The 54,936-nt window shown below is 68.7% G+C and carries 54 protein-coding genes and 2 pseudogenes (2 of these 56 cut by a window edge); 26 read left to right on the plus strand and 30 right to left on the minus strand.

Annotation, left to right across the window (positions count from 1 at the left end; translation table 11 throughout):
• Positions 1-1,977, plus strand: the 3' portion of a protein-coding gene (gene mgtA / locus PKO50_RS12245) for a magnesium-translocating P-type ATPase (RefSeq protein WP_109933719.1). It extends 744 nt beyond the left edge of the window; only the last 1,977 of its 2,721 coding nucleotides appear in the window; its start codon lies off the left edge, out of view; its stop codon occupies positions 1,975-1,977.
• A 352-nt stretch (positions 1,978-2,329) separates the two neighbouring features.
• On the opposite strand, the gene PKO50_RS12250 is transcribed toward mgtA, so the two are convergent.
• The 5 genes from PKO50_RS12250 to PKO50_RS12270 all read right to left on the minus strand — a co-directional run bounded on the left by PKO50_RS12250 (position 2,330) and on the right by PKO50_RS12270 (position 8,740).
• Complete coding sequence (locus PKO50_RS12250) at positions 2,330-3,340, minus strand: hypothetical protein (RefSeq protein WP_275629855.1); 1,011 nt, start codon at positions 3,338-3,340, stop codon at positions 2,330-2,332.
• A gap of 199 nt (positions 3,341-3,539) precedes the next feature.
• Positions 3,540-5,129, minus strand: a complete 1,590-nt coding sequence (locus PKO50_RS12255; protein ID WP_109934966.1) for an ABC-F family ATPase — start codon at positions 5,127-5,129, stop codon at positions 3,540-3,542.
• Between the two features lie 253 nt (positions 5,130-5,382).
• Positions 5,383-6,912, minus strand: a complete 1,530-nt coding sequence (locus tag PKO50_RS12260; protein WP_275629856.1) for an FAD-dependent oxidoreductase — start codon at positions 6,910-6,912, stop codon at positions 5,383-5,385.
• A gap of 86 nt (positions 6,913-6,998) precedes the next feature.
• On the minus strand, positions 6,999-8,135 hold the full coding sequence (gene ssuD / locus PKO50_RS12265; protein ID WP_275629857.1) for an FMNH2-dependent alkanesulfonate monooxygenase: 1,137 nt from the start codon (positions 8,133-8,135) through the stop codon (positions 6,999-7,001).
• Between the two features lie 305 nt (positions 8,136-8,440).
• Positions 8,441-8,740, minus strand: coding sequence for a metalloregulator ArsR/SmtB family transcription factor (locus PKO50_RS12270; RefSeq protein WP_275629858.1), 300 nt, complete (start codon positions 8,738-8,740; stop codon positions 8,441-8,443).
• Between the two features lie 655 nt (positions 8,741-9,395).
• Between PKO50_RS12270 and PKO50_RS12275 the strand changes: the two genes are divergently transcribed.
• On the plus strand, positions 9,396-9,899 hold the full coding sequence (locus PKO50_RS12275) for a hypothetical protein (RefSeq protein ID WP_275629859.1): 504 nt from the start codon (positions 9,396-9,398) through the stop codon (positions 9,897-9,899).
• A gap of 68 nt (positions 9,900-9,967) precedes the next feature.
• Here the strand turns inward: PKO50_RS12275 and PKO50_RS12280 are convergent, their stop codons facing one another.
• Complete coding sequence (locus PKO50_RS12280) at positions 9,968-10,597, minus strand: XRE family transcriptional regulator (protein WP_275629860.1); 630 nt, start codon at positions 10,595-10,597, stop codon at positions 9,968-9,970.
• Positions 10,598-10,599: 2 nt separating this feature from the next.
• Positions 10,600-10,761 (minus strand): hypothetical protein, encoded by a 162-nt coding sequence (locus PKO50_RS12285; protein WP_177412081.1) that lies wholly within the window; start codon positions 10,759-10,761, stop codon positions 10,600-10,602.
• 298 nt (positions 10,762-11,059) lie between these two features.
• On the opposite strand from PKO50_RS12285, the gene PKO50_RS12290 reads away from it, so the two are divergent.
• Genes PKO50_RS12290 through PKO50_RS12300 form a run of 3 tightly spaced genes read left to right on the plus strand, consistent with a single transcriptional unit; the run spans position 11,060 to position 12,087 of the window.
• Positions 11,060-11,338, plus strand: coding sequence for a ribbon-helix-helix domain-containing protein (locus PKO50_RS12290; protein WP_089390469.1), 279 nt, complete (start codon positions 11,060-11,062; stop codon positions 11,336-11,338).
• Positions 11,338-11,613, plus strand: coding sequence for a type II toxin-antitoxin system RelE/ParE family toxin (locus PKO50_RS12295; protein ID WP_275629861.1), 276 nt, complete (start codon positions 11,338-11,340; stop codon positions 11,611-11,613). Before PKO50_RS12290 ends, PKO50_RS12295 begins: the two co-directional genes overlap by 1 nt.
• Before the next feature lie 48 nt (positions 11,614-11,661).
• Positions 11,662-12,087, plus strand: a complete 426-nt coding sequence (locus PKO50_RS12300; protein ID WP_089390471.1) for a VOC family protein — start codon at positions 11,662-11,664, stop codon at positions 12,085-12,087.
• A 125-nt stretch (positions 12,088-12,212) separates the two neighbouring features.
• On the opposite strand, the gene PKO50_RS12305 is transcribed toward PKO50_RS12300, so the two are convergent.
• The 3 genes from PKO50_RS12305 to PKO50_RS12315 all read right to left on the minus strand — a co-directional run bounded on the left by PKO50_RS12305 (position 12,213) and on the right by PKO50_RS12315 (position 14,375).
• Positions 12,213-12,710 carry an RES domain-containing protein gene (locus PKO50_RS12305; protein ID WP_275629862.1) on the minus strand — a complete coding sequence of 166 codons (498 nt, stop codon included), beginning with the start codon at positions 12,708-12,710 and terminating at the stop codon, positions 12,213-12,215.
• Positions 12,710-13,117, minus strand: coding sequence for an antitoxin Xre-like helix-turn-helix domain-containing protein (locus PKO50_RS12310; protein WP_275630468.1), 408 nt, complete (start codon positions 13,115-13,117; stop codon positions 12,710-12,712). Before PKO50_RS12310 ends, PKO50_RS12305 begins: the two co-directional genes overlap by 1 nt.
• Positions 13,118-13,556: 439 nt before the next feature.
• Positions 13,557-14,375, minus strand: a complete 819-nt coding sequence (locus tag PKO50_RS12315) for a protein phosphatase 2C domain-containing protein (protein WP_275629863.1) — start codon at positions 14,373-14,375, stop codon at positions 13,557-13,559.
• Positions 14,376-14,541: 166 nt separating this feature from the next.
• Here PKO50_RS12315 and PKO50_RS12320 point away from each other — a divergent pair, with 166 nt between their 5' ends.
• The 8 genes and pseudogenes from PKO50_RS12320 (at position 14,542) to PKO50_RS12355 (ending at position 20,307) form a co-directional block, all read left to right on the plus strand.
• Complete coding sequence (locus tag PKO50_RS12320; protein ID WP_109934960.1) at positions 14,542-15,207, plus strand: M24 family metallopeptidase; 666 nt, start codon at positions 14,542-14,544, stop codon at positions 15,205-15,207.
• 12 nt (positions 15,208-15,219) lie between these two features.
• Positions 15,220-15,561, plus strand: coding sequence for a gamma-glutamylcyclotransferase family protein (locus PKO50_RS12325; RefSeq protein ID WP_109934959.1), 342 nt, complete (start codon positions 15,220-15,222; stop codon positions 15,559-15,561).
• A gap of 108 nt (positions 15,562-15,669) precedes the next feature.
• Positions 15,670-15,825, plus strand: a pseudogene (locus tag PKO50_RS12330) (alcohol dehydrogenase); the annotation flags it as partial.
• Between the two features lie 187 nt (positions 15,826-16,012).
• Positions 16,013-16,357 carry a metalloregulator ArsR/SmtB family transcription factor gene (locus PKO50_RS12335; protein ID WP_109934958.1) on the plus strand — a complete coding sequence of 115 codons (345 nt, stop codon included), beginning with the start codon at positions 16,013-16,015 and terminating at the stop codon, positions 16,355-16,357.
• Between the two features lie 21 nt (positions 16,358-16,378).
• The gene (locus PKO50_RS12340) at positions 16,379-17,665 is read left to right on the plus strand and encodes an arsenic transporter (protein WP_275629864.1); all 1,287 of its coding nucleotides are present in this window, start codon (positions 16,379-16,381) and stop codon (positions 17,663-17,665) included.
• A gap of 26 nt (positions 17,666-17,691) precedes the next feature.
• On the plus strand, positions 17,692-18,162 hold the full coding sequence (locus tag PKO50_RS12345) for an arsenate reductase ArsC (RefSeq protein ID WP_275629865.1): 471 nt from the start codon (positions 17,692-17,694) through the stop codon (positions 18,160-18,162).
• Positions 18,163-18,175: 13 nt separating this feature from the next.
• A complete protein-coding gene (gene arsH, locus PKO50_RS12350; RefSeq protein WP_275629866.1) occupies positions 18,176-18,874 on the plus strand; it encodes an arsenical resistance protein ArsH in 699 nt (232 codons plus the stop codon).
• 137 nt (positions 18,875-19,011) lie between these two features.
• The gene (locus tag PKO50_RS12355; protein WP_275629867.1) at positions 19,012-20,307 is read left to right on the plus strand and encodes an OprD family porin; all 1,296 of its coding nucleotides are present in this window, start codon (positions 19,012-19,014) and stop codon (positions 20,305-20,307) included.
• 90 nt (positions 20,308-20,397) lie between these two features.
• Here the strand turns inward: PKO50_RS12355 and PKO50_RS12360 are convergent, their stop codons facing one another.
• From PKO50_RS12360 to PKO50_RS12380, 5 genes are all read right to left on the minus strand, one after another.
• A complete protein-coding gene (locus PKO50_RS12360) occupies positions 20,398-21,678 on the minus strand; it encodes an OprD family porin (protein WP_109934951.1) in 1,281 nt (426 codons plus the stop codon).
• A 240-nt stretch (positions 21,679-21,918) separates the two neighbouring features.
• Entirely contained in the window at positions 21,919-23,118 is a 1,200-nt protein-coding gene (locus PKO50_RS12365) for an MFS transporter (RefSeq protein WP_275630469.1), read from the minus strand.
• A gap of 177 nt (positions 23,119-23,295) precedes the next feature.
• On the minus strand, positions 23,296-23,853 hold the full coding sequence (locus PKO50_RS12370) for a putative glycolipid-binding domain-containing protein (RefSeq protein WP_275629868.1): 558 nt from the start codon (positions 23,851-23,853) through the stop codon (positions 23,296-23,298).
• Complete coding sequence (locus PKO50_RS12375; RefSeq protein ID WP_275629869.1) at positions 23,850-24,212, minus strand: MmcQ/YjbR family DNA-binding protein; 363 nt, start codon at positions 24,210-24,212, stop codon at positions 23,850-23,852. The genes PKO50_RS12370 and PKO50_RS12375 overlap by 4 nt, the downstream gene beginning before the upstream one ends.
• 13 nt (positions 24,213-24,225) lie before the next feature.
• Positions 24,226-24,504, minus strand: a complete 279-nt coding sequence (locus PKO50_RS12380; RefSeq protein WP_109934947.1) for a peptidylprolyl isomerase — start codon at positions 24,502-24,504, stop codon at positions 24,226-24,228.
• A 193-nt stretch (positions 24,505-24,697) separates the two neighbouring features.
• On the opposite strand from PKO50_RS12380, the gene PKO50_RS12385 reads away from it, so the two are divergent.
• Positions 24,698-25,900 carry a PilT/PilU family type 4a pilus ATPase gene (locus PKO50_RS12385; protein ID WP_177412080.1) on the plus strand — a complete coding sequence of 401 codons (1,203 nt, stop codon included), beginning with the start codon at positions 24,698-24,700 and terminating at the stop codon, positions 25,898-25,900.
• 369 nt (positions 25,901-26,269) lie between these two features.
• Here PKO50_RS12385 and PKO50_RS12390 read toward each other — a convergent pair whose 3' ends face one another.
• The gene (locus tag PKO50_RS12390) at positions 26,270-27,526 is read right to left on the minus strand and encodes an OprD family porin (protein ID WP_275629870.1); all 1,257 of its coding nucleotides are present in this window, start codon (positions 27,524-27,526) and stop codon (positions 26,270-26,272) included.
• Positions 27,527-27,922: 396 nt separating this feature from the next.
• Between PKO50_RS12390 and PKO50_RS12395 the strand changes: the two genes are divergently transcribed.
• The 3 genes from PKO50_RS12395 to PKO50_RS12405 all read left to right on the plus strand — a co-directional run bounded on the left by PKO50_RS12395 (position 27,923) and on the right by PKO50_RS12405 (position 31,215).
• Positions 27,923-28,699, plus strand: a complete 777-nt coding sequence (locus PKO50_RS12395; RefSeq protein WP_275629871.1) for an IclR family transcriptional regulator — start codon at positions 27,923-27,925, stop codon at positions 28,697-28,699.
• Positions 28,700-28,895: 196 nt separating this feature from the next.
• Entirely contained in the window at positions 28,896-29,948 is a 1,053-nt protein-coding gene (locus PKO50_RS12400) for a Gfo/Idh/MocA family oxidoreductase (protein WP_275629872.1), read from the plus strand.
• Positions 29,949-30,399: 451 nt separating this feature from the next.
• A complete protein-coding gene (locus tag PKO50_RS12405) occupies positions 30,400-31,215 on the plus strand; it encodes a sugar phosphate isomerase/epimerase (protein WP_275629873.1) in 816 nt (271 codons plus the stop codon).
• An 11-nt stretch (positions 31,216-31,226) separates the two neighbouring features.
• On the opposite strand, the gene PKO50_RS12410 is transcribed toward PKO50_RS12405, so the two are convergent.
• Positions 31,227-31,637, minus strand: a complete 411-nt coding sequence (locus tag PKO50_RS12410) for a C40 family peptidase (protein WP_256595966.1) — start codon at positions 31,635-31,637, stop codon at positions 31,227-31,229.
• 689 nt (positions 31,638-32,326) lie between these two features.
• Here PKO50_RS12410 and PKO50_RS12415 point away from each other — a divergent pair.
• The 3 genes from PKO50_RS12415 (at position 32,327) to PKO50_RS12425 (ending at position 34,914) form a co-directional block, all read left to right on the plus strand.
• Positions 32,327-33,205, plus strand: coding sequence for a DMT family transporter (locus PKO50_RS12415; protein WP_109936281.1), 879 nt, complete (start codon positions 32,327-32,329; stop codon positions 33,203-33,205).
• Between the two features lie 1,041 nt (positions 33,206-34,246).
• Positions 34,247-34,585 carry a type II toxin-antitoxin system RelE/ParE family toxin gene (locus PKO50_RS12420; protein WP_275629874.1) on the plus strand — a complete coding sequence of 113 codons (339 nt, stop codon included), beginning with the start codon at positions 34,247-34,249 and terminating at the stop codon, positions 34,583-34,585.
• Positions 34,586-34,590: 5 nt separating this feature from the next.
• On the plus strand, positions 34,591-34,914 hold the full coding sequence (locus PKO50_RS12425) for a transcriptional regulator (protein ID WP_275629875.1): 324 nt from the start codon (positions 34,591-34,593) through the stop codon (positions 34,912-34,914).
• A 60-nt stretch (positions 34,915-34,974) separates the two neighbouring features.
• Here the strand turns inward: PKO50_RS12425 and PKO50_RS12430 are convergent, their stop codons facing one another.
• On the minus strand, positions 34,975-36,351 hold the full coding sequence (locus PKO50_RS12430) for an MFS transporter (RefSeq protein ID WP_109934737.1): 1,377 nt from the start codon (positions 36,349-36,351) through the stop codon (positions 34,975-34,977).
• Positions 36,352-36,861: 510 nt separating this feature from the next.
• Between PKO50_RS12430 and quiC the strand changes: the two genes are divergently transcribed.
• Positions 36,862-38,772, plus strand: a complete 1,911-nt coding sequence (gene quiC, locus PKO50_RS12435) for a 3-dehydroshikimate dehydratase QuiC (RefSeq protein WP_275629876.1) — start codon at positions 36,862-36,864, stop codon at positions 38,770-38,772.
• A gap of 90 nt (positions 38,773-38,862) precedes the next feature.
• Positions 38,863-39,531, plus strand: a complete 669-nt coding sequence (locus PKO50_RS12440; protein ID WP_089393551.1) for a TetR family transcriptional regulator — start codon at positions 38,863-38,865, stop codon at positions 39,529-39,531.
• Positions 39,532-39,615: 84 nt separating this feature from the next.
• Here the strand turns inward: PKO50_RS12440 and PKO50_RS12445 are convergent, their stop codons facing one another.
• The 5 genes and pseudogenes from PKO50_RS12445 to PKO50_RS12465 all read right to left on the minus strand — a co-directional run bounded on the left by PKO50_RS12445 (position 39,616) and on the right by PKO50_RS12465 (position 44,127).
• Positions 39,616-40,806: an FAD-binding protein gene (locus PKO50_RS12445; RefSeq protein WP_275630470.1), complete on the minus strand. Its 1,191-nt coding sequence runs from the start codon at positions 40,804-40,806 to the stop codon at positions 39,616-39,618.
• Positions 40,776-41,207, minus strand: a pseudogene (locus tag PKO50_RS12450) (FAD-dependent oxidoreductase); the annotation flags it as partial. The pseudogene PKO50_RS12450 and the gene PKO50_RS12445, both read right to left, overlap by 31 nt.
• A 54-nt stretch (positions 41,208-41,261) precedes the next feature.
• Positions 41,262-41,582: an NIPSNAP family protein gene (locus tag PKO50_RS12455; protein WP_275629877.1), complete on the minus strand. Its 321-nt coding sequence runs from the start codon at positions 41,580-41,582 to the stop codon at positions 41,262-41,264.
• Between the two features lie 2 nt (positions 41,583-41,584).
• Positions 41,585-43,315 carry an FAD-dependent oxidoreductase gene (locus tag PKO50_RS12460; RefSeq protein ID WP_275629878.1) on the minus strand — a complete coding sequence of 577 codons (1,731 nt, stop codon included), beginning with the start codon at positions 43,313-43,315 and terminating at the stop codon, positions 41,585-41,587.
• Positions 43,312-44,127, minus strand: a complete 816-nt coding sequence (locus PKO50_RS12465; RefSeq protein WP_275629879.1) for a shikimate dehydrogenase — start codon at positions 44,125-44,127, stop codon at positions 43,312-43,314. The genes PKO50_RS12460 and PKO50_RS12465 overlap by 4 nt, the downstream gene beginning before the upstream one ends.
• Positions 44,128-44,277: 150 nt before the next feature.
• Between PKO50_RS12465 and PKO50_RS12470 the strand changes: the two genes are divergently transcribed.
• Both PKO50_RS12470 and PKO50_RS12475 read left to right on the plus strand, forming a co-directional pair.
• Entirely contained in the window at positions 44,278-45,048 is a 771-nt protein-coding gene (locus PKO50_RS12470) for an IclR family transcriptional regulator C-terminal domain-containing protein (RefSeq protein ID WP_089393547.1), read from the plus strand.
• Between the two features lie 83 nt (positions 45,049-45,131).
• Entirely contained in the window at positions 45,132-45,875 is a 744-nt protein-coding gene (locus tag PKO50_RS12475; protein WP_275629880.1) for a sulfite exporter TauE/SafE family protein, read from the plus strand.
• Positions 45,876-46,132: 257 nt separating this feature from the next.
• Here the strand turns inward: PKO50_RS12475 and PKO50_RS12480 are convergent, their stop codons facing one another.
• From PKO50_RS12480 to PKO50_RS12495, 4 genes are all read right to left on the minus strand, one after another.
• Positions 46,133-46,984, minus strand: coding sequence for a shikimate dehydrogenase (locus tag PKO50_RS12480; protein WP_275629881.1), 852 nt, complete (start codon positions 46,982-46,984; stop codon positions 46,133-46,135).
• Positions 46,985-46,988: 4 nt separating this feature from the next.
• Entirely contained in the window at positions 46,989-47,429 is a 441-nt protein-coding gene (gene aroQ / locus PKO50_RS12485) for a type II 3-dehydroquinate dehydratase (protein ID WP_275629882.1), read from the minus strand.
• Between the two features lie 194 nt (positions 47,430-47,623).
• Positions 47,624-48,463, minus strand: a complete 840-nt coding sequence (locus PKO50_RS12490; RefSeq protein WP_275629883.1) for an aldo/keto reductase — start codon at positions 48,461-48,463, stop codon at positions 47,624-47,626.
• Positions 48,430-50,199, minus strand: coding sequence for an FAD-dependent oxidoreductase (locus PKO50_RS12495; RefSeq protein WP_275629884.1), 1,770 nt, complete (start codon positions 50,197-50,199; stop codon positions 48,430-48,432). The genes PKO50_RS12490 and PKO50_RS12495 overlap by 34 nt, the downstream gene beginning before the upstream one ends.
• 634 nt (positions 50,200-50,833) lie before the next feature.
• Between PKO50_RS12495 and PKO50_RS12500 the strand changes: the two genes are divergently transcribed.
• Both PKO50_RS12500 and PKO50_RS12505 read left to right on the plus strand, forming a co-directional pair.
• Positions 50,834-51,217 carry a type II toxin-antitoxin system RelE/ParE family toxin gene (locus PKO50_RS12500; protein WP_275629885.1) on the plus strand — a complete coding sequence of 128 codons (384 nt, stop codon included), beginning with the start codon at positions 50,834-50,836 and terminating at the stop codon, positions 51,215-51,217.
• Positions 51,201-51,503, plus strand: a complete 303-nt coding sequence (locus PKO50_RS12505; RefSeq protein ID WP_275629886.1) for a DNA-binding transcriptional regulator — start codon at positions 51,201-51,203, stop codon at positions 51,501-51,503. The genes PKO50_RS12500 and PKO50_RS12505 overlap by 17 nt, the downstream gene beginning before the upstream one ends.
• A 128-nt stretch (positions 51,504-51,631) precedes the next feature.
• Here PKO50_RS12505 and lpdA read toward each other — a convergent pair whose 3' ends face one another.
• The 3 genes in view from lpdA to PKO50_RS12520 are tightly spaced (at most 5 nt apart) and all read right to left on the minus strand, a layout consistent with a single transcriptional unit that may run on beyond the window.
• Entirely contained in the window at positions 51,632-53,038 is a 1,407-nt protein-coding gene (gene lpdA / locus PKO50_RS12510) for a dihydrolipoyl dehydrogenase (protein ID WP_275629887.1), read from the minus strand.
• Between the two features lie 5 nt (positions 53,039-53,043).
• Positions 53,044-54,327 carry a dihydrolipoamide acetyltransferase family protein gene (locus PKO50_RS12515; protein ID WP_275629888.1) on the minus strand — a complete coding sequence of 428 codons (1,284 nt, stop codon included), beginning with the start codon at positions 54,325-54,327 and terminating at the stop codon, positions 53,044-53,046.
• Positions 54,328-54,936 carry the 3' portion of an alpha-ketoacid dehydrogenase subunit beta gene (locus PKO50_RS12520; protein ID WP_109931963.1) on the minus strand. 444 nt of this gene lie beyond the right edge of the window, so only the last 609 of its 1,053 coding nucleotides appear in the window; its start codon lies beyond the right edge, outside the window — the gene reads right to left on this strand; the stop codon is at positions 54,328-54,330.

A 54,936-nucleotide genomic window follows, 5' to 3' on the forward strand; every position in this document is an offset into this window, starting at 1 on the left:
TTCATGGGCACCACCGTGGTCAGCGGCTCGGCCCGCGCGGTGGTGGTCGGCACCGGCGCGCAGACCTATTTCGGCTCGCTGGCCGAGCGGGTGATCGCCAGCGACCACACGCCCACCGCCTTCCAGGCCGGGGTCAACAAGGTCAGCTGGCTGCTGATCCGCTTCATGCTGGTGATGGCGCCCATCGTGTTGCTGCTCAACGGCTTCACCAAGGGCGACTGGCTGCAGGCGGCGCTGTTCGCGCTGTCCATCGCCGTCGGCCTGACCCCGGAAATGCTGCCGATGATCGTCACCTCGACCCTGGCCAAGGGCGCGGTGGCGCTGAGCCGGCGCAAGGTCATCGTCAAGCGCCTGGACGCCATCCAGAACTTCGGCGCCATGGACATCCTCTGCACCGACAAGACCGGCACCCTGACCCAGGATCGCATCGTCCTGGAGCGCCACACCGACGCCTTCGGCGAGGTGGAGGACCGCGTGCTGCAGCTGGCCTTCCTCAACAGCCACTACCAGACCGGGCTGAAGAACCTGCTGGACGTGGCCGTGCTCGAACACGTGGAACTGCGCCAGGCGCTGCGGGTGGACAGCCGCTACCGCAAGGTCGACGAAATCCCCTTCGACTTCGCCCGCCGGCGCATGTCGGTGGTGGTCAGCGAGCGCGACGACCACCACCTGCTGATCTGCAAGGGGGCCCTGGAGGAAGTGCTGGCGGTGTGCACCTCGGTGCGCGAGCGCGAAGGCGTCGAGCCGCTGACCGGCGAACGCCTGGCGTGCATCCGCGCGGTGGCCGAGGCGCTCAACCAGGACGGCCTGCGGGTGGTCGCGGTGGCCACCCGCGAGCTGCCGCCCAACCGCGACACCTACGGCCTGGCTGACGAGCAGGGGCTGTGCCTGGACGGCTACATCGCCTTCCTCGACCCGCCCAAGGAGACCACCGCCCCGGCCCTGCGCGCCCTGGCCGCCAACGGCGTGGCGGTGAAGGTACTGACCGGCGACAACGAACGGGTGACGCTGAAGGTCTGCCGCGACGTCGGCCTGGCGGTCGACGGCGTGCTGCTGGGCCCGCAGCTGGACGACATCGACGACGCCGCGCTGGGCGAGCTGGCCGAGCGCACCACGCTGTTCGCCAAGCTGACGCCGACGCACAAGGAACGCCTGGTCCGCGTGCTGCGCGAGCGCGGCCACGTGGTGGGCTTCCTCGGCGACGGCATCAACGACGCCCCGGCGCTGCGCACCGCGGACATCGGCATCTCGGTGGACTCGGCGGTGGACATCGCCAAGGAGGCGGCCGACCTGATCCTCCTGGAGAAGAGCCTGATGGTGCTGGAGGAGGGCGTGGTGGAGGGCCGGCGCACCTTCGCCAACATGCTCAAGTACATCCGCATGACCGCCAGTTCCAACTTCGGCAACGTGTTCAGCGTGCTGGTGGCCAGCGCCTTCATCCCCTTCCTGCCGATGCTGCCCATGCAACTGCTGGTGCAGAACCTGCTGTACGACATCTCGCAGATCGCCATCCCCTTCGACGGCGTGGACGCCGAGCAACTGAGCCGCCCGCAGCAGTGGAACCCCGACGGCCTGGGGCGCTTCATGGTGTTCTTCGGGCCGCTCAGCTCGATCTTCGACATCACCACCTTCCTGCTGCTCTGGCACGTGTTCGGCGCCAACGCCCCGGCGCACCAGGCGCTGTTCCAGTCCGGCTGGTTCGTCGAGGGGCTGCTCTCGCAACTGCTGGTGGTGCACATGATCCGCACCCGGCGCATCCCCTTCCTGCAGAGCCGCGCCTCCTGGCCGCTGCTGGCGATGACCGCGGCCATAGGCGCGCTGGCGATCTTCCTGCCGATGGGGCCGCTGGCGCGCTACTTCCACATGCAGCCGCTGCCGGCGGGCTACTGGCCGTGGCTGGTGGCGATCCTGCTGGGCTACATGGGCCTGACCCAGGCGGTGAAGGGCTGGTTCGCGCGGCGGTATGGGTGGTCGTAGGGGGTTGCCAGCGGGCACCGCGAGCTCTCGTAGGAGCGAGCTTGCTCGCGAAGGGTGTTCACCTGTCGCTACGGTGTTTTGGGGTGAGCGCCTTTCCCTCTCCCCAGCCCTCTCCCTGAAGGGAGAGGGGGCTTGTCCGTGCCGAGATAAGTCATGGCTTCAACCTTGAATTACGTGCTTGCCGGCTGACTCCAGAACATCCGTGTCTGCCCAACGGTCCCCTCTCCCTTCAGGGAGAGGGTTAGGGAGAGGGCGCTCTCCGGCACAACACCAAACTCCCCGACAGAACCCCTTCGCAAGCAAGCTCGCTCCTACGAAATCCCAAATCCCCAACCCAACCCCGCGACCCACCTCAGCGCAACATCGCCTGCACCTGCTCCGGCTGCAGCGCCTCGTCGAAGAAGCGCTGGGCGTCGCCGATCAGGTTGCGATGGATGGCCACCCGGTCCACTCCTTCCGCGTCCTTGCACAGGCCCGGGGTGGCGGCGGTTTCCTCGTCGTTGCAGGGGGCCATGAAAACGAAGTGGCCGGCCCCCAGCAGCACGTGGAAGTCGGCGCTGCGCGGCAGCTTGCGGGCCAGGGCGGCGGCGTTGCGCGTCCAGTCCAGCACCTTGTCGTTGTCGCCGCTGTAGATCAGCACCGGGATGTTCACGTCGGCCAGCTCGCGGCTGCCGAACATCAGCCCCAGCGGCGCCAGCAGCATCGCCGCGCCTACCCGCGGGTCGGCCATGGGCGCCAGGTCGCTGCGGTCGGCCAGCAGCTCGCCGCCGGCGCTGCAGGCGTCGCGGTCGTCCGGGCGCCGCGTGCAGTAGCGGCGCAGGCGTTCCAGGCGCGGTTGGGCGCCGGCGAGGATCAGCGCCGTCTCGCCGCCGGCGGAGTAGCCGATCACGCCGATGCGCCGTGGGTCCAGCAGCGGCGCCAGGCGTTCGTCGGCCAGGGCCGCGCTGATGGCTTCGGAGACCTGCAGCGGGCGGCCGTAGAGGTTGCTCAGGGCGCCCAGGCGGCTCTGGTCGTGGAGGTTGTCGCCGGGGTGCACCAGGGTGATGACCACGAAGCCGCGCCGGGCCAGGGCCAGCACCAGGTCGCGCAGGGCCAGCGGGGTGCCGCCGTTGCCGTGGGAGATGACCAGCAGCGGATGGCGCCCGGCCACTGCCGGGGCTTCCTCGGCCAGGGGCAGGGTGAACAGGCCGAGGGTGGTGGGCGAAACCGCGGCCCGCGTCGGGTAGAAGGCGATGGCGCGCATCGGCCGGTGGTCCAGCGGGTCGTCGAGGGTCAGGCGATGGAAACCGACGTTCAGCGTCTGGGCGCTGGCCGCCAGTGAGAAGATCAGTAGCAGAACGCAACAGACGAATCGCCCCGACATGGTGCTCTCCACCCCCAACGCAGCCTCTGGATCGGGCGTTGCCGTGCGCCTGGGCGCGGCCGGCCGCCACGGTGAGGACATCCCCTGCATGGTACGCGCCAATTTCGCTTGCGCGCGGGCGGCGGATCGACGGTGGGGGGAAGGGCGTTGCGGGGGAGGGGCGCAGGGGATACCGGCGTGGCATCCCCTGGCGGGGGCGTCAGACGATCACGCCCTGGCTGCGCAGGTAGTCGTCGTAGCTGCCGCTGAAGTCGGTCACGCCGTTCTCCGACAGCTCGATGATGCGGGTGGCCAGGGAGGACACGAACTCGCGGTCGTGGCTGACGAAGATCAGCGTGCCCGGGTAGTTCTCCAGGGCCAGGTTGAGCGCCTCGATGGACTCCATGTCCAGGTGGTTGGTCGGTTCGTCCATCAGCAGCACGTTGGGCTTCTTCAGGATCAACTTGCCGAACAGCATGCGGCCCTGTTCGCCCCCGGAGATCACCTTCACCGACTTCTTGATGTCGTCGTTGGAGAACAGCATGCGCCCGAGGGTGCCGCGCACCAGCTGCTCGCCGCCCTGGGTCCACTGGGCCATCCAGTCGAACAGGTTGTAGTCCTCTTCGAAGTCCTCGGCGTGGTCCTGGGCGAAGTAGCCGACGTCGGCGCTGTCGGTCCACTTCACTTCGCCGGCCTGCGGCGGCATCTCGCCGACCAGGGTGCGCAGCAGGGTGGTCTTGCCGATGCCGTTCGGGCCGATGATGGCGATGCGCTCGCCGGCTTCCACCTGCAGGCTCAGGTTCTTGAACAGGGGCACGCCGTCGAAGCCCTGGCTGACGTTCTCCAGGGTCACCGCCTGGCGGTGCAGCTTCTTGAACTGCTCGAAGCGGATGAAGGGGCTGACGCGGCTGGACGGCTTGACCTCTTCCAGCTGGATCTTGTCGATCTGGCGCGCGCGGCTGGTGGCCTGCTTGGCCTTGGAGGCGTTGGCCGAGAAGCGGCTGACGAAGGTCTGCAGCTCGGCGATCTGCGCTTTCTTCTTGGCGTTGTCCGACAGCAGGCGCTCGCGAGCCTGTTCGGCGGCGGTCATGTACTCGTCGTAGTTGCCCGGGAACAGGCGCAGCTCGCCGTAGTCCAGGTCGGCCATGTGGGTGCAGACGCTGTTCAGGAAGTGGCGGTCGTGGGAAATGATGATCATGGTGCTGTTGCGCGCCGTGATGACGTTTTCCAGCCAGCGGATGGTGTTGATGTCCAGGTGGTTGGTCGGCTCGTCGAGCAGCAGCAGGTCCGGGTCGGAGAACAGCGCCTGGGCCAGCAGCACGCGCAGTTTCCAGCCCGGGGCCACGGCGCTCATCGGGCCGAAGTGCTGGTCCAGGGGAATGCCCAGGCCCAGCAGCAGCTCGCCGGCGCGGGACTCGGCGGTGTAGCCGTCGAACTCGGCGAACTGCACCTCCAGCTCGGCCACGGCCATGCCGTCGTCCTCGCTCATTTCCGGCAGGGCGTAGATGCGGTCGCGCTCGGCCTTGACCTTCCACAGTTCCTCGTGGCCCATGATCACGGTGTCGATCACCGTGAAGTCCTCGTAGGCGAACTGGTCCTGGCGCAGCTTGCCCAAGCGCACGTTGCTTTCCAGCATGACCTGGCCGGAGGAGGGCTCCAGCTCGCCGCCGAGGATCTTCATGAAGGTGGACTTGCCGCAGCCGTTGGCGCCGATCAGGCCGTAGCGGTTGCCGTTGCCGAACTTGACGGAGACGTTTTCGAACAGCGGCTTGGCGCCGAACTGCATGGTGATGTTGGCGGTGGAGATCAAGGGCTTTACCTATCAATGACTTGCGAGCCGCTGGGCCAGTGTTGGCAGCGGGCCGATACCAATTCGATACCAATCTGGGGTTCCGGGGCCCGGATTTGCGTGGGCGCCGGTGCATCCAGCGGACGTGCGCGAAGAGCAGCATCTGGACGCGATGTCCAAGCTGTTGCGCTTAAGGGGCGGGGTTCATGCCGGACAGGCCGCGGATTGTCGCATAGATGGGCCTGTCCTTGCATGGCCGGTCGTAGCGGGCGGGCTAGTCCGGCGTCTGTTTCTCGAAGGCGGCCTCGGCCTCCAGGCTCTGCCGGTCGCGCCCCACGGTGGCGACGGCGAGCGCCTTGCCGTCGCGCCAGTAGGTCACACGGCAGTCGTGGGCGGCGGGGTCGCCGTCGATGTCGATGCGGTCCCAGCTCTGCGCATGGCCGACGTAGTCGATGGTGGTGTCGTACTGGTGCGTCCAGAAGAACGGCACGGCCGTGTAGCGCTGCTGGTGGCCGAGGATGTTGCGCGCCGCCACCAGGGCCTGGCGTTCGGCGACCACCCAGTGCTCCACGCGGATCGCCTCGCCGGTGCGGGCGTCCGGCCAGCGGGCGATGTCGCCCACGGCATAGACGTCCGGGGCGCTGGTGCGCAGCCAGGCGTCCACCAGCACGCCCTTGTCCAGGCGCAGGCCGGCGTCGCGGGCCAGGTCCAGCTCGGGGCGGGCGCCGATGCCGACCACCACCAGGTCCGCCGGCAGCGTCGCGCCGCTGGCCAGCCGGACTTGCTGCGCCTCGATCGCCGTGACTTCGGTGCCGAAATGGAAGGCCACGCCGTGGGCCTCGTGCAGGGCCCGGAGCATGTCGCCCAGGGCCTCGCCGAGGACGTGCTCCATGGGCCGCGCACCCGGCGCCACCACCTGTACCTCCAGGCCGCGGGCGCGCAGCGAGGCGGCCACTTCCAGGCCGATGAAGCCGGCGCCCACCACCACGCAGCGGCGGGCCGTGGCGCAGCGGGCGATCAGCTCGTCGCAGTCGGCGAGGCTGCGCAGCACGCGGACGTGGGGCAGGTCGGCGCCGGGCACGTCCAGGCGCGCTGGCGCGGAGCCGGTGGCCAGCACCAGGGCGCCGTAGTCCAGTTCCTCACCGCTGGCGAGGGTCAGCTTCTTGTGCGCGGTGTCGATGCGCTCGACGCGGGTGTCGCAGCGCAGTTCGATGCGCTGGCTGGCGTAGAAGTCCGCCGGGCGCAGCGGCAGCCAGGCGGGGTCGGCGCTGCCGGCCAGGTAGTCCTTGGACAGGTTGGGCCGGTCGTAGGGCGCGGCCGGGTCGGCGCTGAGCAGGGTGATGGGCCCGTCGTAGCCCTCGTGGCGCAGGCCCAGGGCCGCCGCGTTGCCGGCGGCGCCGCCGCCGACGATCACCACCGAGGCCGGCGCCTGCGCGCCGACCGGCAGGTCCGCCGCGGGGGCGGGCAGGGGGGCGCCGACGTAGGCCTTGCCGTCGCGGCAGTCCACCTGCCAGCGCGGCAGGTCGTCCAGTGCCGGCGGGCCCAGCAGGCGCCCGTCGCGCAGGCGGAAGCAGGCGTGGTGCCAGGGGCAGCGCAGGGTGTCGCCGTCGACCAGGCCCTCGGCCAGGGGCGCGCCGTAGTGCGGGCAGGTGGCGCCTATGGCGTACAGCTGGCCGGCCTGGCGCACCAGCAGCGCCGCTTCGCCGCCGACCTGGCCGGCGAGCGGGCTGCCTTCGACGATGTCCGCCAGGGGCACGCCCTGGGCGAAGTCGGGGCCGGGCGGGGACGATGGATGGTCGCTCATCGCTTGCTCCTCGTCTTTTCCTGAAGGTCACCGCTTCAGGATAGCCCCCGGCGCCCGGGCGCACGCCTACGCTCGTCGCGGCGCGGTCAGGCCGCGTGCTCCTTGCCCTGGCCTGCGCGCACGTCGAAGGCGCCGCCGGTGAGCACGCCGTCCACCGTCACCCGGCCCTTGCCCGGCAGCAGCGGGAACACCAGTTCGGCGAAGCGGTAGGCTTCCTCCAGGTGCGGGTAGCCGGACAGCACGAAGCTGTCCACGCCCAGCGCGGCATACTCCAGCAGGCGCGCCGCCACGGTCGGCGGGTCGCCCACCAGGGCGGTGCCGGCGCCGCCGCGCACAAGGCCAACGCCGGCCCAGAGGTTGGGGGCGACTTCCAGGCGCTTGCGGTCGCCGCCGTGCAGCGCGGCCATGCGCCGCTGGCCTTCGGAATCCATCTTCGCGTAGTTGGCCTGGGCCGCGGCGATGGTGGCGTCGTCCAGGTGGCTGATCAGCTCCTCGGCGGCGGCCCAGGCCTTCTCGCTGGTCTCGCGCACGATCACGTGCAGGCGCACGCCGAAGCGCACCGTGCGGCCGTGGCGGGCGGCGCGCTGGCGCACGTCGGCGATCTTCTCGGCCACCGCCGCCGGCGGCTCGCCCCAGGTCAGGTAGGCGTCGACGTGCCTGGCCGCCAGCTCGTGGGCGGCGGGGGAGGAGCCGCCGAAGTACAGCGGCGGGTAGGGCTGCTGCACGGGCGGGAAGAAGTTCTGCGCGCCGCGCACCTGCAGGTGCTTGCCGTCGTGGTCGACGGTCTCGCCGCCGAGCAGGCGCCGCCAGATGTCGAGGAACTCGTCGGAGGCCTCGTAGCGTTCGTCGTGGGAATAGAACACGCCGTCGGCGGCCAGCTCGGTGGCGTCGCCGCCGGGCACCACGTTGAGCAGCAGGCGGCCGCCGCTGGCCTGGTCGAGGGTGGCCGCCTGGCGCGCCGAGGCGGTGGGGTTGCCCAGGGACGTGCGCAGCGCCACCAGCAGCTTGATGCGGCGGGTCACCGGCACCAGGCTGGCGGCGGTCACCCAGGGGTCGAGGCAGCTGGCGCCGGTGGGGATCAGCAGGCCGTCGTAGCCGAGCTGGTCGGCGGCCACGGCGATCTGCCGCATGTATTCGTTGGTCGCCGGCCGGCCGCTGCCGGAATGGCCCAGGTAGCGGGTGTCGCCGGAGGTGGGCAGGAACCAGAAGATATCCAGGCTCATGAAGGTGTCCTCGTTGCCATCGTCGAAAGGAAGGGGCGTCGCCCCGGGAATGCACGCGTGGCGGTGAGTCTTGTAGGTGGGAGGGCTCGCCGCGGAAAAGGCAAGCCTTGTGCCAGCGCCGGGATTCGCGGCCTGCAGCCCGCCACGGCGGCGGCGGGCTGTTGCTGGGTGGGCAATGTGTTGATTCGCTGTTGGCTGGGCAACAGCTGGCGGGTCGGAATTGCCAGGCGTAGCCGGCGACGGTGGCGCCGTTGCCCTCGATGCCGGGGTTGCGGTTTGGGGTGAGCGGGCTCGCGCTGAAGGCGTCAGGGTTGCGGGCAGTAGAGCAGGTAGAGGGTGCTCAGCAGGTGCAGTACCTTGGGGTCCTTCACCGAGTAGAAGATGCGCTTGCCGTCGCGGCGGGTGTCGACCAGGCCTTCGCTGCGCAGCACGCCGAGCTGCTGCGAGAGGTTGGGTTGCTGGATGCCCAGGAGTTCCTCCAGTTCGCCCACCGAATGTTCGCCCTGGCTCAGCTGGCAGAGCAGCATCAGGCGGTCCGGGTGGCTCAGGGAGCGCAAGGTGCCGGCGGCCTCGGCGGCAGCCTGGCGCATCTGCTGGATATCCATGGGGCCCTCGGTGGCTGGAAGAGGCGGGCAGTATAGGGAAAGCGCCGGCCGGCACAAATCGCCGGCCGGTTCGCCGGAGCGGAGGCGGGCCGCTGCTGGCGAACAGTATAGGAAAATTGAAAGTCTTGGTGTGGGCTCAGCCTTGCCGCGGGGCCGTCCGCGCCGCTTCGACGAGGGCGGCCAGTTGGGCCGAGCGCTGCGCTCGGGTTTCATGTGGCCTTGGTTGGCTATCCATGGCGAGGAACTGTCCGTGCGTGGCGCGAGGGGGGCTGGCCGAGCCCTTACTAGAGGCACGCGCGCCCCGGCGATAAATGGCGCGAAGGCATTTTCATATGCCGGCGAAAGCGTGTGGCAGGGGCCAGGCGAGGCGGCAGGAAAAACTTCGGGCCTGTTTAGAATGTTTATTCACTATGGTTATTTGCTTAGTTCTGCAGGCAATATCCATGTTGTCTGTTTGGAAGTCATGGAATCTTCTTTTTCTGTAATGACGGAAATAAAGAAGCGATAACGAACGAGTGCTCCACTGGATCTCCGTTTCCCCGAGGGCCGGCGAAGCAATCCGCCGCTGCCCCGCCAGCTTGTCCGCCCGCACCGTCGGCCTAGAATCGCAGCCATTCGCAGTTATCCATTCCGTCCAGTTCAGGGAGATACCAAGATGATGAATGCCATGCAGATGCCGATGAACGCCAACCCGATGATGCCGATGATGGGCATGCCGATGATGATGGCGACCCTGCAGTGCGAAATGCAGGACGACGGCATGATGTGCAAGATGATGCCGGCCATGGGCATGGACGCGGCCATGTTCCGCAACAACGCCGAAATGATGGCGATGATGATGAACTGCGGCATGCCGATGATGATGCACTGCGGCAACATGTCGATGATGTGCATGTCCCAGACCGGCATGCCGATGATGCCGATGATGGGCATGATGAACATGATGCCGATGATGATGGGCATGCCCATGCCGTCGATGAAGTGCATGATGGAGTGCTCCATGCAGGGCGACGCCATGATGTGCAAGATGATGCCGATGCAGGGCATGAACATGGAGATGTTCAAGAACTGCTGCATGCTGATGAACAAGATGATGGAATGCGGCATGCCGATGATGATGAGCTGCAACGGCATGCCGATGATGTGCTGCACCTGCTGATCGCGGCGCGCTGAACGGGAAAGGCCCGGTGGGGAAACCCGCCGGGCCTTTCGTTTTGCGCCGCCGCCTCAGTCCAGGCGTTCGGCGTAGGTGGTGACCAGGTAGGCCACGGCCTCGCTGTCGGCCGGGTTGCGGTAGCTGTGCGCCTGGTCGGCATAGAACAGGATGGAGTCGCCGGTGCCGAGCAGGAAGCGCTCCTCGTTCACCGCGATCTCCAGCACGCCCTGGGCCACCACCAGGTTCTCCTGGGTGCCGGGGGCGTGGCCGGCGGAGTGCTCGATGGCCAGGCCGGCCAGGCGCAGTTCGTAGAATTCCACCTGGCGCGAGACGTCGAAGGGGAAGAGCGCGCGGCTGACGAAGGCGCCGTCGCCGCTGACCAGGCGCTTGCTCTCGCGCGCCGGCAGCAGGGCCACGCCGTCGAAGGCGCGGTCGTCGAGGAAGGCCGCCACCGAGACCTTCAGGCCCTGGGCGATCTTGCACAGCACCTTGATCGAGGGGACGCTGCGCCCGGACTCGATCTGCGCCAGCATCGCCCGGCTCACCCCGGACAGCCGCGCCAGGCCGTCGAGGGAGAGGTTGCGCTTGCCGCGCAGGCGCAGCAGGTTGTGCGCCACGCGCTGGCCGATGGGGTCGTCGGCGGCCGCCGGGGCGGCCTCCAGGCCCGCCTCGGTGGCGTCGGTGGAAAGCGGCAGGCCCATGTTCAGGCCTCGCGGATGCCGCTGTCGCGCTGCTGCTGCACCCATTGGGCGGCACCGAAGCCGGCGCGGCTCGCGTACATCGCCCACATCAGCTCGGCCATGCGGCGTGCCTGGCGGCGCGTGCGGTAGCGGGCGAGGTCGATGACGTTGTCGGTGCGGTCCATGGCGACTCCTCAAGGGGACGGCGGTGAAGATGGGGCTAGCCTAGCTGGGGTGATGTTAGAACCATAAATACTGAGTTTTCATTTGTTAAGCATTTATCGGTCTAAGTGCTTTGGCCTCGACAGGGTGTCCGGTCGCCATGATGTTTGGATCGAGCGCCCCACGAAGAACAGCGAGGTCGCAACCGTTTGCTGCTTAAGTCTTCCACTGAGCCTGGTGAGTATCGCTTGACGCCTTATCTTTATTGGTTACGATTGGTTTTTAATCGAAATGCCTAAGTCTGCCCAGGAGGCACTTGACATGGCCACGACTTACAAGACTCGCTCGGTCACCGCTCACGTTCCCGTCGAACTGGCGGAGCGCGTGGACGAAATCGCCGAGCGCCTGGAACGCTCGAAGAACTGGATCGTCAAGCAGGCCTTGTCCGCCTGGCTAGACCAGGAGGACGAGCGTAGCCGCTTGACTCGCGAGGCCCTGGCCGATGTGGATGCCGGCCGGGTAATCGATCATCAGTCCGTCCAGGCCTGGGCGGAGAGCCTGGACTCCGACACACCGCTACCGCTGCCGGTACCGCGCTGATGGCGTTGCAGTGGACGAGCAAGGCTTTGTCCGATCTGGCACGGTTCCACGAGTTTCTCGCTCCGGTGAATCGGTCTGCGGCGGCCCGTACCGCCCAGCAACTGGTCGCCGCGCCGGCTGTCTTACTGACCAACCCACGTCTCGGTGAGCGCCTGGATGAGTTCGTGCCGCGTGATGTCCGGCGGCTTCTGGTTGGCCATTACGAGATGCGCTACGAGATACGGGGCTCCGACATCCATCTGCTTCGTGTATGGCATACCCGCGAAGAGCGCTGACGGTTGGCCTAGGCTGAAAGCAACCCACGCCACCGCCAGGAGCCATCCATGAGCCTTCGCCCCTTCCACCTCGCCATCCCCGTCCACGACCTGCCCGCCGCCCGCCGCTTCTACGGCGAGGTGTTCGGCCTGGAGGAGGGCCGCTCCAGCGCCCAGTGGGTGGACTTCGACTTCTACGGCCACCAGTTGGTGATCCACGAGCACCCGCGCACCGCATCCCAGGAAAGCGCCCATTGCAACCCGGTGGACGGTCACGACGTGCCGGTGCCGCACTTCGGCATCGTGCTCGACTGGGCGCAGTGGGAGGCGCTGGCCGAGCGCCTGCGCGGGTTCGACGTGCGCTTCGTGATCGAGCCCTACGTACGCTTCAAGGGCCAGGTGGGCGAGCAGGCGACGATGTTCCTCCTCGACCCCTGCGGCAACGCCCTGGAGTTCAAGGCGTTCAAGGACATCGGCCAGTTGTTCGCCAAGTAGCTCAGGGCAGCAGGCGCGGAAGGCCGCCGGGCATGCAGGGCACGCCGGCATGCTTTCCTGATTGAAGGGGACTCTCGAGTGTGGAGACTTGCCTTCACTTCATTGCCTGGGGCTGGCCGATTTTCTCACGGCGCCGGCGGGTTCAGCCGGGTATCCAGGGCGAAGGCCTCCTGGCTGACCAACTCGTAGGCGCCCTTGGCCAGGGCCGGGCTGAGCAGCAGGTTCCAGCAGTGCGGCACCACCGCCGAGGGGATGAGGATGAACGGGTGGGCGTCGAGCAGCTCGTTGCCGAACAGCTGTTGGCCATGGCTGGGGATGCCGGGCACCAGCCAGTTGCGGTTCGGCAGGCTGCCCGGCTCGACGCGCACTACCCGGGCGGGGTCGAGGATGCGCGCGCAGGTCAGCACGTGGGGCACTCGGTCCAGCGCGGCGAAGCCCTTGTGCACCGCCACCTCGAGGATGGCCGTGGCGGCGTCCGCGCTGGCGTACACGGCGCGCACGCCCCTGGAGTTCCAGCGCCCGCCGGCCAGTTCGGCGCCGATGCCGCTGTCCCAGCCGTCGGCGTGTTCGCGGCGGTCCAGGCGCCAGAGGTACAGCTCGCCGTTCCCTGGCAATGGCTGCATCAGTAGACCCCGTAGTCCAGGCGGGTGAGGAAGTCGTCCACCAGTTCGAAACCGACCTGGGTAGTCAGCAGGTCTACCGGCGCATGGCCCTCCAGGCCCAGGGCCGGGGCCATCAGCCAGTCCACCGCGGCGCGGCGCGAACCCAGCACCTCCTCGGCGCGGCTGAGCACCTTGGCGAGGCGCCAGGCGCTGCTGCTCTGCTCGGCGGACAGCGGTTCGGGGTGCTTGAGGCGGCGCTGCAGGGTGCGCTCGGACATGCCGATGAGCTTGATGAAGGCCTGCTTGTCCAGCTCCAGGGACTCGGCGAAGGCGATCACCACGTCCGACGGCAGGCCGCGCTCGATCATCTCGTGCACTTCGAACACGCTGCTGGCGTGGGGCCCCTTGTCGCCATAGAGCAGGCGCAGCGGCCGGTCCGGGTCCTGGGGAGGCGATGGCGGTTGTCATTGCCGAGGTTCATGGCGCGGTGCTCCTGTTTTTGCCATATGGCGAGAATTTACCGCCAGGTGGCGTGAATGACCAGTGAAACTGGCCGAACGGTTGTCGGCCCTTGCGCACTGGCTAGTCCCATCGGACGATCTTCCGCCGCCGGGGCCAGGCCACGCTTTCCTCGCGTGGTGCCGCGTGCGCATGGCCAACGACAAGCTTCCGCTGCGCGCCATGGTCCTGGATGGGTTGCCGCTGAAAGCCGCCGGCAGGCGGGAGAGGGGGCCGTTCGGTATGGGCGGGGAGTCCAGCGTTAGGGTAGGGCGAATAACCGTTCGCGGTTATCCGCCGTCGGCCACTGCGCCTATGTCCACGAACGATGGCGGATAACGCCCTACGGCCATGCGGCATCGACGGCTGCTATCCCGCGACCCGCAGCCAGATCGCCGAGGCGTCGTCGCTGGCCTTGAAGCGCGGGTAGCGCAGGCACGCCGCGTCGTCCCGCTCGATGCCGCGCAGTTCTTCCGCCAGCGGCCCCAGGCCGTGGGCGAGCACGCGGGCGACCAGGCCGGCGGCGTCGTAGGCGCCGTAGGTGTCGAACAGTGCGGCGAAGCCATCGCTCATCAGCAGCAGGTCGTCGCCCCGGGCCAGGGGCGCACGGGCCAGGCGCAGGCCAGCCCTGGCCTGTGCGGCATCCACCCCCAGCACGGCCTTGGGCCGTTCGCGGGCGGCGCGGCGGTCGGCCAGCACATGGGGCGCACGCACGCCGCCGGCACCGGCGCCGGGGCCGAGGGCGGCGGCTTCGGCGAGTTCCTCCGCACGGTTCGGTTCGGGTGTGAGGAAGGCCACGCCGACGGCGCTGCGGTGAATCACCGCACAATCGCCGAGGAAGCCGCAGGCAAGGCTGTCGCCCTCTATCGCCACCGCGGCGAAGGAGGCTCGCGGCAGCTCCCAGGCGGCGACCGGCTCGCGGCGGCGGTCGCGCCGGTAGTCGTCGGCGACCGTCTCGAACATGCCTTCGCACAGGTTCGCGAGGGTGCCGGAGGCCGCGGCGAAAGCCCGGTGTGCGGACGCGGCCAGCCAGGCGGCGCCACCGCGCTCGCCCAGCAGGCCCGGCGCGCCGAGGTCGGTCGCACCGTCGATGATCCAGGCATGCCGCTCGGCGCAGCCGATGCGGTCGTCGTTGGGAACCTCCGCCTTGCCGGCGAGGCTGAGGACCTGGAGCAGATCGAGGTGCATGGGCAGGGGGTCTCCCGTGAAGCGTTGGTCTCTGGTGGCCGCTGCCGGCCGAGGACAGAGCCTGTCAGCCGCGCGACGCGCTGTCCACCCTGCGTGGCTTGCATTCCGGGTTCGCTATGTAGAACTCTATACGGCGAACCCCGAGGACTTCGCAGAGAGCGCCCGAATGAATACCGCCGTGCACGCCAAGGAAGCCGTAGGCGCGAACTACGCGCTGGAACTGATGAAATACGCCCAGGCCCGCACCTGGGAGGCCGTGGATGCCATCGCCGCGGCCATCCGCCCGGGGATGAGCGAGTCCCAGGCCACCGCCATCGGCAAGCAGGTGCTCGCCGAGCTGGGCATGGAGCGCATCTGGCACCCGTTGCTGATCCGCTTCGGCGCCAACACCCTGAAGACCTTCAAGCAACGCTCCGACGGCGACCCGCTGCTGGGCGAGAACGACATCTTCTTCATCGACATGGGTGTGGTCTGGCGCGGCCACGAAGGCGATGCCGGGGCCACCTTCGTGGTTGGCGACGACCCTGAGATGACAGCCTGCGCGGCAGCGGCCAGGGAGTTGTTCCTGCACGTCGAGGCGCACTGGCGGGAAACCCGCTGCAGCGGCGTGGCGCTGTACGACTTCGCCCATGCCCGGGCCCAGGCGTTGGGCTGGAAGCTCAACCTGGACATCAAGGGCCACCGCGTCAGCGACTTCCCCCATGCCATCTACCGCGCCGGCGACCTGGGCGACTACGCCGAGCACCCGGGCGGCGGGCTGTGGATCCTGGAAATCCAGATCGCCCACCCGGACAAGCCCTACGGGGCCTTCTACGAAGACCTGCTGGCCTGACGCGGAGGCGCCATGAGCGAAGTCGTGCTGCTGTTCTCCTACGGCACCCTGCAGGACAGGGCCGTGCAACTGGCCAGCTTCGGCCGCGAACTCCAGGGCCGGGCGGACGCCCTGGTCGGCTACCGCCAGGACCTGGTGGAGATCACCGATCCCGCCGTGCTGGCCACCAGCGGCAAGCGCTACCACCCCATCGTCCGCTACAGCGGCGTGGCCGGCGACCGGGTGCCGGGTACGGTCTTCGAGATCACCCCGCAGGAACTGCTCGCCGCGGACGCCTATGAGGTGGCCGACTACCAGCGCGTCAGCGCCGAGCTGCAGTCCGGCCTGCAGGCGTGGGTCTACGTGCAGGCCTGATACGCCTTCGCGGCGCTCCGTTTCCCTGGGGTTCTGTTTCTGCGTTCCAGGAGGTTTCCCATGAGCAACGGCGTCGCAACCACCCCCTTCACCGTCTGGGCAGCGACCGCGCCGAGCACCACGGCGGCCACGCTGGAGTTCTGCGCCCGCCACCGGATACTGCCGCGGGTCGAGCACTTCCCCATGAGCCGGGTCAACGAGGCTATCGAACACCTGCGCAGCGGCAAGACCCGCTACTGCATCGTGCTCGACGCCGGCAAGTGACGTGATGGGCGCGGCCCGCCGTGGCCGCGCTCGGCCTTGCGCCGCCAGCCGCTGCGCTTCGAGTCCCGACTGCCCCGCAAAGGTATCCCGGCGGACGCCTTCGTTCGACAGGGAAGGGCACCCCGGTGGTTGCCTTGAACATATGGAAAACCGTATATTCTGTTTTCCATATGTTCTGGCGACCACCATGCTCACGCCCCCCGAAGTCTTCAAGTGCCTGGCCGACGAGACCCGCACCCGCGCCACCCTGCTGATCGCCGAGCAGGGCGAGCTGTGCGTCTGCGAGCTGATGTGCGCGCTGGGCGACAGCCAGCCCAAGGTCAGCCGCCACCTGGCGCAGCTGCGCGCCGCCGGGCTGCTGCTCGACCGCCGCCAGGGGCAGTGGGTGTACTACCGGCTCAACCCCGTTCTGCCCGCCTGGGTCCACGAGGTGCTGCGCGTCACCCTGCAGGCCAACGCCGACTGGCTGAAGGAAAGCGCCGCCCGCCTGCGCGACATGGATGGCCGCCCCGTGCGCGCCAGCTGCTGCTGACCCCTCCCGGAACCCGCCTCGATGCTGCTCGCCGCTGCCGTCTTCCTGTTCACCCTCGTCCTGGTCATCTGGCAGCCCAGGGGCCTGGGCGTCGGCTGGAGCGCCAGCGCCGGCGCGCTCGTCGCCCTGGCCCTGGGCGTGGTGTCGCTGCACGACATCCCCAGCGTCTGGGCCATTGTCTGGAACGCCACCGCCACCTTCATCGCGGTCATCGTCATCAGCCTGCTGCTGGACGAGGCCGGCTTCTTCGCCTGGGCGGCGCTGCACGTGGCGCGCTGGGCGGGCGGCAGCGGCCGGCGCCTGTTCGCCTTCTGCGTGCTGCTGGGCGCCGCCGTTTCCGCGCTGTTCGCCAACGACGGGGCGGCCCTGATCCTCACTCCCATCGTCATTTCCATGCTGCTGGCGCTACGCTTCCCGCCAGCGGCGACCCTGGCCTTCGTCATGGCCGCCGGCTTCATCGCCGACACCGCCAGCCTGCCGCTGGTGGTGTCGAACCTGGTGAACATCGTCTCCGCCGACTATTTCGGCCTGGGCTTCGCCGAGTACGCCGCGGTGATGGTGCCGGTGAACCTGGCCAGCGTCGCCGCGACGCTGCTGGTGCTGTACCTGTTCTTCCGCCGCGACCTGCCGCAGCGCTACGCAGTGGACCAGCTGCAGGCGCCGCGGGAGGCGATCCGCGACCCGGCCACCTTCGCGGTCGGCGCCTGGATGCTGCTGGCGCTGCTGCTCGGGCTGTTCGCCCTGGAGCCGCTGGGTATCCCGATCAGCGCGGTGGCGGCGCTGTGCGCGGCGGTGCTGTTCGCCGTCGCCGCCCGTGGCCAGGTGATTTCCACCCGCCGGGTGCTGCGCGAGGCGCCCTGGCAGGTGGTGGTGTTCTCCCTGGGCATGTACCTGGTGGTCTACGGCCTGAAGAACGCCGGCCTCACCGACTTCCTCACCCGCGTGCTGGACGGCCTGGCGGGGCAGGGCGTGTGGGCCGCTGCCCTGGGCACCGGCCTGCTGTCGGCGCTGCTGTCCTCGGTCATGAACAACATGCCCAGCGTGCTGGTGGGGGCGCTGGCCATCCAGGCCGGCGCGGCCGAGGGCGTGGTCCGCGAGGCGATGGTCTACGCCAACGTCATCGGCTGCGACCTGGGGCCGAAGATCACCCCGATCGGCAGCCTGGCCACGCTGCTCTGGCTGCACGTGCTGGCGCGCAAGGGCATCCGCATCACCTGGGGCTACTACTTCAGGGTCGGCATCCTGCTGACCCTGCCGGTCCTGCTCGTCACCCTCTCGGCCCTGGCCCTGCGCCTGGCCTTCCGATAGCCGCCCGGCGGCGGCAGGAGCCTTCCATGCGAGTCCTGTTCATGTGCACGGCCAACAGTTGCCGCAGCATCCTTTCCGAAGCCCTGTTCAACCACCTGGCGCCCGCCGGCTTCGAGGCGGTGAGCGCCGGCAGCTTCCCCCGCGGCCAGGTGCTGCCGCGCAGCCTGGCGACCCTCGAGCGCGCCGGCATCGCCACCGAGGGCCTGAGCAGCAAGGGCAACGAGGCCTTCGCGGACAACCCGCCGGACATCGTCATCACCGTCTGCGACAAGGCCGCGGGCGAAGCCTGCCCGGTGTACTTCGGCCCGGCGTTGAAGGCCCACTGGGGCCTGGAGGACCCCTCCGAGGCGCAGGGCGACGAAGCGCAGCTGGATGCCGCCTTCCGCGCCACCCTGGCGCGTATCGAACGGCGTTGCCTGGCCTTCTTCGCCTTGCCTTTCGCCAGCCTCGATCGCGCCGCGCTGGAGCGCGAACTGGCGCGTATCGGCGCCCTCTGAGCGGAGATATGCCATGACCGACCTGCCCAACCTCGACCAGTCGCTGTTCGGCGCCGCACCCACCGCCGTCGGGTCCAGCACCCACGCGCCGCGCATCCTGCTGCTCTACGGCTCCACCCGGAAGCGTTCCTTCAGTCGCCTGCTGGTGGAGGAGGCCGCGCGCCTGCTCCAGCACTTCGGCGCGCAAACGCGAGTATTCGACCCTTCCGGCCTGCCGCTGCCCGACGATGCCCCGGTGGAGCATCCCAGGGTGCAGGCGCTGCGCGAGCTGGTGCAGTGGTCGGAGGGCCAGGTCTGGTGTTCGCCGGAGCGCCATGGCGCCATGTCCGCGGTGTTCAAGGCGCAGATCGACTGGATTCCCCTGGCGCTCGGCGCGGTGCGCCCGACCCAGGGCAAGACGCTGGCGGTGATGCAGGTCTGCGGCGGCTCGCAGTCCTTCAACGTGGTCAACCAACTGCGGGTGCTGGGCCGCTGGATGCGCATGTTCACCATCCCCAACCAGTCGTCGGTGCCCAAGGCCTACCTGGAGTTCGACGAACGGGGGCGGATGAAGCCCTCGCCATACTACGACCGCCTCGTCGATGTGATGGAGGAACTGGTCAAGTTCACCCTGCTGCTGTGCGATCGCCAGGACTTCCTGGTGGACCGCTATTCCGAGCGCAAGGAAAGCGCCGAGCAACTGTCGGCCCGGGTGAACCAGCCTTCCCTCTGAGGTCCATTCCAGCGCAGGGATGCGCTGCCCCGAAATCCTGCTTGCGCCGCTCTAGACCAAGGTCCTAAAGACCCCCGCCGGGCATCTGTGACACCTTCCCGCGCCGTTTTGCCGTCCCTGTTTTCCGGAGCCACGCCATGCCCTTGCCTTTCCCCTCCAGTACGCCCCGTTCGCTTTGCGGCCTGGGCGCCCTCGCGCTGCTCGGTGGCTTCGCCGGCCCGGCCAGTGCGGAGTTCCTGGAGGACGGCAGCGCCCGCCTGGAGGCGCGCACCCTGTACTTCAACCGCGACTTCCGTGATGGCGCCTCTTCCAACCCGCAGGGCGCCTCCAAGCGCGAGGAGACCGCCCAGGGCTTCATCCTTGACGTACGCTCCGGCTTCACCGAGGGCCCACTGGGCGTCGGCGTGGATGCCCTGGGCATGCTCGGCGTCAAGCTCGACTCCAGCCCGGCCGACAGCAACAGCGGCCTGCTGCCGTCCAGCGGCCACGACCCGCGTCATTCGGCCGACCAGTACGCCAAGGCCGGGGTCGCCGGCAAGCTGCGCTTCTCGCGCACCCAGCTGCGCTACGGCGCCATGCTGCCGGACATGCCGCTGCTCAAGTACAACGACGGCCGCCTGCTGCCGAACATGTTCCACGGCGCGCAACTGGCCAGCGAGGAGATCCGCGACCTGAAGTTCTCCGCCACGCGCCTGGAACGCTATACCGCGCGGGATTCCAGCGACGCCCAGGACATCCGCCTCAACTGCAAGAACAAGCGCTACGCCTGCGACACCACCGGCAACCGCTTCGACGCCTACCAGCTCGACTACAAGGTGAACGACGACCTGCTGCTGCAGTACGCCCAGGGCGGGCTGGAGAACGTCTACCGCCAGCGCTTCGTCGGCCTGCTCGGCAAGCGGGCGCTGGGCGGGGGCGTGGCCAGCGCCGACCTGCGCTGGTTCGACAGCGACGATGATGGTGCCGCCCGCGCCGGCGAGATCGACAACCGCGCCCTCAGCCTGCTGCTGGCCTACGCCCGCGGCGGCCACACCTTCAGCGCCGGCTGGCAGCGCATGAGCGGCGACAGCTCGATGCCCTACCTCGATGGCAGCAACCCCTACGTGGCCAACTACGTGCAGGTGAACGACTTCGCCAACGCCGAGGAGCGCTCCTGGCAGCTGCGCTACGACTTCGACCTGCGCAGCGTCGGCGTCCCCGGCCTGAGCTTCATGGCCCGCTACCTCAACGGCGACCACATCCGCCTGGCCAGCGGTGGCGAGGGCAAGGAATGGGAGCGCGACCTGGAGGCCAGGTACGTGGTGCAGGCTGGCACCTTCAAGGGCCTGAGCCTGCGCCTGCGCAACGCCACCTACCGCACCGACTATGAACAGTGGGCCCGGGACGTGGACGAGGTGCGCCTGATCGCCAGCTACAACCTGTCGATCTTCTGAGGCGGCTGCTCAGGCCAGCGTGAGCCCATGAAAAAAGCCCCGTGGCGCATGCCACGGGGCTTTTTCGTTCACGTCAGGTCGCGACGCCGATCAGAACACGCTGAACGGGTACTCGACGAAGACGCGGACTTCGTTGCCGTCGTCGTTGTACTCGCGGGCGTCGTTGGAAACGCGCACCCAGGAGCCGCGCAGCTTGATCGACAGGTCCTTGGCCGGACCGCTCTGCACGACGTATTTCGCCTGGTTGAAGATCTCGCGCTCGTGGCCATTGTTGGTCTGCGAGGTCTTGATGTTGTCGCCATAGACGTAGGCGACGGTGTAGCTCAGGCCCGGGATGCCGTATTCAGCGAAGTTGATGCTGTAGTTGGCCTGCCAGGAGCGCTCGTCCTCGGCGTTGAAGTCCGACCAGTAGGAGTTGGCCAGCCAGATGGTGGTGCCGCCGTCGCCCAGGCCGCCGGCGTTCTGGTACCAGCCGTAGTTGTAGCCGGTGTCGCCGGTGTTGCGCTGGTGGGCGATCATGAACGAGTGGGCGCCGATGGCGTAGGTGGCCGCCAGGCTCCAGATGGTGTTGTCGCGGTCGCCGCCGAAGTTCAGGTTGGCGAAGTCCTTGTTCAGCTTGGTCTTGTAGCCGTTGAAGTCGAAGGTCAGCGACTGCGCATCCTGCATCGGGATGACGTAGTTCAGGTTCAGGTACTGCTTGCGCGCCACGTCCTTGTTGTCCGAGGCGTACAGCGAGCCGCTGAAGTTGTCGGTGAACTTGTAGCTGCCGCCGTACACGTCGATGCGCTTCAGGCCGCCGCTGTCACGCCCTTCGGCGCTCTTGCGGACTTCCTCGGTGAAGCTGCCGACGTTCAGTTCCAGGCCCTCGATCTCCTTGGAGGTGATCAGGGTGCCGGTGTAGCTTTCCGGCAGCAGGCGCGAGTTGTCGTAGCTCAGCACCGGCAGGCTGGGCATCTGGTCACCGTATTTGATCACGGTGTTGGAGATGCGCGCCTTGATTGCGCCACCGGCGCGGGACAGGTCGTTGGCCGCCTCGCCGCTGTCGCCGCGCTTGAAGAAGTCGATGCCGCCGGCACCGCTCTTGCCCTTGCCGCCATCCAGGCGCAGGGCGTACAGGCCGAAGGCGTCGACGCCGAAGCCGACGGTGCCCTGGGTGAAGCCGGAGTTGAAGGTGGCGGTGGCGGACTGGCCCCACTCGGCCTTGTCCGGTGCCCCGTGCTTGTAGTCACGGTTCATGTAGGCGTTACGGAAGAACAGGTCCAGGTGGCTGTCTTCCACGAAGCCCTTGGCGGCTGCCTGATCGTCGGCCATGACCTGGGTGCTGGCGGCGAGGATCCCCAATGCAAGCAAACTGAACTTTTTGTTCATCATCTTGTTATTTCCTGCAGTCTGTTTATTCGCAGCGCCCGAACGCAGAAAAAAGCTTGCCCGCCCGGGTGCTCCAACCCGGGGCCGGCGACGCTGGGTGCTGGCGTTTCTTGGATGGTCACGAGGCCCCTCACAGGCCCCGATGGCGCGCGATGATAGCAGAACGTGGATAAAATCCAGGAATTTCTAAGGGTTGGCGCGTTTTTGCGAGAGCCTACGCGAAATTGGGAGCCTGGTTCCCGCTCAGGCAAGGGGCTGCGCGTTGTTGCGCCGTTGCAGCCACAGGCTCAGGCCCAGGCCGATGATCGCGGCGGCGCAGGCGAACGGGAAGATCGCCCGGAAGCCCCAGGCACTGGCGATGGCACCGGCCAGCGGGCCAGTGATGCCCAGCGAGACGTCGATGAACAGCGAGTAGGCGCCCAGCGCCGCGCCGCGGCTGGAAGCCGGCACCAGGCGCACCGCCTCCACGCCCAGGGCGGGGAACACCAGGGAGAAGCCGAAACCGGTCAGCGCCGCGCCGGCCAGCGCCGACCAGGGCCCCGGGGCCAGCCACAGTAGGAGCAGGCCGAGGCTTTCCACCAGCAGGCAGCAGATGGCCACGGCGAAGCCGCCATGGCGGTTGATGGCGCTGGCGAACAGCAACCGCGCGCCGATGAAGCAGGCGCCGAAGGCGCTCAGGCAGTACACCGCGCCACTCCAGCCGCGGCTGGCGTAGTACAGGGTGATGAAGGTGGCGATGCAGCCGAAGCCGATGCCGCCCAGGGCCAGCCCGGTGCCGTGGGGAGCCACGCGGCCGAGCACGTGGTGGAAGGGTAGGCGCTCGCCGTGGACGATGGCCGCGGCGCGCTTGGGCCAGGCCAGGGCGAAACCGATGGCGGCCAGCAGCATCACCACCGCGCCCATGCTCCACAGCCCCAGGTGCTGCACCAGCAGGACGCCGAAGGGCGCGCCCACGGCCAGTGCGCCATAGCTGGCGATGCCGTTCCAGGAGATCACCTTGGCGGTGTGCAGCGAGCCGACGCGGTCGATGCCCCAACTGATGGCGCCGGTGCCCACCAGGCTCTCGGCGGTGCCGAGGATCATCCGGCCGAGCAGCAGGCAACCCAGGCTCAGTGCCTGCATGTCCTGCAGCCACACCGAAAGCAGCATCAGCAGGCCGCTGCCGGCGCAGCCGAGCATGCCGTAGAGCACCGCGCGCTTGGGCCCGAGGTTGTCGATCACCTTGCCAGCGTAGGGGCGGGTGAGCAGGGTGGCCAGGTACTGCACGCTGATCACCAGCCCGGCCAGCACCGAGCCGAAGCCCAGGTCGCCATGCACGTAGCCCGGCAGCACGGCCAGGGGGATGCCGATGGTCAGGTAGGCGAGGAAGGTGAACAGCACCACCGACACCACCTCGAGCGTGATGGCGGCGTTGGAACGGGGCGTGGCGGTATCGGCGGACATGGACGTGAACAGCAGGGGCGGAGAGGGGAGGGGCATGATGAACCGCCGCCGGCTTGTAGGAAAGCTAGCTAACGAACTACCTGAAGGATTCGTCGCTCGGCCTTGGTTCGCGAGCAAGCTCGCTCCTACGAAGAGCGGGCGCCCCTTGTAGGAGCGAGCTTGCTCGCGAACGCTCTTTCAGACCCGCCGGAACAACGTCGGGTAGTCCAGCACCAGCCCTTGCCCATCCACCTCCAGCAGCGCCTGGAAGTCCGTGCCCTCCAGGTTGCGGTACAGGTAGTGGTGGGCATCCTGGCGCGTGTAGCCCTGGTGCATCCTGCGTGGCCGCAGCTGCGGCGCTTCCACGTAGACCACGTCCAGGGCCACCGACTGGCCGTCGGCCAGGCCCAGGCGGCGGATCGGGAAGGTATTGGTGAAGGGGCTGGGCCAGATGTCGATGTCCAGGCAGCCGTCCAGCTCCGTCAGCGGGCTGCCGTCGCCCAGCGTCCAGCGGCCCCGGCCGTCGGCCAGCAGCACCAGGTGGCGCCGCAGGTGTTCGCCCTCTACCAGCAGCTCGGCTTCGCGCAGGCGCCAGTCGGCATCCCATTCCAGGCGGTACTCCAGCTGGTAGGGCGGCTGGCCGTCGGCGGCGGCCACGCGCAGCTGGCTGTCGGCGCGGCCGTCCTGCAGCAGCAGGCGCTCCCAACTGGCCGGCGGGGCCTGCCACAGGCCTTCCCAGGTCAGCTGGCGGTTCATGCCGGGTCCAGCAGCAGGCCCAGGCGCAGGCGCTTGGGCAGGCGCGCGACCACCAACTGGTGCGAGCGGGTGAGGGCCTCGCGCAGCTCCTCGGCGCCCATGGGGTAGGGGCGCTGCATGGCGATCCAGTAGGCGCGGGCCAGGTAGGGTGCGGGGCGGATGCCGGGGCGGTCGACGAAGCCGAGGAAGAGTTCCGGGCCGACCTTGAAGGCCAGGCCGCCGCGGCCTTCGTCGAGGAAGTCGAGGATGGCGAACATCTTGTTGCCGGCCACCGAGAACACCCGGTTGCTGCCCCACTTGATGTCCTCGCGGGCGCCGGGCAGTTGCAGGCAGAAGCGGGCGATCTGGTCGGGCGTCATGGGTTCTCCGGCGTCAGCCGCGGAAGTAGACCTGCACCAGATGGTAGCCGAACTGGCTCTTCACCGGGCCGTGCACGACGTTCAGCGGCTTCTTGAAGACCACCGCGTCGACGCTGCGCACCAGTTGCCCGGGGCGCAGCTCGCCGAGGTCGCCGCCGCGCTTGCCGGAGGGGCAGGTGGAGTGTTTCTTCGCCAGGGTGGCGAAGTCCTCGCCCCTGGCCAGGCGCTGCTTGAGCTGCTCGGCCTCGGCGGCGGTCTTGACCAGGATGTGGCGGGCCATGGCGACGGGCATGGGGTGGCTCTCTGCTGACGGAAAAGGCTGATTGTACCTTCCGCCGCCTGGCCGAAGGGCAGTGACGTATATCGCATTTCTCCGGGGCTGGCATTGTGCCCGCCCCTGGCTCTACCTAGAGTCTGGCGATTATTCCTACAAGCGACCGCCCTTTGCGGACGGCGCCTCCTCCTAGCGTGCGGATGCAATACAGATGGAAATCCAAGCGATGCTGCGGATCCTGTCCAGCCAGGACGGTTCCGACCTCTACCTGTCCACCGGCGCGCCGCCCTGCGCCAAGTTCAACGGCGTGCTCAAGCCGCTGTCCAGCGAGCCGCTGAAGGCCGGCGACGTGGCGCGCATCGCCGACGCCATCATGGACGAGGAGCAGAAGGCCGAGTTCGAGCGCGAGCTGGAGATGAACCTGGCGATCTCGGTCGCCGGCGTCGGACGCTTCCGCATCAACATCTTCAAGCAGCGCAACGAGGTGTCCATAGTCGCGCGCAACATCAAGCTGGACATCCCGCGCTTCGAGGACCTGATGCTGCCCGAGGTGCTGCTCAAGGTGGTGATGGAGAAGCGCGGCCTGGTGCTCTTCGTCGGCGGCACCGGCTCGGGCAAGTCGACCTCCCTGGCGGCGCTGATCGACCACCGCAACCGCAACAGCGGCGGGCACATCATCACCATCGAGGACCCCATCGAGTACGTGCACCGGCACCGCAAGTCGATCATCAACCAGCGCGAGGTGGGGGTGGACACCCGCAGCTTCCACGCCGCGCTGAAGAACACCCTGCGCCAGGCGCCGGACGTGATCCTGATCGGCGAGATCCGCGACCGCGAGACCATGGAGCACGCCCTGGCCTTCGCCGATACCGGGCACCTGGCGATCTCCACCCTGCACGCCAACAACGCCAACCAGGCGCTGGACCGCATCATCAACTTCTTCCCCGAGGAACGCCGGCCGCAGCTGCTCAACGACCTGGGCAACAACCTCAAGGCCTTCGTCTCCCAGCGCCTGGTGCGCACCCAGGATGGCAAGCGCCGCGCCGCGGTGGAGGTGCTGCTGGGCACCGCGACCATCAGCGACATCATCAAGCGCGGCGACTTCAGCTCGATCAAGGAGATCATGGACAAGTCCCGCGCCCTGGGCATGCAGACCTTCGACCAGGCGCTGTTCGACCTGGCGGTGGAAGGCGCGATCAGCGAGGAGGAGGCGGTGAAGAACGCCGACTCGGCGAACAACCTGCGGCTGAAGCTCAAGCTGCACCGGGACAATCCGGCCAGCGCCACGGCCCAGGCGGCCGGCACCCAGCCGGCGGCCCCGGCCGCACCCGCGGTGGAAGCCTCCAGCTGGGGCCTGGAGCTGGCCCTGGAAGAGATCAAGGCCGAGGACGAGGAAGACAAGAAGGGCGGTTGAAAGGTAGGCGAGGCGTAGGGCGGATAACCGTTCGCGGTTATCCGCCGTTTGACCGTGATCCCCGGCGCGCCGCGGATTCGGCCACGGAGCGCCTGTTTGGGGGCACTCCGTTCCCGCCCGTGAAGTCGGGCATGGGGCCGGGTGTATCGGCGTACAACCGCGAACGGTTGTACGCCCTACATCACCGGGTGGGCCTGACGTAGGGCGGATAACCGTTCGCGGTTATCCGCCGTTTGACCGTGATCCCCGGCGTGCTGCGGATTCGAGCACGGAGCGCCTGTTCGAGGGTGCTCCGTTCCCGTCCGTGAAGTTGGGCATAGGGCCGGGTGTATCGGCGTACAACCGCGAACGGTTGTACGCCCTACGTTCTTACAACAGATCCAGCGGATAGCTGACGATCAACCGGTTCTCGTCGAAGCTGTTGGTCCGCCCCCAGTCGCGGCGCATGGTGGAGTTGCGCCATTTCACGTTCAGCGTCTTCAGCGGCCCCGATTGCACGGTGTAGGCCAGCTCGCTTTCGCGGCCCCACTCGGTGCCGTCGTCGGTGCTGGCGTTGTGCACGTTGCTGCCGTGGATGTAGCGGTTCATCAGGGTCAGGCCGGGCACGCCGAGGCCGGCGAAGTCGTAGTCGTGGCGCAGCTGCCAGGAACGCTCCTTGGCGTTCTCGTAGCTGGAGTTGTAGCTGTCGTTGGCCAGGGTGCCGCCGCTGGCGCCGTTGACGCGGAACCACTCGTCGTCGCCCATGACCTTCTGCAGGCCCAGGTAGAAGGTGCTGGCGCCGACCTTGGCGGAGAACATCCCCGAGGCGGTGCGGTTGTCCAGGTCGCCGGCGCGGGCGCTGCCGTCCTCCTTGCCCCAGAAATAGCCGAGGTTGGCGCCCAGCACCCAGTCGCCCAGCGGCTGGAAGTGCTGCACCTGCAGGTACTGCTGCTGGTAGATGTCCTTCAGCTCGGCGTTCCACAGGCCGACGAGGGTACGGTCGCCATTGAAGCGGTATTCGCCGCCGGCGAAGTTGAAGCGGTCGGACTTGAACGCCGTGCGGTTGAACAGGCTCATGTCCTCCATGCTGGCGTCGTTGCGCGGGCTGTTCTGGCGGAACTGGCCGCCGTACAGCGTCAGGCCGGCGATTTCCTTGGAGGTCAGCTGGGCGCCCTGGAAGGTCTGGGTCAGCGAGCGGCCGTCGTCGGAGCGCAGGATCGGCAGCGCCGGGGCCCATTCGCCGACTTTCAGCTCGGTCTTCGACAGCCGCGCCTTGCCGGCCACTGCCAGGCGGCCGAAATCGTCGGCCGGGCGGCCGTCGTCGTGCACCGGCAGCAGCTGGGTACCGGCGGTGCCCTTGCCGCCGTCCAGCTTGACGCTGTACAGGCCGAGCACGTCCATGCCGAGGCCGACGGTGCCCTGGGTGAAGCCGGACTTGAAGTCGAGGATGAAGTTCTGCGTCCACTCCTCGGCCTTGCCCTGGGCGGTGTCGCCGACGTAGTTGCGGTTCATGTAGAAGTTGCGCAGCGTCAGGCTCGACTTGGCGTCCTCGAGGAAGCCGTCGGCGAAGGCGGGGAGGGTGGTACCGGCCAGGGCCAGGGCGGCGGGCAGGTAGCGGGGAAAACGACGGATGCAGGGGTAGCCCATGACGATCTCTCTGGAGTCATTGTTGTGGGGAGAGGCTTGTCTGGCGCCGGCTGTGGCGCCGGAAACGACGGCGCGGCGCTAGGCGGCGACCTGGCCTGGCGACGGCGGTGCGAGAGAGGGATGGGCGGCGTGCAAGTGCGACATTGCTCTGGACCTTCTTGTAATTGTTAGTGTGCTTTCGCGTCCGAGGGCAGCGGGCGCTGCCGGGGTTTCGGTACGCCTCGATAGTGGAAGGGCGGCGGGCGGTGGACAATCGGTGAAAACGCTTCCTGTGCGAATATCGAACATTAATTAACCGGTTCGAACATTTAGGCGCGCCCTGCAAGCCGCCCCCGGCGGTTCCCCGGCCCGGTCGATCTCATTAGAATCCGCCGATCCTCGTAGTGGACGACACCCATGGCCGGTAGCCAGATCGAACGCGCCTTCAGCCTTCTCGAAAGCCTCACCAGCGAGCCCCGTGGCCTGCCGATGCAGACCCTGGCCGAGCGCCTGGAGATACCCAAGAGCGCCACCCACCGCATGCTCGCCGAACTGATCCGCCTGGGCTACGTGCGGCAGAACCCGGAGAACGCCCGCTACCAGCTGTCCACCAAGCTGGTGGCGCTGGGCTTCCGCTACCTGTCCTGCAGCGGCGCCGACATCGTCCAGCCGATCCTCGACCGCCTGGCCCAGGACAGCGGCGAACTGGTGCGCCTGGGGGTGATCGACGGCAGCCGCCAGACCTGGATCGCCAAGTCCCAGGGCGCCCGCTCGGGCCTGCGCTACGACCCGGACATGGGCCGCGACGCGCCGCTGTTCTACACCGCCTCCGGGCACGCCTGGCTGGCCAGCCTGGACGACGCGCAGGCCCTGGAGCTGGTGCGCCGCCAGGGCGTGGGCGACCCCGCGCAGTTCGGCCCGCGCGCGCCGCGCAGCGAGGATGAGTTGCTCGGTTACCTGCGCCGCGCCCGCGAACGCGGCTATGCCTGGGTCGAGCAGACCTCGGCGCTCGGCACCTCGGCCCTGGCCGCCGTGGTGCACAGCCCGGTGGACCGCCGGGTGATCGGCGTGCTGAGCATCGCCGGGCCCAGCGCGCGCCTGCCGGAGGCGCGCCTGCACGAACTGGCGCCGCTGCTGCTGGCCGCCACCGCCGAGCTGTCCGCGGCGAGCCAGGCCTCCGACCTCTTCGCCTGATTCCCCTTGCTGCCTGGCCTTCCTCCGCGGAGGAGGGCCGCTCGCGCCTGCCCGGGCGCAACGGCGGTCGATAATCGCCCGCTGCCTGTCGTGCTGCACTTGAGTAAAATTGGAACCGAGTTCTAAATTCACTCATGCCATTCCATGGAGCCCCGCGTACCGGGCCCCAGCACAACAATCAGAAGAGGAATCCCGCGTGACCGCTCCCTTGCGCATTGCCCTGATCGGCGCCGGCATCATGGGCCGCCAGCATCACCAGCACCTGCTTCATGTCCCCGCCCTGCAACTCTGCGCGGTGGCCGACCCGGGCCCCGGCGCGGCCGGGTTCGCCGCCGAGTGCGGCGTGCCGTACTACGCCGACCACCGGCGCATGCTGGAAGAGGCGCAGCCGCAGGCGGCGATCATCGCCAACCCCAACAACCTGCACGTGGCCACCGCCCTGGACTGCCTGGCCGCCGGCGTGCCGGTGCTGCTGGAGAAGCCGGTGGGCGTGCACCTGGACGAGGTGCGCGAGCTGGTCGAGGTGAGCCGGGGCAGCGGCGTGCCGGTGCTGGTCGGCCACCACCGCCGGCACAACCCGCTGATCGGCAAGGCGCGGGAAATCCTCGCCGCCGGGGCCCTGGGGCGCCTGGTCAACGTCACCGCGCTGTGGCAGCTGCAGAAACCCGACAGCTACTTCGAGGTGCCCTGGCGCCGCGAGCCGGGCGCCGGCTTCCTGCTCACCAACCTGATCCACGACCTCGACCTGCTGCGCTACCTGTGCGGCGAGGTGGTGCAGGTGCAGGCTTTCACCGGCAACTCGGTGCGCGGCCTGGTCAACGAGGACAGCGCGGCCATCCTGCTGCAGTTCGAGAACGGCGCCCTCGGCAGCCTGACCGGCTCCGACGGCGTGGCCGCGCCCTGGAGCTGGGAGCTGGACTCCGGCGAGAGCCCCATTTACCCGCGCCAGGTCGACCAGCCCTGCTACCTGCTGGCCGGCACCGAGGGCGCGCTGAGCATTCCGCAACTGCAGCGCTGGCACTACGCGCAGTCGGGCGCCGGCTGGCACCAGCCGTTGCTGCGCAGCAGCGAGCCCTTCACCCCGGGCGAGGCGCTGCGCCGCCAGCTGGAACACTTCGTGCGGGTGGTCCGCGGCGAGGAGCCGCCATTGACCGACGCCCTGGACGGCGGCCGCACCCTGGCGTTGATCGAGGCCATTCGCGAGGCCGCTGCCAGCGGCCGGTCGTGTGCGCCGGTGCGGGTTGGTTGAATGAGACTGTGCAGCTTTGTCTGCGGTAACCGAAGGTGCTGACGCGGATCGCGGACAAAGTCCTACCCCGCCACCGCTGTCCCACCTGTAGGAGCGCGCCCTGCGCGCGATTCGCGGGCAGGGCCCGCTCCTACAATGGGGCGAGATGGGAGACGCGAATTTCGATCCAGTCACTCCCGCGAACGACGGAGCCCAAAAGACAGTTGCTCCTACAGGTTGACGCTGAGATTCCCATTTACGCCGGACAGCCCCCTCTCCCGCTTGCGGGAGAGGGTTGGGGAGAGGGTGCTCTTGAACCCGACACCTGGACCGCCGGTGAACACCGTTCGCGAGCAAGAGCTAGGCGCCCCCCTCGCTCCTACGAAAAGCGCCTCGGCGCGGCCTGTAAGCCACGAGATTCGCGCCCAGGGCGCGCTCCTACAATTCACCTGTGAACCGGATACCGATACCCATGACCGACCGAATCTTTTCCCTCGCCGCCCTGACCGTGCTCGAGCTGTCGCCGCCGGAGATGGTCGAGGTCGCCGCCCGCGCCGGCTACAGCCATGTCGGCCTGCGCCTGGTGCCGGCCACCGCCGAGGAGCACCACTTCCCGCTGGTGGCCGATGCCGAGCTGCGCCGCCAGACCCAGGCGCGCCTGCGCGACACCGGCATCCGCGTGCTGGACCTGGAGATCCTGCGCCTGAAGCCGGAAACCCGCGTGGCCGACTTCGAGCCCATCCTCGCCGTCGGCGCCGAGTTCGGCGGCACCGAGCTGCTGGTGGCCGGCAACGACGCGGACGAGGCGCGCATGACCGAGCGCTTCGCGCAGCTGTGCGAACTGGCCGCTGCCTACGGCATCCACCCGCACCTGGAATTCATGCCCTGGACCGACGCCCCCGACCTGGCCACGGCCTGGCGCGTGGTGAAGAACGCCGGGCAGGCCAACGGCTGCGTGCTGGTCGATGCCTTCCACTTCGACCGCTCCGGCTCGTCCCTGCAGGACCTGGCGCAGGTGCCGGCCGAGCGCATGCGCTATGCCCAGCTGTGCGACGTGGCCGGCCCGCGCCCGGACGACATGCAGGAGATCCTCCGCCAGGCTCGCAACGAGCGGCGCTTCCCCGGCGATGGCGACTGCGACCTGGCCGGCCTGCTGCGCACCTTGCCGGCGACGGTACCGCTGAGCCTGGAGATTCCCACCCGGCAACTGCTGGAGCAGGGCGTCAGCGCCCTGGAGCGCGCCAGCCTGGCCCTGGACAAGGCACGAACGGTGCTCGCCCGGCTCTGAGGCCGGCTGGGTCAGCCGCTGAAGCTGCGCGCGGTCACGTAGGCCCGTTTCCAGTAGGGCGAGTCGAGGGAGTCGATGCGGATCGTCCTGCCGGTACTGGGGGCGTGGATGAAGCGGTTGTCGCCGATGTACAGGCCCACATGGCTGGCACGGCCACTGCCGTTGTGGCTGAAGAACACAGCATCGCCCGGTTGCAGTTCATGGCGGGCTATCGTCGCGTCACGTTGCGCGATCATCGACCTGGTGGTGCGCGGCAGGCGCAGGTCGGCGACGTGGCGGTACAGGTAGACCAGCAGGCCGCTGCAGTCGAACCCGGTTTCCAGCGAGTCGCCGCCCCAACGGTAGCGCTGGCCGATGAGCTGGTGCGCGCGGGCGACGATGAGCTGGCGCGTGGTCGGGCTGACGGCGCTGTTCCGGCCCATCGGTGCTGGCTGGACGGTTGCCGGGGAATAACGGCGCCATTGCGGGGAATCGAGATCGTCGGCGTGGGCGAGGGGAACGATCAGGGCAAGCAGCGAAAGAGCAAGTAACCAATGAAAAACACGCATTTCGGAACACTACAGGGTGGAGTTTGAGTCGTGGCGCAATCCTTCTGCTGGCAAGCCCGCACCAGGCCCCCGGTCTATGCGGACGAGGGCGGTGCGGGTGAGGTGGGGTTGGCTGCTACTTCCCTGGTAGCTGCTGGCTCTCCAGCGTCCCTGCAGGCCGGGCATGGCCCGGCTCCGCAGCTGGGCGGCCAGGCGTTCGGCCAAGAGCATCGCGGAACAGGCCGGGGGCCTTTCCGTTCTGCGGCCTATCCGGGCCTGGAACTCCGGAGGCAAGAGGGATGTCGCAGCGAGCGGAGCCGGTCCGTTGGCGGGAGCGGTCGTTCGCACTGGAGCGCGGCGAGCACTGTAGCGGCGCGGGGCGGGCGGCCATATGGGATTAGTCCTGAATCCGCCGGGCATTCATCTGACCCCTGCCCGTTCCGGCGAAAGCGGCATGGCGCTGCGGCCCCGGCCGCGAGTCGCAAGCAGCCCGCCTACCTGGCGTATACGAGGATGCAGCTTCGTCGAAATCCCGGCACACTGCCGGGCGCCTTGCTTTTCCACCCACCGAACCGGAAGACCCGATGACCGCCGCCTCCGCGCTGTCCGGCAGCAGCCAGCCCCTGAAGGGCATCCTTCTGGTGATCCTGGCCACCTCGCTGTTCTCCACCCACGACGCCCTGTCCAAGTACCTCTCGGGCTTCTATCCGATCCTCCTGGTGGTCTGGGCCCGCTACGTGGTGCACACGCTGCTGATGGCCGGCATCTTCCTGCCGCAGTCGGGCCTGCGCGTGCTGCGCACCCGCCGGCCGGGGCTACAGGCGCTGCGCGCGCTGTGCCTGCTGGGCACCAGCCTGCTGTTCACCACCGGGCTGCAGTACATCCCCCTGGCCGAGGCCACGGCGGTCAACTTCCTCGCCCCGCTGATGGTCACCGCGCTGTCGGTGCCGCTGCTGCACGAGAAGGTCAGCGCCGGCCAGTGGGCGGCGGTGAGCCTGGGCTTCGCCGGGGTGCTGGCGATCGTCCACCCCGGCGGCGAGCTGTTCACCCCGGCGGTGCTGCTGCCGCTGGGCTCGGCGCTGTGCTTCTGCTTCTACCAGTTGCTGACGCGCAAACTGGCGGCGGTGGACAGCCCGACCACCAGCAACTTCTTCGCCGGCCTGCTGAACACCGCCCTGACCACGGCCATGGTGCCCTTCGTCTGGCACACCCCGAGCTTCGGCCATGCCCTGCTGATGCTCGCCCTGGGCACCTGCGGCATGTCCGCCCACCTGTTCCTCACCCAGGCCTTCCGCCACGCCGCCCCGGCGCTGCTGGCGCCGTTCGGCTACTGCCAGATCGTCTTCGCCGGGCTGATCGGCTGGCTGGTCTTCAGCCACGTGCCGAGCGCCAGTGCGCTGGTGGGCATCGCGGTGATCTGCCTGAGCGGGTTGGCGGCGGCGTGGATGCAGCGGCGGGGTTGAGGGGGCGGTGTAGGAGCGAGCTTGCTCGCGAATGGAGTTTCACGGTGGCGTCGGTGCTGGGTTCAAGAGCCCCTCACCCCAACCCTCTCCCAGAGGGAGAGGGGGCTGTCCTGGGTCGCTGGGAAGTCTGGAGTCAGACTGATACTCCTGACCACTCCTCGTCATTCCTGCGAACACGGAATCGCAGGGCGCATAATCGTTCGCGGTTATCCGCCGTCGTCCGTGCCACCGGGGCGTCCGGCCGGGGGCGTTGAATCCGATCGCGGACGGAGTCCGCTCCTACGCCCGTGCGTCCTGGAACCGTAGGAGCGGACTCTGTCCGCGATCATGGCGGATAACGCCGTAGGCGTTATGCGCCCTACGAGTTATCGCGAACGTGGGGAGTCAGGGTTCGCGAGCAAGCTCGCTCCTACGAAAAGCAAAAGCGCGTCAGCTCTGGCTCTGGCTTTTGGACTTCCAGAGAAATATCCGAGCGCACCGGAACGCCCCTTCAGAAGGCCGAGCGAAACCGGCGCTCAGGAGGTCATGCGACATGGATGTCGCGAGAGCCCCGATGGGCTACAGGGACGTACCCTCGGGGCGGGCCTCCGTGGCGGGGGAGTTCGCGAGGGTAGCCCGGCTCCATCGGGCCCGTATGCGGGGCAAGCCTTCTTGGTTACTTCTTTGGCGTTTGAAAGAAGTGACTCGCCCGAGGGGGCGAAACGAGAGACACCCACGCACTCGGAGCGGCGCGCTACACCCAAACCCAATAGACAGTTGCTCCTACGTCCGTGCTTCCTGGAATCGTAGGACTCTGTCCGCGATTTTCCGTCGTTTTCGCGAGCGGGGCGGTCATGGGTGTCTGACCTGGGCTCTCGCGATGTAGGCAATTTCCGGTTCTTCTCCAGGGTGATAGCCAGGTGTGCAGCAGCGCACCCCGGGCGGGCGCCCGGCAACCGTACTTTCTCTCCTTCGCACAGACGCTGGCGAGGGGGACTCCATTCCTGAAGCAGTACTCGCCTCGTCTGAGACCTATTGGTAAATGGTAACGAGGAGGTTACTATGGCGGCCATAGAGGTGGTCGAGTATGTCCGGGAAGACGCGTCCTGCCCCTATCAGGAGTGGTTCGACTCCCTGCATTTCCAGGCGGCGGCCAAGGTTGCCACCGCCAAGGTGCGCATGGCGGTGGGCAACACCTCCAACGTTGGCATCGGCGAATACCGCATCGACTGGGGGCCGGGCTACCGGATCTACCTGGCGAGGGACGGTGAGGCGCTCATCGTGCTGTTCGGTGGTGGCAGCAAGGCCGGCCAGGCAGCGGATATCCGCAAGGCGAAGGCGCTGCACGCCGAGTACAAGCAACGCAAGAAGGCCCGGCTCGGGCCGCAGATGAGAGGGTGATTCCAATGGCACTGACCAGGGATTTCAAACAGACCGTCGTCGCGCGCGTACAGCGTGAACCGGCATTCGCCACCGCGCTGCTCGACGAGGCCGCTTCGCTGTTCCTCAACGGCGAGCCGGACGCCGCGCGCCTGATCCTTCGCGATCTGGTCAACGCCACCCTGGGCTTCGAGCGCCTGGCGGTCGAAACCGAGAAGCCGAGCAAGAGCCTGCATCGCATGCTGTCGGCCTCGGGCAACCCGGGCATGGACAACCTGGCGGCGATCTTCGATGCCCTGCGCCGCACCCTGGGGGTGGAAATCCAGGTGCGGGCGGTGCATGTCGCCTGATGCCGTTCCAAGAAAGAAGGCCCCTGTCGGGGCCTTTTTTCATTCTCGGGCATTACCTGTTCAGTGGCTGGCCACCCGCAGGCTGTTCTGCCGCGCATTGTCGTACTCGGCTTTTTCCAGCGGCTTGGCGTCAGGCTTTCCCAGGTCTTCCATCGGCAGACGGTGGGTTTCCGGGGCCAGGTAGGCGGCGAAGGCGCACAGGCAGGTGATGAGGAAAGCCAGGCTGCCGATCACCCACGGGATGTTGTCCGAACCGGGCGGGGCGACGGCGGCGAACAGCGCCGGCAGCATGGCGGTGAGCATGGTGCCGATGTTCTGCGCGATGGCCATGGCCGAGACGCGGTAGCGGGTCTGGAACAGCTCCGGGTAGAAGGACGGGAACACCGCGTTGTAGCCCTGGTACACCAGGCCCCACATCAGCAGCGACATGAGGAAGGCCAGCGGCACGTTCTGGATGCTGATGGCGTACAGGTAGCCGAAGGCGAGCAGGCCCGAGCCCAGGGCGCCGACGATCATCGTCGGGCGGCGGCCGATGCGGTCGGAGAGGTTGCCGACGAAGGGAATGGCTAGCACCGCGACTATGTTGCCCACCACCGGGATCCACAGGTACACGCTCTTGTCGAAGCCGATGCCGTAGGCCGGCTGCACCGCGTAGGCCGCGCCGAAGATGGTGGCCACCACCGGGATCACGTTCATCAGCGACATGACCATGACCAGCAGCATCTGCTTCCAGCTGTTGCGGAAGGCCTCGGCGATCGGCGACCTGGCCACCTGCTGCTTGGCTTCCTCGTTGACGAAGGCCGGGGTCTCGTGCACCTCGCGGCGGATGATCAGGCCGGCGATCAGCACCACGGCGCTGAGCAGGAAGGGAATCCGCCAGCCCCAGGCGTTGAAGGCGTCGTTGGGCATGAAGTAGGCCAGCGGCAGGAACACCGCGGCGGCCATCACCTGGCCGGCCTGCACGCCTTGCAGGGTGTAGCTGGCGAAGTAGCCGCGGCGGCCGAAGGGGGCGTGTTCGAGGATCATCGAGCTGGCCCCGGAGATTTCCCCGGCCACGGCGAAGCCCTGCACCAGGCGCAGCACCACCAGCAGCGCCGGGGCGAGGAAGCCGACGTCGTGGTAGGTCGGCAGCAGGCCCACGGCCATGGTCGACAGGCCCATCATGAACATGCACAGCAGCAGCACGTTCTTGCGCCCGCGGGTGTCACCCCAGTGGCCGAGGAAGAAGGCGCCGACCGGGCGGGCCAGGTAGCCCACGCCGTAGGTCGCAAGCGACGCGACGATGGCCATCTTCGGGTCGGCGGAGGGGAAGAACAGCTGCGGGAAGATCAGGGCCGCGGCCTGGGCGTAGATGAAGAAGTCGTAGTACTCGAGAGCCGAGCCGATCCAACCGCTGGCGGTGGCTTTCTTGGCTTGGGAGCTGGAGGGAGTTGCCATCGTTGTCTCCGTTTCTTGTTGTAGTCGGTGCCTGCCCGCCGCCGCCGCGCCGCAGGGCGTGGTGCGCAGGTCGGGTCGGGGCACTGGAAGTCTTCGCGGGGGCCTGTCGCGCTCGGCTACGCGGCTCAGGGCAGCGGGCGAGCCGGCGTTCGTGGTGGGCTGGAGACGGCGGCGGTGAGGGGGCGTGCAGTCAACATGGGCAGGGACTCTTTGTTGAAATTGTTATGGGGCAAGGCGTCTCGCGGGCCAGGGGAGGCATGGCCCTGGTGTGTCGCGGTGAATCCATGGTCGGCCACTGGACGAAAAACCGTCAATTCGCTGATCGGCCTTTTGTTCGGTGATCGAACACAAAACTAACTGGTTCGTACAATTTGCCTTGCCGCTGGAAAATACCCTGCGAATAATCCAATGACCAGCCGTGCGTCCCACGGCTGGCGCTATTTCCGAAGGTCGCCGACAGCCGGCGGCCAGGCCATGGCTCGCAGAAGCCAGCAGCACAGGAGCCCCAGCATGCAGCGCTCGATCGCCACCGTCTCCCTGAGCGGTACCCTGCCCGAGAAACTCGACGCCATCGCCGCCGCCGGCTTCGACGGCGTGGAGATCTTCGAAAACGACCTCCTGTACTACGACGGCAGCCCCCGCGACGTGCGCCAGATGTGCGCCGACCTGGGGCTTGCGATCACCCTGTTCCAGCCCTTCCGCGACTTCGAGGGCTGCCGCCGCGACCGCCTGGTGCGCAACCTGGAGCGCGCCGAGCGCAAGTTCGACCTGATGCAGGAACTGGGCACCGACCTGGTGCTGGTGTGCAGCAACACCGCCGCCGATTCCCTGGGCGAGCGCGACATTCTCGTCGACGACCTCCGCGAGCTGGCCGAGCGCGCCGGCAAGCGCGGCCTGCGCATCGGCTACGAGGCCCTGGCCTGGGGCCGCCACGTCAACACCTGGCAGCAGGTCTGGGACCTGGTGAAGGCCGCCGACCACCCGGCCCTGGGCGTACTGCTGGACAGCTTCCACACCCTGTCGATCAAGGGCGACCCCCGCGGCATCGCCGACATCCCCGGCGAGAAGATCTTCTTCGTGCAGATGGCCGACGCGCCGATACTGGCCATGGACGTGCTGGAGTGGAGCCGACACTTCCGCTGCTTCCCCGGCCAGGGCGAGTTCGACCTGGCGGGCTTCCTCGCGCCCATCCTGCGCAGCGGCTACAAGGGCCCGCTGTCGCTGGAGATCTTCAACGACGGCTTCCGCGCCGCGCCGACCCGCTCCAACGCCGCCGACGGCCTGCGCTCGCTGCTCTACCTGGAGGAGAAGACGCGCCGCCTGCTGGAGCAGGACGCCGCGCCCGCCGGCGACCCCGGCATCCTCTTCGCGCCGCCGCCGGCCAGCCGCTATGACGGCATCGAGTTCCTCGAGTTCGCCGTGGACGAGAACCTCGGCGCGCGCCTGGGCGGCTGGCTGGAGAAGCTCGGCTTCGCCCGCGCCGGCGAGCACCGCTCCAAGGCGGTGAGCCTGCTGCGCCAGGGCGACATCAACATAGTGCTCAACGCCGAGCCGTACTCCTTCGCCCACAACTTCTTCGAGGCCCACGGCCCCTCGCTGTGCGCCACCGCCCTGCGGGTGCGCGACGGCAACCGCGCCCTGGAACGCGCCCAGGCCTTCAGGGGCCAGCCATTCCGCGGCCTGGTCGGCCCCAACGAGCGCGAAGTCCCCGCGGTGCGCGCCCCCGACGGCAGCCTGATCTACTTGGTGGAGCAGGGCGAGCCGGGGCAGACCATCTACGACAGCGACTTCCGCCTCGACGCCCAGGCGCAGGCCAGCGGCAACCTGCAGCGCATCGACCACATGGCCATGGCGCTGCCGGCCGACAGCCTGGACAGTTGGGTGCTGTTCTACAAGGCGCTGTTCGACTTCGAGGCCGACGACGAAGTGGTCCTGCCCGACCCCTACGGCCTGGTGAAGAGCCGCGCCCTCCGCAGCCGCTGCGGCAGCCTGCGCCTGCCGCTGAACATCTCGGAGAACCGCAACACCGCCATTTCCCACGCGCTGTCCAGCTACCGCGGCTCGGGCGTGCACCACATCGCCTTCGCCTGCGAGGACATCTTCGCCGAGGTCACCCGCGCCAAGGAGGCCGGGGTGCCGCTGCTGGACATCCCGCTGAACTACTATGACGACCTGGCGGCGCGCTTCGACTTCGACGACGAGTTCCTCAGCGAGCTGGCCTACTTCAACGTGCTCTACGACCGCGATGCCCAGGGCGGCGAGCTGTTCCACGTGTACACCGAGCCGTTCGAGGGACGTTTCTTCTTCGAGATCCTCCAGCGCAGGAATGGCTATGTCGGCTATGGCGCCGCCAACGTCGCCGTGCGCCTGGCCGCCATGGCCCAGGCGCGCAGCGGCGCGGCGCGCAAGCCCAAGCTCTGACGGACACCGGCCGGGGCAGGCGCGCGGTGCCTTCCCCCGCCGCGCGCCACGGCCCATAATCGGCGGATTCCAAAGGGCAGTGAGCCAACCATGCCGAATCTCGCCGAACCCCTGGACCGCGTCACGGAAGTGCGCGGCAAGGGGCGCAAGAACAATCCCGAAAAGACCCGCGAGGGCATCCTCCAGGCGGCCATCGCCGAGTTCGTCCAGCAGGGCCTGTCCGGCGCCCGGGTGGACGCCATCGCCGAGCGCACGCACACCTCCAAGCGCATGATCTACTACTACTTCGGCAGCAAGGAGCAGCTCTACGTCGAAGTCCTGGAGAAGCTCTACGGCGACATCCGCAACACCGAGGACAAGCTGCACCTGGCGGAGCTCGCGCCACTGGAGGCGATCCGCCGCACCGTGGAGTTCGCCTTCGACCACCACGACCGCAACGTCGACTTCGTGCGCATCGTCAGCATCGAGAACATCCACCACGGCGAGTACGTGAAGAAGTCCTCGGCGATCCGCTCGATGAGCAACAACATGCTGCTGTCGCTGGCCGAGATCCTCCGCCACGGCGCCGAACAGGGGCTGTTCCGCGACGGCATCGACCCGCTGGACCTGCACCTGTTCATCAGCTCCTTCTGCTTCTACCGCATCTCCAACCGGCACACCTTCGGCGAAATCTTCCAGATCGACCTGACCGACGAGCAGGTCAAGCAACGCCACAAGCAGATGATCTGCGAGGCGGTGCTGCGCTACATCCAGCGCTGAGCCCGGCCAGCTCCAGGCCGGCGAGGTAGCCGAAGGTCATGCCCGGCCCCAGGGTGATGCCGCCGCTGGGGTAGTGGCCGGCCATCACGCTGGCCATGTCGTTGCCCACCGCGTACAGCCCCCGATGGCCGCGCCGCTGCCGTCCAGCACCCGCGCGCGGGCATCGGTGCGCAGCCCGGCGAAGGTGCCGAGGCTGCCGGGCAACAGCTTCACCGCATAGAAGGGGCCTTTCCCCAGGGGCCGCAGCGACGGGTTGGGCCGCTGCCGCGCTTCGCCCTGGGCCTTGTTGTAGGCCGAGCGGCCGCGCTGGAAGTCCGCGTCCTCGCCGAGGGCGGCGTGTTCGTTGAAGCGCTTCACCGTCGCCTGCAACTGCGCGGCGTCGATGCCGCAGCGCGCCGCCAGCTGCGCCAGGCTGCGGGCCTTCACCAGGTAGCCGCGGCGCTCGTAGGGCAGGTCCGGGAAGGGCAAGGGCTTCACCCAGCCGATGCCGTAGCGCCGCCGCGCACGGGCGTCGGCGATCAGCCAGGCCTCGCGGGGCTCGCCCGCTGGCGTGGCGGCGAACAGGGCGTTCATGAAGTCGTGGTAGCAGTCGGCCTCGTTGGCGAAGCGCCGGCCGTCGCGGCGCACGCAGAGAAAGCCGGGCTTGGCCCGTTCGACCAGGTGCGGGAAGTGGCCGACGCTGCCGTCGCGGCGCGGCACCAGCGACACCGGTACCCAGGCGCCGGCGTGGGCCAGGTCGGTGGCCACCCGGGCGCCGACGGCTTCGCCCAGGCGCAGGCCGTCGCCGCTGTTCTGCGGCGGCGCGGCGGAGCGGTGCTGCCAGCCGTCCGGGGCGTGGGGCATCAGCTGGGCGATGCGCGCGCGGTCGTGGGGGAAGCCGCCGCAGGCCAGGACCACGCCACGGCGGGCGCGGATTTCCAGGGTGTCGCTGCGGGCGCCGGTGACCAAGCCGCCTTCGTGGAGCAGTTCGCGGATCGGCGTTTGCGTCAGCAGTTGCACCTTCAAATCCAGCGCGCTGCGCAGCAGGCGGGCCACCAGGGCGTTGCCGTTGACCAGTTGCGTGCCGCGCCCGTGGCGCAGGCGTCCGTACCAGTGCCGGGCGATGCGCTTGAGCACGTAGAGCGCGGCCCTGGGCGAGCGGGTGGCGTCGAGGAAGTTGGCCAGGTCGGCACCGCCGGCGATGCCCATGCCGGCCAGGCTGACGATGTCCAGCGGCTCGCGCAGGTGGCGCAGCCAGGGGCCGAGTTCGCGGCCATCGTAGGGCAGGGCGCACAGCGAGCGGCCGCCGGGGCGGCGCCTTCGCCGTCGCGCATGTCCGGCATGCGGGTGCCGGAGAAGAACTGCACGGCGGTATGGCGCTGGAAGAAGTCGACCATTTCCGGGCCATGGCGCAGGAAGGCGGCCTGGCGCTCGTCCAACTGCTCGGCATGGACCTGGGCCTTTAGGTAACGCTCCGGCGCATTCTCCGGTTCGATGCAGCCTTCGGCGATAGCCAGCGGGTTGCGCGGGATCCACAGCCAGCCGCCGGACCAGGCGCTGGTGCCGCCGAGTTGCGCTGCTTTTTCCGCGACGACCACGCGCAGGCCGTGGTGTGCGGCAGTGACCGCGGCGGCCAGGCCGGCGGCGCCGGAACCTATCACCAGCACGTCGCAGTCGAGGGGTTGCCAGGTGGGCATGGGGTTTCTCTTGTCGTCATGGGGCGCGCGGAACGGCTCCGCGCGCCATGGGGCTCACTGCAGCGGCGAGAAGCCGGTGGGTCGCAGCAGGCGCGACTCCAGCTTGAGCACCGCGCCCAGTTCCTTGTTGCGCTTGCCGAACTCGGCCCAGCGCGGGTCGGCGGCCATGCTGGCGCGGCGCTGCATGCGCTCGTCCAGGCTCTCGTAGGCCCACAGGTGCACCACCTGGCTGCATTCGCCGAACTCGGTGGTGAAGAAGCCAACCAGCTTGCCCAGGTGCTCGGTCTGCACCGCGTAGGCGTGGCTGTGGTAGAGGGCCAGCCAGTCGGCCAGTTTCAGCGGGTCGATGCTGTAGGTGCGCAGTTCGTAGTACATCGTCAGTGCTCCAGGGTTGCTTGTTTCGAGGCCGGCGTGGCGAGGCGCGCGGCGATATGGTTGGCGGCCAGCCAGGCGAAGGTCAGGCCGGGGCCGAGGGTGATGCCGGGGCCGGGGTAGGTGCCGTCCATCAGCGAGTTCATGTCGTTGCCGGCGGCGTAGAGGCCGGGGATGGGCCGGCCGGCCGCGTCGAGCACCCGCGCCTGGCCGTCGGTGACCAGCCCGCGGGCCGAGCCGAGGTCGCCGGTGTGGAGGCGGATGGCGTAGTAGGGCGCCTTCTCCAGCGGCGCCAGGCAGGGGTTGGGGCGGTGGTCTGGGTCGCCCATGTAGCGGTTGTAGCTGTTGCCGCCCTTGGCGAAGTCCGGGTCGACGCCGTTGCGCGCGTTGGCGTTGAAGCGCTCCAGGGTCTGGCTTAGGCCGCTGGCGTCCACGCCGATGGCGCGGGCCAGGGCTGCCGGGGTCTCGGCGCGGTGCAGGTAGCCGGCCTCGATCAGCGCGCTGTTGTCGACCGGCTTGGGCCGTGCCAGGCCCAGGCCGTAGCGGTTCATGGCGGTGGCGTCGCAGACCAGCCAGCACTCGGTGTTGCCCGTGGCGAACATGGTCTGCACGAAGTGGTGGTAGGAGTTGGATTCGTTGACGAAGCGCTCGCCCGCCCGGTTCACCGCGATGACGCCCGGCTTGGCGCGGTCGGTGACCAGGTGCGGGAAGCGCTCGCGGCTGCCGTCGGCGTGGCGCAGTTCGGAGACCGGCGCCCAGAAGAAGTTCGCCGCCAGCCCTTCGCCGGCCGCCGCACCCACGCCTTCGCCCAGGCGCAGGGCGGCGCCGTCGTTGCATTCCGGCGACATGCTCAGGTGCTCGCCGTCGCTCGCCGGGCGGAAGCGTTCGGCCAGCTTGCCGGCGGCGAAGCCACCCATGGCGCAGACCACCCCGCCATGCACGCGGATGTGCTCGATGCGGCCTTCGTGCAGCACCTGCGCGCCCACCACGGCACCGTTCTCGACGAGCAGTTGCTGCGCCTCGCTGTTCAGCCACAGCTCCACGCCCTTGCCGAAAGCCGTGGTGGCCAGGCGCGCGATCAGCGCATTGCCGGTGGTCAGGCGCGTACCGCGGTGGTGCCCGAGGCGGTCGATGCCGTAGCGGGCCAGCAGCTTGAGGCAGTGCCAGAGCGACTTCGGCGAACGGCGGAAGCTGAGGAAGTGCTGGATGTCGACGCGGTTCACCATCATGCCGCCGAACAGCAGCATGCCCGGCGGTGGCATGCGCAGGTCGCGGAAGTGCCCGCCCAGGCGGCGGCCGTCGTACTCGACCATCTCCAGCGCGCGGCCGAACTCGGTGCCGCCTTCCTCGTCGGGGTAGTAGTCCGGCGAGTGCGGGCGCAGGGCGTAGCGCAGCTCGGTGTTGGCCTCCAGCCAGCGCAGCGCCGCGTGGCCATTGCCGATGAAGCTGTCCACCAGCTCGGGCTTGTAGCCCTGGCCGATGGTGCGCTGCAGGTAGGTGCGCATGGCTTGCTCGGAATCCTTCGCGCCGGCCGCGCGGGCCTGGTCGGTGCCGTGGATCCACACCGCGCCGCCGGAGATGGCCGAGGTACCACCGAAGCTGTCGGCCTTCTCCAGCATCAGCACGCGCAGGCCCTGGCAGGCGGCGGTGGCCGCGGCGGCGAAACCGGCGGCGCCGCTGCCCAGCACCAGCACATCGCACTCGCGGCTCCAGGCCGGGGCGTTGAGGCTGGTCATGGCTGGATCTCCAGTGGGGTGACGCCCATGAAGGCGCCCAGGTTGCCCAGTTGCGCGAAGGCCATCTCGGCGCCGGTCTGGATGCGGCAGCCGGCCTCGCGGGCGCGCTCCAGCAGCGGGGTGATCTCGGGCTTGGTGACCACGTCGGCCACCAGGGTGTGGGCCTGCAGACCGTCGAGCAGCATGCCCGGCAGCGGCAGCTCGCCGGTGCCGCCCATGCCCACGGGGGAGGCGTTGACCAGCAGGTCGAGGCTGGCGATGTCATCGCCGCCGGCGCCGATGCGCACGTCCGGGAAGAGGGCGCCCAGGCGTTCGGCCAGCGCGCCGGCGCGGACCTGGTCGAGGTCGCGCAGCCGCAGCTCGCCGATGCCGGCTTCGCACAGCGCATAGGCGATGGCGCTGCCGACGCCGCCGGCGCCGACCACCAGCGCGCGTTTGCCGGCGGGTTGCAGGCCATGGCGTCGGGCGGCGTTGAGGAAGCCGGCGCCGTCGACGTTGTCGCCCAGCAGGCGGCCGTCGGCCTCGCGGCGGATCACGTTGACCGAGCCCAGTGCCTCGGCGCGGGCGCTCAGGCCGTCCAGGCGCGGCGCCAGGGCCTGCTTGTAGGGCACGGTGACCACGCAGCCGCGCAGGTTGTGCCAGCCATGCAGGGTGGCGACGAAGGCATCCAGGGCATCGGCGCCCAGGTCGATGGCGATCATCGCGAGGTCCTGGCCGTTGTGGGCGAACCAGGTGTTGAAGTTCTCCGGCGATTTCACCTGAGCGATGGGCGTACCGACGATGGCGACCAGTTCGGTCGAACCACGAATCATGCTGACCTCCAGGGTTCTTGGCGTTGTTCTGCTGGCCAGGGTGCGGCGGCGGGCTCTTGCGCTCAATGCGATTGACGGCGCTTTAGTGCGCTATTCGCAGTAGTAATGCGATAATCGCAATATTCGGCCGAATTACCTGGAGCCCACACCTTGGAAACCCCCGGCGTCCACCCTCGCGACCTGATCGCCGGCCTGCAGAAGGGCCTGGCGCTGATGCAGCTGTTCAGCGCCGAGCGCCCGCGCCTGAGCGTGCCCGAGGCGGCGCGCCTGTCGGGCCTCACGCCCAGCGCCGCGCGGCGCTTCCTGCTGACCCTGGTGCACGAGGGCTTCGCCGAGACCGACAGCCGCCACTATTGGCTGACGCCCAAGGCCCTGCGCATCGGCCAGGCCTACGTGGACTCGGCGCAGCTGCCGCGCATGCTGCGGCCGATCGTCGAGCAGGTGGCGCGGCAGACCCAGGAGCACGTCTCGGTGGGCACCCGCGACGGCGACGAGATCGTCCACGTGGTGCGCAGCCGCTACAGCCACATCGCCTCGTTGTCGATCCGCCCCGGCTCGCGGGTGCCCATGTACTGCACCGCCAGCGGCCGCCTGTGGCTGGCGGCGCTGGATGAGCAGGCGCTGGATGCCTACTTCGAGCGCAACCCGCCACGGGCGCTGACGCCCTATACGCTGACGGACCTGGCGGCATTGAAGGCGGAAATAACCAAGGTCGCCCAGCAGGGCTACTGCCTGGTGGACCAGGAGTACGAGATCGGCATGCGCGTGATCGGCGTGCCGCTGCCGGACCGCAGCGGGCGCCTGCGCGCCAGCCTGGCGATCACCACCCACGCCTCGCGCCTGGGCCTGGACGAGATGCGCCTGCGCTACCTGCCGGCGCTGTACGAGGCCCAGGCGCTGCTGCGCCCGGTGCTGGACTGAGCGGGCGCTGATCGCCCCAAAGGCCTGGCGCAGACGCGCTGACGCGGCATAATCGGCGGCTCCGCTTGCCGACGAGTTCCACGATGACCCTCGAATTCCTCCTGGTGGCGATCCCCGCCGTGCTGCTCACCGGCGTCTCCAAGGGCGGCTTCGGCGGCGCCCTGGGCGGCATCGCCGTGCCGCTGATGGCCCTGGCCATGCCGCCGACCCAGGCCGCCGCGCTGATGCTGCCGATCCTCTGCATGGCCGACGTCACCGGCCTGCGCCGCTTCTACGGCAAGTGGGACGTGCGCAACCTGAAGATCATGCTGCCCGGCGCGCTGCTGGGCGTGGCGGTGGGCGCGCTGAGCTTCGGCCTGCTCAGCGAGCGCTTCATCGCCCTGCTGATCGGCGGCATCGCCATCGCCTTCGTGCTGCTCAACGCCCTGGTGGCCCGCGCCGCGGCCCAGCCGAAGCCGGCGGCGGTAGGCAAGGGCGTGGTGCTCTCGGGCATCGCCGGCTTCACCAGCTTCGTCGCCCACGCCGGCGGCCCTCCGGTGATGATGTACCTGCTGCCGCAGCAACTGGAGAAGATGCGCTACATCGCCACGGTGAACTGCTTCTTCCTGCTGACCAACGCCATCAAGCTGGTGCCCTACGCGCTGCTCGGCCAGTTCACCTGGAGCAACCTGGGGACGAGCCTGCTGCTGGCGCCCATCGTGGTGCTGGGCGTGTGGCTGGGGATCTGGCTGCAGGACAAGGTCAACCATGTGTGGTTCTACCGCATCGCGCGGCTGGGGCTGCTGGCGACCGGGGTGCAGCTGGTGTGGGAGAACTGGCGGGGGTAGGGGGCGTTTTTCGTGGGAGCGAGCTTGCTCGCGAACAATGGCGTCAGGTTTGACTCCGGAGCTGGGGTGGAGTCCGCAACCCTCTCCCTTCAGGGAGAGGGCGCTCTTCAACGCAAACACCATGGAGCCAAGGAGCGTAGGGCGAATAACGCTCCGCGTTATCCGCCGCCTGACCACGGTCGAGCGCCCGCTGGTTGTAGAACAAGGCTCCGCTAGGTGTAGCGGCGTATAATCGCGAACGGTTATACGCCCTACGCTCAATCCAGGCTGCGGAAGTGGGCCTGCATGCGCTGCGCATCGGCCGGGCGGCCGCTGAAGAGTTCGAAGGCCTTCACCGCCTGGAACACCGCCATGGTGCCGCCGTCGAGGGTGCGGCAGCCGAGGCTGCGGGCGTGGCGCAGCAGTTCGGTTTCCAGCGGGAAGTAGATGATCTCCGCCACCCACAGCTCGGCGCGCAGCAGTTCCACCGGCAGCGGCGTGCCGGGCAGCTTGGCCATGCCCACCGGGGTGGTGTTGACCAGGCCGTCGGCCACCGCCATGGCGGCCGGCAGGTCTTCGCAGACCAGGGCACGGCCGTTGCCGAAGTGGGTGTTGAGGTTGTCCACCAGGGCCTGGGCGCGGCTCGCGTCCACCTCGAAGATGCTCAGCTGCTCGACGCCTTCGCTGAGCAGCGCGTGGGCCACCGCCGCGCCGGCGCCGCCGGCGCCCAGTTGCACCACGCGGTTGCGCTTCACGTCCGCCAGGCCACGCCGGAAACCTTCGGCGAAGCCCAGGCAGTCGGTGTTGTGGCCGATGCGCTTGCCGTCCTTCAGCACCACGGTGTTCACCGCGCCGATGCCGCGCGCTTCCTCGGACAGCTCGTCCAGCAGCGGGATGATCGCCTGCTTGCACGGGAAGGTGATGTTCAGCCCGGTGAAGCCCAGGCGCTGGGCGCCGTCGAGCAGTTCGGGCAGGGCGTCCAGGTTCAGCTTCAACTGGTCCAGGTCGATCAGCCGGTACAGATAACGCAGGCCCTGGGCGTCGCCTTCGTGCTCGTGCAGGGCAGGGGTGCGCGAGGCCTGGATGCCGGCGCCGATCAGGCCGGCGAGGATGGCGGTCTTCTGGCTCATGGCGTCAACCCCGCAGCAGGTGGGCGAAGTGGTCGAGGGCCAGGCGGTAGCCGTTGCTGCCGAAGCCGGCCAGCACGCCCACGGCGATGCCCGAGACGAAGGAGTGGTGGCGGAATTCCTCGCGCTTGTGCACGTTGGACAGGTGCACCTCGATCACCGGCAGCTCCACGGCGGCGAGGGCGTCGCGGATGGCCACCGAGGTGTGCGTCCAGGCCGCCGGGTTGATGACGATGCCGGCGCAACGGCCGCGGGCCTCGTGGATCCAGTCGATCAGCTGGCCCTCGTGGTTGGTCTGCTTGAACTCCACCTGCAGACCCAGTTCGTCGGCGCGGGCGTGGCACAGCGCCTCGACGTCGGCCAGCGTCTCGTAGCCGTAGGTGGCCGGTTCGCGGGTGCCGAGCAGGTTCAGGTTGGGGCCGTTGAGGATCAGGATCGGGAGGGGCATGCGGGTGTCTCTTGTAGGTCTTGTCGCCGCTGGAGTGCGGTCATCAGAAAATGTACTAAGCAGTTACTTTCGTCAATCGACCCCCGCGACGCCTGTCAAAAGCCCTGGAAGCCAGGCGCGGCAAGGCCCGGCGCGGCTTCTGGAGCGGGCCGGGCGACTGCTGGGGTGGGCGGAAGTGTGCGATCAGCGAACGGTCAGTCCCATTGCGGGGCAAATTCCGGGCTGACCAGACGGACGTTCTTCGGCAGGGCGGCGATCTGCGCGCGGTTGGCGTCGTCCAGGCGCAGGTCGAGGGCGGCGAGGTTGGAACGCTGGTTGGCCAGGCTGGCGGCCTTGGGAATGGCGGCCACGCCGTCCTGCTCCAGCAGCCAGGCCAGGGCCACCTGGCTGGGCAGCACGCCGTGGCGCCGGGCGATGGCCTGGATCGCCGGCTCTTCCAGCATGCGCCCGCGGCCCAGCGGGGTGTAGGCGGTGAGGGCCATGTCGTGGGCGCGGGCGTAGTCCAGCAGTGGCTGCTGGTCGAGCATCAGGTGGTACTCCACCTGGATGGCCGCCAGCGGCGCGCCCAGGGTTTCAACGGTCTCGCGCAGCAGCGCCAGGGGGAAGTTGGCCACGCCGATGGCGCGCGCCTTGCCTCTGTCGCGGGCGGCCACCAGGGCCTCGACGCTGCGCTTGAGGTCGTCGCCGGCCAGGCTGCCGTTGCGGCCCGGCCAGTGGATCATGAACAGGTCCAGGTAGTCGCTGCGCAGCGCGCGCAGGCTGTCGTCCAGGGACTGGGCGAGGTCGGCCGGGGCCAGGCGGTCCCACCAGACCTTGCTGGTGACGTGGACGTCCTCGCGGGGCACGGCGCTGTCGGCCAGTGCCTGGCCGACGGCATCCTCGTTGTGGTAGCCGGCTGCCGTGTCGATGTGCCGGTAGCCCAGCTCCAGGGCCTGGAGCACGGCGGCGGTGCACTCGGCGCCGGTCATCGGCCAGGTGCCCAGGCCGAGCCTGGGCATGTTCAGGCCGTGGCGGTTGCGGATGCGTGCTTGCATGGGGTGGCTCCTGCTTGGGGTTCGTAGTCGTGGGCGCCGGCGGCATGGCGGCCGGCGACGTAGCCGAAGGTCAGCGCCGGGCCGAGGTTGATGCCGCCGGAGGGGTAGTGGCCGCCGAACACGCTGGCCATGTCGGTGCCGGCGGCGTACAGGCCGGGGATGGGCTCGCCGTCGGCGCCGAGCACGCGGGCCTGGCCGTCGGTCTTCAGCCCGGCGAAGGTGCCGAAGCAGCCGGGTTGCACTTTGACCGCGTAGAAGGGGCCGTGCTCGATGGGGGCGACGCACGGGTTGGGGCCGGGGTTGGCCGCATCGCCCTGCTTGCGGTTGAAGGCCGTGCTGCCGCGGCCGAAGACCGGGTCCTCGCCGTTGCGGGCGTGGCGGTTGTACTCGGCGACGGTGGCGGCCAGGCCTTGCGGGTCGATGCCGCAGACCCGCGCCAGTTGCTCGATGGTCGCGCCGCGCCTGAGGTAGCCGCTGCGCAGGTGCGCGCCGATGGGTAGCGGCGCCGGGCGCACGTAGCCCAGGCCGTAGCGGCGCAGGAAGCGGTGGTCGCAGACCAGCCAGGAGCAGGCCTCCTGGTCTTCCGGCAGGGCGGCGATCATCGCGCTGACGTAGTCGTAGTAGCCGTGGGCCTCGTTGACGAAGCGCCTGCCGTTGGCCAGCACGCCGATGATGCCAGGCTTGCCGCGCTCGATGATGTGCGGGAAGTGGCCGACGCTGCCGTCGCGGTGCGCCACCTTCGACACCGGGGCCCAGGCCACCGGCGAGCGCAGGTTCGTCTCGACGCTGCCGCCGGCGGTTTCGCCCAGGCGCAGGCCGTCGCCGGAGCAGGCGCCGGGCGGCAGGGCGAGGTTGTCGTGGCCGCTGGCGTCGCGGGGGAACAGCTGGCGGCGGCGCTCGGCGTCGTTGGGGAAGCCGCCGGCCGCCAGCACCACCGCCTTGGCGCGGATTTCCAGTTCGCCGCGCGGCGTCTGCACCACCGCGCCGCGCACGGCGCCATCCTCCAGCAGCAGGCGCTTGGCCGGGCAGGACTCCATCATGCGCACGCCTAGGTCCTCGGCCGACCTGGCCAGGCGCGCCACCAGGGCCACGCCGTTGACCAGGTGCATGGCGCGGCCGTAGCGGGCCAGGTGGTAGAAGTGGGCGAGCACGCGCCTGGCCACGTGGACGAAGGCGCGGGGCGAGCGGGTCATGTTGAGGAAGGCGGCCAGGTCGGCGCCGGCCATGATCGGCATGCCGAGGAAGGACGTTTCGCGCATTGTCCTGCGCAGGCGCGGCAGCAGGTCGCCGACCTCGCGGGCGTCGTAGGGCGCGGCTATCACCTGGTGCCCGCCGGTGGCGGCGCCGGGGGTGTCGCCATGCATGTCGGGGATGCCGTTGCCGTCGACGAACTGCAGGCGGGTGTGCTGCTCGAAGAAGGCCACCATGTGCGGCGCGGCTTCGAGGAAGGCGTCCACCCGCGCGGCGTCGTAGTGCTCGCCCAGCTCGTTGCGCAGGTAGGTGCGCGGCTGCTCGATGTCCTCGACGATGCCGGCGCGGCGCGCCAGCGGGTTGCGCGGCACCCAGGCCCAGCCGCCGGACCAGGCGGTGGCGCCGCCGAACACCGCTTCCTTCTCCACCAGGATGACCTTCTGGCCATGCCAGGCGGCAGTGACCGCGGCGGCCAGGCCGGCGGCGCCGGAGCCGACCACCAGGAGGTCGCAATCGGTGGGTGGGAGGTTCGGGGCAGGGGACATGGGCAGGGGACTCCGCGAGATTGTTTTTAGAACTTAGTTCCATAATCTTGTTTGGGGCGGAGAGAAGGCAAGCTGTCGGACGTAACTACTGGTCGATAATCGGCCGGGGGAGCGGACGTAGGATGGGTGGAGCGAAGCGATACCCATCACCAGGGCGGGGCATATCCACGCAAGGCATGGTGATGAACTGGGCCTCGCCCCTCTCCCTAACCCTCGGCTGCGCGCCCCGCCCTGAAGGGAGAGGGGACCGTTGGGCAGGCGTGGATGTACAGGCGTTAGCCGGCAACGCCGAAAGCCTCAGGCTAAGGCCATGCCTTCTCTCGGCACGGACAAGCCCCCTCTCCCTTCAGGGAGAGGGCTGGGGAGAGGGTTACGGACTTCGGCTCCACTCCGGAGCAAGGCTTGGCACCGCTGTTCGCGAGCAAGCTCGCTCCTACAGATGTTCCCTGAGTTCTCTGAAAGCTCGGGCGAAAGCCTAAGCCACTTCGGATTGTTGTCCCTGAGTTGCTCTCGCTAGGGTTCGTCCCTCACGGCGGTTGCCGTGCCGTCGTTACGGCCGTCGGGTTGGAGGCGCCTTCCCCTCGGAGATACGTAGAAAAGTATGCCCGTTACGGGTATGGTTTTGGAGGCCGGGATGACGCGCATCCTCAAGCGGAAGGACTTCGCGCGGTGGCAAGCGAACGAGAAGTTACCTGATGCCGCCTTGTGCAGGGCAGTCGAGGAGATGCAAAGCGGTCTGATCGACGCGAATCTGGGTGGCCATCTCTACAAGAAACGAGTGGCGCGGCCCGGCGGTGGCAAGAGTGGCGGTTACCGCACCCTGGTGGCGGCTCGAGTCGGTGACTGTTACGTATTCCTGCATGGGTTCTCCAAGAGCGACAAGGCGAATATCACGCAGGACGAGAAGAAGGCGCTGCAATTCGCCGGCAAGGTGTTCCTGGAACTGTCCGAGGATGCCTTGGCGAAGGCGTTGCAGGCTGGCGTGCTATTGGAGGTACATTGTGAGCAAGCTCATTGAATCCCTGCGTGACGACCTGGCTGTGCTCCATGAAGCGGGCGCGATCAGCAAGGTGACGATGCGCGAGTTCGACACGATCTGCCCGCCGCCGGTGCGGGAGTTCAGTGCTGCCGACATCAAACGCCTTCGCGAAGGGCTGAAATTCAGCCAGCCGGTGTTCGCGCTCCACCTGCACACCACTGCTTCGACCGTGCGCAAGTGGGAGCAAGGCGAAACCCATCCGACGGGGCCTGCGCTCAAACTGCTCAATGTCATTGCCGACAAGGGTTTGCAGGCGATTCTCTGATAAAGGCACTTGGGCGTCCCCGGTCGAGCGGCGTTACCAGCTAACATCAGACTTCTCCGCCGCACGGACAAGCCCCCTCTCCCCGAAGGGAGAGAGGGCTGTTGGGCGTCTGCGGGATACCCTGGGGCTCAGATATGCAACGCGTGCCCCAGGGCGCGCAGGGCGGCTTCCTGCACCGCTTCGCCGAGGGTCGGGTGGGCGTGGATGGTGCCGGCGATGTCTTCCAGGCAGGCGCCCATCTCGATGGACTGGACGAAGGCCGTGGATAGCTCCGAGACCGCCTTGCCCACCGCCTGCCAGCCGAGGATGAGGTGGTTGTCCGCGCGGGCCACCACGCGGACGAAGCCGTCGTGGGCTTCCAGGGTCATGGCGCGGCCGTTGGCGGCGAACGGGAAGTTCGCCGTCAGCACCTCGTGCCCGGCGGCCCTGGCTTGGTCCGACGAGAGGCCGACCACCACCACTTCCGGGTCGGTGAAGCACACCGCCGGAATGGCCGCGGGGGTGAAGGCGCGGCGCTTGCCGGCGATGAGTTCGGCGACCATCTCGCCCTGGGCCATGGCGCGGTGCGCCAGCATGGGCTCGCCGGCGATGTCGCCGATGGCCCAGACGTTGCGCATCGAGGTACGGCACTGCTCGTCGATCCTGAGCGCGCGGCCGTCCATGTCCAGGTGCAGGCTCTCCAGGTTCCAGCCTTCGGTGTTGGGCCGGCGGCCGACGGCGACCAGCACCTGGTCGGCCTCGATCACCCGCTGCTGGCCCTGGCCGTCGCGCAGGCGCAGGCCCTTGCCGTCGGGCTCCAGGCCCATCACGCTGTGGTTCAGGTACGTCTCCACGCCGAGCTTGCGCAGGGCTGCGGCCACCGGCTTGGTCAGTTCCTCGTCGTAGCCCGGCAGGATGCGCGGCTGCGCCTCCACCACCGTCACGTCCACGCCCAGCTTGCGGTAGGCGGTGCCCAGTTCCAGGCCGATGTAGCCGCCGCCGATCACCGCCAGGCGCCGGGGCAGGGCCTTGGGCGCCAGGGCTTCGGTGGAGGAGATGACCTTGCCGCCGACCGGCAGGAAGGGCAGTTCCACCGAGCGCGAGCCGGCCGCCAGCAGCAGGTGCTCGGTGTGGATGCGCTGGCTGCCGCCGTCGGCCAGGGCGACTTCCACGGTCTTGCCGTCGACGATCTGCGCCCAGCCGTGCACCACGCTCACGCCATGCTTCTTCAGCAGGGCGGCGACGCCGGTGGTGAGGCGGTCGACGATGCCGTCCTTCCATTCCACGGTGCGCTGGATGTCGATGGCCGGCGCCTGCACGCTGATGCCCAGCGCGGACTTGCCGGCGAACTCGCGGGCTTTCAGGTATTCCTCGGCGGCGTGGATCAGCGCCTTGGAGGGGATGCAGCCGATGTTCAGGCAGGTGCCACCCAGGGTCGCGCCTTCCACCAGCAGGGTGCGGATGCCCAGCTGCCCGGCGCGGATGGCGGCGACGTAGCCGCCGGGGCCGCCGCCGATGACCAGCAGGGTGGTTTCCAGTGTCGGGTTGTGCTTCACGGCGGTCACTCCAGGAACAGGGTGGCGGGGTGTTCGAGCAGGGCGCGCACGGCCTGGATGAAGGCCGCCGCGTCCATGCCGTCGACCACCCGGTGGTCGAAGGAGGAGGACAGGTTCATCATCTTGCGCACCACGATCTGGCCGTTGACCACCATGGGCCGCTCGACCATGCGGTTGACGCCGACGATGGCCACTTCCGGGTGGTTGATCACCGGCGTGCTGACGATGCCGCCCAGGGCGCCGAGGCTGCTCAGGGTGATGGTCGAGCCGGAGAGTTCCTCGCGGCTGGCCTTGCCGTGGCGGGCGGCCTCGGCCAGGCGCGCCACTTCCGCGGCGTTGCCCCAGAGGTCGCGGGATTCGGCGTTGCGCAGCACCGGCACCATCAGGCCGCTGTCGCTCTGGGTGGCCACGCCCAGGTGCACCGCGCCGTAGCGGGTGATGACCTCGGCCTCGTCGTCGTAGCGGGCGTTGAGCTGCGGGAACTCGCGCAGGGCCACCACCATGGCGCGGGCGATGAAGGGCAGCAGGGTGAGCTTGCCGCGGCTGGCGGCGTACTTGGCGTTGAGGTGTACGCGCAGCGCTTCCAGGTCGGTGACGTCGATTTCCTCGACGTAGCTGAAGTGCGGGATGCGCCGCTTGGCCTCGGCCATCTTCTGGGCGATCTTGCGGCGCAGGCCGATGACCTGGATCTGCTGCTCGTCGTGGCGCGCGGCGTAGCCGGAGGCGACCACCGCGCCGCCGTGGGCCAGGTACTGGTCGAGGTCGTCATGCAGGATGCGCCCGGCCGGGCCGCTGCCCTGCACGAACTGCAGTTCCACGCCCAGGTCGCGGGCGCGCTGGCGGACCGCCGGGGAGGCCAGCGGTTTCTCGCCGGCGGCGCGGCGCGGGGCCGGCGCGGCGGCAGCGCGGCGCGGCGCGGGGGCTGTCTTCGCTTCGGCGCGGGGGGCTTCTTTCTGCGCCTGCGGGGCCGGTTCGGACTGGGCCTCGGCGCTGGGCGCCGCTGTGCTTTCGTGCGGCCTGGCCGCGGCTTCGCGGTGGTTGCCGGCGCCTTCCACTTCCAGGCGCACCAGTTCGCCGCCCACGGCCATGACCTGGCCGGGCTCGCCGCCCAGGGCGAGGATGCGGCCGGAAACCGGCGAGGGGATTTCCACGGTGGCCTTGTCGGTCATCACCTCGGCCAGCACCTGGTCCTCGTGGACCTCGTCGCCGACCTTGATGTGCCATTCCACCAGTTCCACTTCGGCGATGCCTTCCCCGATGTCCGGCATCTTGATCACGTGAATGCCCATTCAGACCTCCATGGCACGCTTGAAGGCGGCGCCGACGCGGGCCGGGCCGGGGAAGTAGTCCCATTCCTGGGCGTGCGGGTAGGGGGTGTCCCAGCCGGTCACGCGGGCGATGGGGGCTTCCAGGTGGTGGAAGCAGTTTTCCTGCACCAGCGACATCAGTTCGGCGCCGTAGCCGCAGGTGCGGGTGGCCTCGTGGACGATGACGCAGCGGCCGGTCTTTTTCACCGATTCGACTATGGTGTCCAGGTCCAGCGGCCAGAGGCTGCGCAGGTCGATGATCTCGGCGTCGATGCCGGTCTCCTCGGCGGCGGTCTGCGCCACGTAGACGGTGGTGCCGTAGGTGAGCACGGTCAGCTCGGAGCCGGCGCGGGCGATGGCCGCCTTGTCCAGCGGCACGCGGTAGTAGCCTTCGGGCACCTGGCTCTGCGGGTGCTTGGACCAGGGCGTCACCGGGCGGTCGTGATGGCCGTCGAAGGGGCCGTTGTACAGGCGCTTGGGCTCCAGGAAGATCACCGGGTCGTCGTTCTCGATGCAGGCGATCAGCAGGCCCTTGGCGTCGTAGGGGTTGGACGGCATCACCGTGCGCAGGCCGCAGACCTGGGTGAACAT

The organism is Pseudomonas sp. 273 (genome assembly GCF_029201425.1).
Lineage (GTDB): Bacteria > Pseudomonadota > Gammaproteobacteria > Pseudomonadales > Pseudomonadaceae > Pseudomonas > Pseudomonas delhiensis.

Bases quoted from the DNA above. Each gene is read 5' to 3' on its own strand.
- arsH (WP_275629866.1), top strand. From the start codon at position 18,176: ATGACCGACCTGCCCAACCTCGACCAGTCGCTGTTCGGCGCCGCACCC.
- PKO50_RS12360 (WP_109934951.1), bottom strand. From the start codon at position 21,678: ATGATGAACAAAAAGTTCAGTTTGCTTGCATTGGGGATCCTCGCCGCC.
- PKO50_RS12365 (WP_275630469.1), bottom strand. From the start codon at position 23,118: ATGTCCGCCGATACCGCCACGCCCCGTTCCAACGCCGCCATCACGCTC.
- PKO50_RS12285 (WP_177412081.1), bottom strand. From the start codon at position 10,761: ATGGACCGCACCGACAACGTCATCGACCTCGCCCGCTACCGCACGCGC.
- PKO50_RS12300 (WP_089390471.1), top strand. From the start codon at position 11,662: ATGAGCCTTCGCCCCTTCCACCTCGCCATCCCCGTCCACGACCTGCCC.
- PKO50_RS12325 (WP_109934959.1), top strand. From the start codon at position 15,220: ATGAGCGAAGTCGTGCTGCTGTTCTCCTACGGCACCCTGCAGGACAGG.
- PKO50_RS12355 (WP_275629867.1), top strand. From the start codon at position 19,012: ATGCCCTTGCCTTTCCCCTCCAGTACGCCCCGTTCGCTTTGCGGCCTG.
- PKO50_RS12480 (WP_275629881.1), bottom strand. From the start codon at position 46,984: ATGAGCCAGAAGACCGCCATCCTCGCCGGCCTGATCGGCGCCGGCATC.
- PKO50_RS12295 (WP_275629861.1), top strand. From the start codon at position 11,338: ATGGCGTTGCAGTGGACGAGCAAGGCTTTGTCCGATCTGGCACGGTTC.
- PKO50_RS12405 (WP_275629873.1), top strand. From the start codon at position 30,400: ATGACCGACCGAATCTTTTCCCTCGCCGCCCTGACCGTGCTCGAGCTG.
- PKO50_RS12385 (WP_177412080.1), top strand. From the start codon at position 24,698: ATGGAAATCCAAGCGATGCTGCGGATCCTGTCCAGCCAGGACGGTTCC.
- PKO50_RS12495 (WP_275629884.1), bottom strand. From the start codon at position 50,199: ATGTCCCCTGCCCCGAACCTCCCACCCACCGATTGCGACCTCCTGGTG.
- PKO50_RS12515 (WP_275629888.1), bottom strand. From the start codon at position 54,327: ATGGGCATTCACGTGATCAAGATGCCGGACATCGGGGAAGGCATCGCC.
- PKO50_RS12395 (WP_275629871.1), top strand. From the start codon at position 27,923: ATGGCCGGTAGCCAGATCGAACGCGCCTTCAGCCTTCTCGAAAGCCTC.
- PKO50_RS12440 (WP_089393551.1), top strand. From the start codon at position 38,863: ATGCCGAATCTCGCCGAACCCCTGGACCGCGTCACGGAAGTGCGCGGC.
- PKO50_RS12275 (WP_275629859.1), top strand. From the start codon at position 9,396: ATGATGAATGCCATGCAGATGCCGATGAACGCCAACCCGATGATGCCG.
- aroQ (WP_275629882.1), bottom strand. From the start codon at position 47,429: ATGCCCCTCCCGATCCTGATCCTCAACGGCCCCAACCTGAACCTGCTC.
- PKO50_RS12380 (WP_109934947.1), bottom strand. From the start codon at position 24,504: ATGCCCGTCGCCATGGCCCGCCACATCCTGGTCAAGACCGCCGCCGAG.
- PKO50_RS12340 (WP_275629864.1), top strand. From the start codon at position 16,379: ATGCTGCTCGCCGCTGCCGTCTTCCTGTTCACCCTCGTCCTGGTCATC.
- PKO50_RS12500 (WP_275629885.1), top strand. From the start codon at position 50,834: ATGACGCGCATCCTCAAGCGGAAGGACTTCGCGCGGTGGCAAGCGAAC.
- PKO50_RS12430 (WP_109934737.1), bottom strand. From the start codon at position 36,351: ATGGCAACTCCCTCCAGCTCCCAAGCCAAGAAAGCCACCGCCAGCGGT.
- PKO50_RS12455 (WP_275629877.1), bottom strand. From the start codon at position 41,582: ATGTACTACGAACTGCGCACCTACAGCATCGACCCGCTGAAACTGGCC.
- PKO50_RS12375 (WP_275629869.1), bottom strand. From the start codon at position 24,212: ATGACGCCCGACCAGATCGCCCGCTTCTGCCTGCAACTGCCCGGCGCC.
- PKO50_RS12345 (WP_275629865.1), top strand. From the start codon at position 17,692: ATGCGAGTCCTGTTCATGTGCACGGCCAACAGTTGCCGCAGCATCCTT.
- PKO50_RS12390 (WP_275629870.1), bottom strand. From the start codon at position 27,526: ATGGGCTACCCCTGCATCCGTCGTTTTCCCCGCTACCTGCCCGCCGCC.
- PKO50_RS12410 (WP_256595966.1), bottom strand. From the start codon at position 31,637: ATGGGCCGGAACAGCGCCGTCAGCCCGACCACGCGCCAGCTCATCGTC.
- PKO50_RS12250 (WP_275629855.1), bottom strand. From the start codon at position 3,340: ATGTCGGGGCGATTCGTCTGTTGCGTTCTGCTACTGATCTTCTCACTG.
- PKO50_RS12425 (WP_275629875.1), top strand. From the start codon at position 34,591: ATGGCACTGACCAGGGATTTCAAACAGACCGTCGTCGCGCGCGTACAG.
- PKO50_RS12460 (WP_275629878.1), bottom strand. From the start codon at position 43,315: ATGACCAGCCTCAACGCCCCGGCCTGGAGCCGCGAGTGCGATGTGCTG.
- PKO50_RS12270 (WP_275629858.1), bottom strand. From the start codon at position 8,740: ATGGATATCCAGCAGATGCGCCAGGCTGCCGCCGAGGCCGCCGGCACC.
- PKO50_RS12315 (WP_275629863.1), bottom strand. From the start codon at position 14,375: ATGCACCTCGATCTGCTCCAGGTCCTCAGCCTCGCCGGCAAGGCGGAG.
- PKO50_RS12490 (WP_275629883.1), bottom strand. From the start codon at position 48,463: ATGCAAGCACGCATCCGCAACCGCCACGGCCTGAACATGCCCAGGCTC.
- PKO50_RS12335 (WP_109934958.1), top strand. From the start codon at position 16,013: ATGCTCACGCCCCCCGAAGTCTTCAAGTGCCTGGCCGACGAGACCCGC.
- PKO50_RS12305 (WP_275629862.1), bottom strand. From the start codon at position 12,710: ATGCAGCCATTGCCAGGGAACGGCGAGCTGTACCTCTGGCGCCTGGAC.
- PKO50_RS12475 (WP_275629880.1), top strand. From the start codon at position 45,132: ATGACCCTCGAATTCCTCCTGGTGGCGATCCCCGCCGTGCTGCTCACC.
- PKO50_RS12260 (WP_275629856.1), bottom strand. From the start codon at position 6,912: ATGAGCGACCATCCATCGTCCCCGCCCGGCCCCGACTTCGCCCAGGGC.
- PKO50_RS12420 (WP_275629874.1), top strand. From the start codon at position 34,247: ATGGCGGCCATAGAGGTGGTCGAGTATGTCCGGGAAGACGCGTCCTGC.
- PKO50_RS12415 (WP_109936281.1), top strand. From the start codon at position 32,327: ATGACCGCCGCCTCCGCGCTGTCCGGCAGCAGCCAGCCCCTGAAGGGC.
- PKO50_RS12290 (WP_089390469.1), top strand. From the start codon at position 11,060: ATGGCCACGACTTACAAGACTCGCTCGGTCACCGCTCACGTTCCCGTC.
- PKO50_RS12465 (WP_275629879.1), bottom strand. From the start codon at position 44,127: ATGATTCGTGGTTCGACCGAACTGGTCGCCATCGTCGGTACGCCCATC.
- PKO50_RS12370 (WP_275629868.1), bottom strand. From the start codon at position 23,853: ATGAACCGCCAGCTGACCTGGGAAGGCCTGTGGCAGGCCCCGCCGGCC.
- PKO50_RS12320 (WP_109934960.1), top strand. From the start codon at position 14,542: ATGAATACCGCCGTGCACGCCAAGGAAGCCGTAGGCGCGAACTACGCG.
- PKO50_RS12280 (WP_275629860.1), bottom strand. From the start codon at position 10,597: ATGGGCCTGCCGCTTTCCACCGACGCCACCGAGGCGGGCCTGGAGGCC.
- ssuD (WP_275629857.1), bottom strand. From the start codon at position 8,135: ATGAGCCTGGATATCTTCTGGTTCCTGCCCACCTCCGGCGACACCCGC.
- quiC (WP_275629876.1), top strand. From the start codon at position 36,862: ATGCAGCGCTCGATCGCCACCGTCTCCCTGAGCGGTACCCTGCCCGAG.